Consider the following 57,671-nt stretch of genomic DNA (forward strand, 5'->3'; position numbering starts at 1 on the left):
CTAGTCAATCCAGATCATGCCAGGTCAGAGCGGCACCTTTTGTCGTTTGTGACGCTAGGTGACGTTCACCGGCGTGCCGGTGAATTCATCAGGCTAGTGCTGCAGTCCCCCACGGAGACCGCCAGCACGAACTATCGCGTCTTCGCCTCGGCGGAGAACACCGCCGGCCTGCAGCCTCCGGTCCTGGAGGTCACCTCTAATGAGGTAATCGCCCCTGGTGAAGGCGACGACCCCGCTGATCCTGGTCCTGCCCCCTCGGACCTGTGGCCCGGTAGAGTCGACCCCGATACCGGCGTCTGGATCACCAGCGGCACCGATGCTGTCGACGATGGACTGATCGTTACGCGCAGTCACACTGCTGGTCAGCGAATGGCCGTCATCCAGCCAAATGAAAACGTCCTCGGCCCTAACTGGCGCCTGGAAGCGTTGGGCGGCCTGATCGGTGACCGTCTCCATGACTACAGCGCTAGTGGGTATATCCAGATCAAGCTCGCTACTGGGAAGGAATCACAGCGATTCGTTGCGGACGTAAATAATCCAGGAACCTTCATCGCGGAGGACGGGAGCACAGTAGCCAAGAACGCCGACGGCACTTTGCTCCAGACAAATGAGGATTCCACCAGGTTCTCTACATGGTCGAAGGTTGGCCAGGAGTACCTGATCACAAGCACTGGAACATCGAGAACGAACCTGTATGGAATCGCCTACGACGGGCAGGGGCGGGTGAGCCGTCTGGCGGCCGCACCGATGGGAACAGAAGCCGACTGTTCCACTTTCGCTTCTTCGTGTGCATCGATTATTTTCCGCTACGCCACCACAACCACGGCTACTTCAGCCGCTCTGGGCGACATCGTCGGCCAGCTCAAAGCGCTTGAATTCGTAAGGGCGGACGGCGCCTCAGCGGGGACTGTAGTTACCTACTCTTACGATTCTTCGAAGGCGCTGCGTCAGGTTCAGGACCTTCGTCAGATAGAAGAAGACCCAATCAAGACGAGTTCCTACGACTACGACGCCCAGGGCAACATCACCAAGCTGTCCACAGCCGAAAACGGCACGTGGAGCCTTACGTATGCGGGGCTCGGCAAGCTTGCCTCTGCGACCAAGGCCCCTGCACCGATGGCGGCAGGCCTTCAGTCCCACTGCATCTACGCATCTCAGTACATGTGGGGCACAGATGGCTGCTGGGTTTCCGGCGGGGTCCCCATGGACTACGGCGCTACTCTTCTTAAGCAGAAGTGGATGCGCACTCCGGGGGGTAAATCTGTAGTCGGCGTTGAGAACGACCACTGCACGTTTTCTGTCGACCGCCCAGGCAGTTCCACTATTAAGGGTGGATTCGACTTTACGAGAGCGTGCGACATGCACGACTATGGCTACGGAGTGATATATTGGAGCAAGACCGACAAGGTCTGGACCAAGGCCAAAAAGGGCTCTGTAGATGCCGTCTTCTACACGACCCTACGCGACTATACCTGCAACGCATATCCGGTCACCGGAAAGGCGCCTGTTCGTGGCAATACGGTGTACCCTCGAAAGGTCTGCCAGGATAAGGCTGCCTTCTACTACCAGGGCGTCAAGAATGCGGGCGGCTTCCTCATGTAGCAGCAGGCCGCTCTACTAATGGAATTAAATCATGGGGTGGCCGGTCTTTGCCGGTCACCCGATGATTGTGCAGGCGTTATACTCGAAAGGCTTGCGGAATGCTAGGTCTCCTATTTCCCTATAAATTTCTAAAGCTATATCTGATGGTACTAGCCATCACCACTATAGCGGTAACAGTGATGCTCTTAAGCGGAAAAGACACCGTCGCGATCTGGCCGCTAGTCATTATCACTGCCCCTCTAGGGCTCGTTCTATTGGCGACGCTCTCTGCGATGTCATTTGAATGGTGGCCGGCAGGATTTGAATGGATACTCCCCATCGCGTTGTGTGGACTTTTAATGCTGCTGGGAACTGTTCAGGCATGGCTGCTGGGACAGCTTGTTCACAGACTTAATCGATCGACCGAAGGCTGAGTGGAGCAATGCTGCTGCGCACAGACTGCCTCAGTAGGGGTGTTGGTAAATAGTTGATCTTGAGGGTCTGCGGGTTGGTGGTGGCCAGAGTCTGTGCCGGTGTCTCGTTAGGGGATCGTTCACCGGGCACTCCTCGATGCGTCCAGCGGCCCTGCTCCAGCTCAGGTGGGCGAGTCCCGTAAGACCCGCCCGACAATGTGCCCGGTGAGCAGGGGTTGACCCACGGCCCCGGCATGTTGAAGATTTGAGTGGCTTGGGTCCGATTTCTGCTGTTCATAGAGTGAAGAGCACGAGGAGTCGACGGGAACGTGGGTGTAGTGCCTGTGAGCGTGCGCGATGTTGGCGTGTCCTCGCTGGCAGAACGCGCTGATGACGAGGTTGCGCAGGCCGCGATCGTGACGGCAGTTCCAGCTTGGGCGGCCGAAGTTGTCCACTCGGCCGCCCCAACAGTTCGGTCTTTGGCCGGTCGCACCGCGAGGCTCGGTATTCCTGGCCGATCGGCGCGCATCCCGCCGCCGGGCGCTCTGCCTCGGTTCGCAATCAAGTCACGTCACCAGCGCCTGGGCAGGCTTCAGCCGCAGGTCACCGCGGGAGTGGGTTGCGGGCCGCAGGGGCGGCCCTTGTTGGCGCCGCCGTCGACCACGGTGCCGGGTCGCGCGAAGATGAAGTAGCCCTGATTACGGGATCCGGAGTTCCCGGCCACGTTGATGGTGGAAGCGGCCGACAGGCCGATGTGGATGCCGCCGCGCACCGGGGTCCCGGAGGGATCGGTGAGCCCGTCCGGGGCGCCGCCGTTGCGGCGGAAGGTGTTCCCGGTCACGCTCGCCGTGGCGATCGTGTCGCGGATGTACAGGCCCGCGGTGCGGTTGTCCACGAACCGGTTGCCGGTGACTTTGTCGCTGAAGATGTAGGCGTTGATGCCGACGGAGTTGTCCTTGAACGTGTTGTTCTCGACCGTGTTCCCGACCGAGGTTCCGCTCAGCCACATCGCCGTGTCGGTGTTCTTGAAGACGTTGTCCCTGAGCGTGTTGTTCCGGCTCTCGAAACCCAGCGTTGCCGGGAAGTCGTCGAAGACGTTGCCCGTCACGGTGCTGTTGTCCGACTGCGCGAATTGCAGACGCCCGGACGTGAGACGGCTGGACGTCAGCGTCACCGCCGACTGGTTGAAGACGGTGATGCCGTGCAAAGCGCAGCGGTCGACCGTCCACCGGCTGAGGACCGTCTGAAAGCCGTCCAGGACGCATCGCGCGCGCGAACCGCTGATCGTGCCGCTGGTCCCGATGTTCGCGTCGATCTTGCCGCCGACGGTCGTGACATTGGTGATCGTGACGTTGGTCGCCAGGTAGAGCGCGATGCTCTGGAAGAAGCCCTCGATCCGGCCGTTGCGCACGGTGATTCCGGTCCTCGGGACCTGGTGGTCGCCGGCCTGGATGCCCGCGCCGGATCCGTCCCCGCGGATGGTGTGGCCGTTCAGGTTGATCGTGACGTTGTCCGCGCCGATGATGAGCCCGTCGCCGGAGCAGGTCAGGTCTTCGGTGAGGGTGGCGCTGGTGAGGAGTACGAGCCCGCATCCCAGGCCGGTGGCGGCAGGATCCGGGGTGGGGTCGGCCGAGGCGGGGGCCTGACCGAGCCCGAGGGTGAGGGCGGCAAGCAGGATGGCGACGAAACCCCTTCCTGCGCGCCGCCCGGGTAACGACGACGATCCGAAACCCCGTACCGTCTGACTAATCCGATTCGCGCCCATTTTGCTCCCCTTGGTGGACTGAAACAGGTGCTCGAGCGACTTCGTCGACCTAGATAACCGTCTCAGTATGGCCAAAGTGATACAGCTTGGCGAGGGTCGTATTTCGTCAGAGCGGCACTTTAATGGCCGCGTCGGCCGATGTATTTAGGGCGTGCGTTCACCGTCTTAAGTGCATGTGCTCACCGCTGCCGACCGATGGCGGCGACGAAGAGCCCCCACTCGGCGGGAGTGGTGAGGACGGACGGCCCGCCGGGGTCCTTGCTGTCCCGTACCGCGACCACCCCCGGCAGATTGACCGCCACTTCGACACACTGACCGCCGCTGCCGCCAGAGTACGACGACTTAGTCCATGTGGCAGTGCTCAGGTCCATTGCTGACTCGTACTCCTTACCATCGACGGCCGAGGTGTGGTTCAGCAGTTGAACGTGTGGCTCTTGATAGCGCTGATGAAATGCTTCCACTCGCCCGAGGTGGAGACGAGAGCGGGAGTCTCCGGCGTTTTGCTGTCACGGACCGCTACCACGCGGGGCAGATTTGAGGCGACCTCAACGCACTGACCGCCGTTGTCCCCGGAGTACGACGACTTCCGCCAGATGGCGCAGTTCAGTTCCATTCCTGTCCCGCCTCCCTGATCATTTTCAATGATACGTGCTCAGGATAAGCCCACAGACGTATCGCCTCATAGCGGTTCCAAACAGAGGCGACCAGCTCTGGGTCGTCCGTGATCTGGCCTTCGGCTGAAGAGTCCGCATGGATGGTATCGGGTTCGCCGTGTGGAAGTTCGGCGATCATGAAAGCACCCAGCCGACCTGCTACACACTGTGAATCGACGACTTGTACGCAAATTGCTGGATGCTGTGCCATCTCGACCAGGTGCATGAGTTGTTCGCGCATCATCGCGACATCGCCAAGTGGCTGGCGCAGCACGCCCTGGTCGATGAGGCAGAGCAGCATGGGGGGCTCATCCCGATCCAGGATGGCTTGACGTTGCATCCTCGCTCGAACGCGCTCGTCTACGTCCTTGGAGGTGACGCGTGGCCCCTGGCTGAAGATGTGTCGGGCGTACGACTCCGTCTGGAGGAGGCCGGGGATCAGGAGGGGATCCCAGGACCGCAGGACCAGTGCGTAGGGCTCGATCTGGTCTGCCCAGTCCATGAACCATCTTGGGCCGCCGGGGCGGGCGGTTATGCGGCGATATAGCGTGACGAAATAGTTTCTTTCGTCGTGGCCGAAGATGAGGTCCAGCTTTTCCGCGTCCGACTTGGACGGCGTGCGCTTGGCCATCTCCAGGCGGCTCACCTGTGTCTGTGTGCATCCCAGACGTGCCGCGACGGCCGCCTGTGACCACTGCTTGGCCTCGCGAAGGCGGCGCATTTCAGCGCCGAAACGGGCCTGTGGGGAGCTTGGGGGAGGGGTTGGAGGGGTGGTGGTCTCCGGGGGCTTGGCGTTCTCATCCATGTAATTCTCCGACGGTGCGGGGGTATTTCGGCCGGTCAGCTCGTCATACCACGCCTCCGTCTCCGATATCAGGCGATCAGCATTCGTTGGCCCCCGCTGGCCTGCGAATTCTGCTCCTGACGGGCCCGTCCTCTCCAGAATTGATCAATACGCGGCCCTCTGCGGTGAGAGCGGCGAAACAAACAGATTTACACCATTCAAATGGAAATGCCATCCTGAGCATCGTGGCCCGGCACAACGAGGTCGCGGGCCGCTCGGGGGCGACTGGAGGGCGGGGCGATGACGGCGCGGCCAGAGGTCGGTTCGGTGAGGACGGCGCGTCTGCTGGGGAGGGCCGAGCTTCCCGGAAGGGCGGCGTCGGTGGGGCTGGCGCGGGTGTTCGTACGGGAGGTGTTGCGCGCCGGGGGCTGCCCGGAGACGGACGACGCGGTGCTCATGGTCAGCGAGCTGGTAACGAACGCGCTCCAGCATTCGCGCTCGGGGCATCGTCCGGACGGGCGCCTGGTCGTCGTGCTCACCGACCACGGTGACGCGGTCCAGGTGGACGTGATGGACGAGGGGTCGATCGAGCGGCCGCACGTCCGGCGGGAGGTGGACGACGGCGCGGAGGGCGGGCGGGGGCTGTGGCTGGTATGCGAGCTGGCCGCGTCCTGGGGCTGGCGCAAGGACGAGGACGGCCACGTGGTCTGGTTCCAGATCCCTGCGGAGGCCCGGGACACGTCCGCGCACCCGGCTCCCTGGCTCTCCACCGCGCACTAGCCGCGGGTTCCTCCGCGAGCGCGTCCGGCTCGGGGAGGTTGACGACGATCGGATCGACCCGACCTCGCTACGGCCCAGACCGTCTCCGTCTCCGTGGAGGGGTTGATCTCCTGGTGGATCACGTGGGCCGGGATGCCGGCGTGGCGCCCGGGGGAGACGCCGCGCCGGCGAGGGCCTGGCCGTCGCAGGACGCTACGACGGCCAGGCCGGGGGAACGGCGGTCAGGCGGTCACCGGGTCAGCCGCCGTTGATGACGAACTGGGTGCCCTGTTCTCTGACGATGTTGCCGGTCGCCGAGTTGGTGATGGTGACGTTGGACAGGGTCGCCGTGCCGCGGGCGCCGTTCATCGCCAGGATTCCGGCGCCGTTGTTGGACTTGTCGATCTTCACGTTGGTGATCGAGGCCGTCACGCTTCCGCCGCCCGACTTGAACTGGATGCCGTCGTACGTCGAGTCGTAAATATCGGTGTCTCGTAGTACGACGCCGGGGATGTCCCTGCTCTGCGCGAAGAACGTGATGGCGCCGAACTTCTGGTTCTCGCCCCAGAAGACGCCACCGGCCCGGTAGAGCGCGTTGTTGGCGATCAGCGTCGTCCCCGAGAACGGCAGGGGGTCGTGGTCGGTCGCCAGCATGATGCCCGGGTAGTTCATCGTGTCGTAGATCAGGTTGTTCTCGATCGTGTTGCCGTAGCCGCCGTAGATCGCGATGCCGTTCGCGCGCCACGGGAGCTGGATCGTGTTGTTCACGAAGTGGTTGTCGTGCCCGATGTCCACGGACGCGTCCTTGACGTACCGGTTGGCCCAGACCGCCAGGGAGTCGTCGCCGGTCGTACGGAAGGACGAGTTGAACACCCGCGAGTTCCGCGTGCCGTTGGAGAAGTTGATGCCGTCGGCGTAGGTGTCGCGGATGCGCATGCCGGTGAACTCCAGACCGTCACCCGGGCCCCAGAGCGCCGGGATGTTGTCGTAGTCACGGCCGACCCAGACGGCCACGTTGGCGTGCTCGATCCACACGTTGCTGATCTTGGTGCTGCGGCCGAACCGCCCGTTCAGCCCCACACCGCCCTCGGCGCCACCCGGTCCGCCGCGGATCCGGCCCGAACCGAAGATGGCGATGTCGGAGATCTGCACGTTGTCGTCGATGTCGAAGCCGAAGTTACCCTCGTGCGGGTGGTTGATGCCGCCCGCCAGGTGCGGCTCGGTCAGCGTGTAGAACTGCGAGTGCCACATGCCCGCGCCGCGGATCGTGACATTGCTGATGCCCACCTGGTTGTACTGACCCCGGTTCAGCGGGTCGTCGGTGAGGATCTTCTGCTCCTGACGCCACTGGCCCGGCGGGATCCAGACACAGCTGATGACGCCGTTCTGGTCGTCGGTCACCGCGCGCTGGATGGCGGCGGTGTCGTCGTTCCCGTCGTTCGGGACCGCGCCGTAGGCCGTGATCGAGGTGCACCCGGCCGGCTGGCTCAGCGGCGGCGCGACCTGCTCCAGGTCGATGAAGTCGATGATGTAGAAGGACGCCGTGTCGCCCGCGTCGCGCTGCAGCTTGAACCGGGTGCCGGGCGGGTAGCTCGCCGGCAGCAGCGCGTGCGCCTCGTCGAACAGCCGCCGAGCGTCGCCGCCGGGGGTGTTCGTCAGGCCCTCGGGGTCGTCGGTGTTCCCGTACAGCCAGCTGTGGCGCGACGAGAGGTTCAGCTTCTGGACGAAGGCGTCGTTGACGTAGAGGCTGATGGTCGCCTCGATGCCGTTGCCGTTCGCCGAGTCGGGGATCGAGTTGCGCACCACGATCGAGTTGGACTGGTTGGTCGAGGTGAACTCGACGAACTGCCCGGTGCTGTTCAGCCGCACCGACTTGCGGCCCGAGGACTCGGTCGCGAAGTTGGTGTGCCCGAAGGTGCGCAGCGGGTCGGCCTCCAGCAGCGTGCCCTGGTAGCGGGCGGCCTCGGCCTCGTACTCGACCCACGGGACCGCCGCGCCGCGCCCGACCACGATGGCCTGCGTGAACGTGTTGTTGGTCTCGTTGGTCTCGGCGACGACGTTGGTCGCGTCGGCGGTCGCGGTGATGGTGGCGGCGGTGGCGGTCCAGCTCCCGCTGATGGCCACGTTCACCGTCGCGCCCGCCGCGATCGACGGGGTGTTGGTGTTGAGCGTCGTGCCGCCCACGGCCACGCGGGTGACCGTGGTGGCGCCGGTCGCGGTGGTGCCGCGGTTCTTCACGGACACGCTGAACGTGACCGCCGCTCCGACGGCCGGGTTCGGCGGGTTGGAGGTGACGCCGAGCACCTGCAGGTCGGGGCCGGGAGCCTGCGCGACCACGAGCTGCGACGCCGCGGTGAAGAGGTTGTTGGTCTCGTCCTGCTCGAAGACGCTGTTGTCCGCGTCCACCCGGGCACTGACCGTGTACGAGCCCTCGCCGCGGGTGCCGATGTTCGCGGTCACCGTGGCGGTGGCGCCGACGGCCAGGGCGGGGACGTTGGCGGTGCCGGCCAGCGCGCCGCCGAGGTTGAAGTTGACGCTGTCCGCCGGGGAGGCCAGCGTGCCCTGGTTCTTGACCGTGGCCGACAGCGTGATCGCCTGGGTCTCATCCGGCGAGGTCGGGGACCAGGTGAGGCCGGTGACGGTGAGGTCGGGGTTCGGTGCGGGGGTGCCGATGACCTGGAACTCGGCGGCCTGTCCGGCGGGGGCGCCGGAGTTGCCGGTGTATTTGAGCTGGACGTCGGCGACGCGGCCGGTGACCGGGATGGTCACGGTGTTGCCGCTGGCCGGGTTGAAGCTGTACTGGGTGGCGTTGGTGAGGCCGGTGAACGCGGTGGCGCTCTGCTCACGGCCGAGGACCTGGATGGTCTGGGTGCGCGGGCCCCAGATGCTGTCGGGGTTGAGCTTGACGACGACCTGGTTGATGTCGGCGTTGGCGCCGAGTTGCACGGTGAGGGTGTTGGGGTAGCCGGCGGCGCCTTCCCAGTAGGTGGCGAGGTTGTCGTCGTTGGCGTTGGCGGGCACGAAGGTGAACACCGAGCCGTTGGCGGTGATGGGCTTGCCGAGGGCGAGGTTGGTGCCGCCGCCGCCTGAGCCGGTGCGGGTGACGGTGTTGCTGGGGTCGGACTCGTTGCCCGCCGCGTCTTTGGCCGTGACGTGGTACGACACGGTGGCGGTGTCGGGCTGGTCGTCGGTGTAGGTCAGGACGTTGCCCGCGACGGTGCCGCGCAGTGTGCTGTCGGCGTAGATGTTGTATCCGGTGACGCCGACGTTGTCGGTGGAGGCGTTCCAGGTCAGCCGGATCTGGCCGGAACCCGGCTGCGTGTAGGCCAGGCCGCCCGGAGCCGTGGGCTTCTGGGTGTCGCCGCCGGTGCCGTCGGGGCCGTAGACCTCGAATTCGGAGATCTGTCCGGCGGGCCAGCCGGTGTTGGCGGTGATGTTCAGCCGGACGTAGCGGGCGGTGGTGGCGGTGAAGTTGATGGTGACGGTGTTGCCGGTGGCGGGGTTGAAGGTGTATCCGGCGGAGGCGACGGTCGTGGTGGTGGGCGGGTTGGCGGTCCCGGTCAGCACCGAGAGGGTCTGGGTGCGGGTCTGCCAGGCGGCGATGCCGGGGAGTTTGAGGACGATCTGGTCGATGCTGAGGGCGGAGCCGAGGTCGACCTGGATCCATTGGGGGAAGGCGTTGTTGACGCTTTCCCAGTAGGTGGCGGCGTTGCCGTCGGTGGCGTTGCCGGCTCCGTAGACGTCGGCGTGGCCGCTTTCGGTGGTGGGTTTGCCGGCGGCGAGGTTGGGTCCTGCGGCCGATGCCGGCAGGCCGGGCGCGAACGCGACCATCAGGGCGGCCGAGAGCACGGCCGCGACCAGCCGTAACACCGGATGCTTTCTACTCATTACTGTCTCTATCTCTCATCAGGGACAAAAGACGCGACGGGAATCCGGGGAAACCGTCGCCGGGGGGTGCTGATCTCAACGCGGAGGACGGAAAGCGCTCGGTCCGTGCCGCGGAAAGGCGGCGACCGTCCGCGCGATGCGGTAGCCGACATCACCGGGGGCCTCCATGGGGGGATGGGGGCGGGGCGGATGCACGGACGCGGTGCGCTCCAACCAGAAGTTGCGGAGATTAGAGAGAGAAATAACAGTGGTTTGCAAGATTTTTGCAGACCGTTGGCCAAAGGTTACATACGTGCTACGGCCGCGTCAACGGTTGGAAAGCAAGGCTTCTGAACCGGTCCGATGCCGAAAGTGACAAGAGCAGGTCAGGACGCCCGCCGGGTCGCCTCGCCGTGAACTCCCAGGCGTGGTCGGCGGCACGATCTCCGTATCCGTAGGCGGATCCCTCCGCGCGGTCACGACCTCCGATGCCGCGCGCCGCGGCGATCCGTGCCCCCGCCGTCCCTGTCGGTCACCGCGCGCGGGCGCGGCGGCGCGGCCCGGCACGGCATTTTGAAAGAAGGCGCGGAGAGGCGTCGATGCAAGATTTTCCTAATGCCGATTCCCCGGGTCTTTCGGCGTGCAGTCAGGGAGCCCGCTCGGGGCCGTCACGTGATCGGGGAAATCGATGCTGAATCGACGACGATTACTCGCCTCGGTGCCATAACCGGCGGCGCGAACGCGAGGTGTCGATGCGGTTCGGCTTCACCGAGACCGACGTCTTCGGCCTGGTCAACGAGAAGCCGTTCGACCCCAACCGGGTGGACTTCACGATCAAGCGCGGCACGACGGAGATCTGGAACCTGTCCAACGGGGACAGTCCCCTCGGCATCGAGCACACCTTCCACATGCACCTGGTGCAGTTCCGGGTGCTGGAGCGCAACGGCGCCGCGCCGCTGCCCGAGGACGCGGGCGTCAAGGACACCGGGCAACTGCCCGCGAACGACACCGTGAAGGTCCAGGCCACCTTCAAGGACTACCTCGGCCGGTACGTGTACGACTGCCACTTCCTGGAGCACTCGTCGCTCGGGATGATGGCGCAGATGGAGATCGTCCCCTGGCCCACATGGCCAACGCGGTCGGCTCGGTGCGTCCAACGGCCACCGAGCCGGCCGTTCATGCTCGCCGTCGGCGCCTCGTTCAGAGGCTTTCGACCTCGGTCAGGTCGATGTCGATCTCGAACGGGTCAGAGAGTTGCAGCTTGTCCTGGTAGACGCTCGGCTCTCCGTAGGCACCCGTGGCCCGATCCAGCTTGTAGGTGTAGACGATCGCCGAATCCGCGTCAGCTTCGACTCGCCAGAAGTGAGGGATCCCGGCCTCGGCGTACAGGGTGGGCTTGCGCTCGCGGTCACGTACTTCCGACTCCGGGCTGACGACCTCGACGGCGAGCAGGACATCGGACGCCTGGTAGGCGGTGACGTTGAGCCCTAGATCGGCGCTGGCGCGGATTATGGTGAGGTCCGGTTCTGGACGTTGCCTTGGTCCGAGGATGACACTCATCTCGCGGCGGACGCGGAACTCGGACGGTACGTACCTGCGCAGTCCCACTTCGAGAATCGTGGTGATCAGCGCATGGAAGGAAGCTTGCGGGCTCACAAGGACCAAGCTTCCATCGATCAACTCTGTGTGTGCAGGCAGATCCGGCAAGTGATCGAGGTCTTCCGCCTTGAATCCCTCTGGCGGCGGAATCAGCCAGTCGGGAAGCTGGGGGTCTGTCATGATTTCGCTCCGGACCTGGACTGCCATGGCTTCACGCTAGCAATCGCACGCGCTTCTCCAGGTAACTTTCCCCGTGCTGAGGCAACGGAACGCGATCGGCTGATCACGAGTCGGCCCCTCCGTCGCGCTTCGGGTTCCGGGCGTCGCCGTGAAGATCACGACGAGGCCCGGAACGCGCGGAGCTACGAGGCGCGGCGGCCCGCGGTCTGTGGGGGGGACTCGCCGGGGCCCGCGGTGCGTTGCGGGGGGACCACCGGGGTCGGGCGGACCAGGCCGAGGGCGACGACCTCGTTGGCCAGCCGGGTGCGGCGGTTGATGCCCTCTGGGATGCGGAACTTCTGGTACAGGCGCAGCAGGTGCTGCTTGACGGCGGCCTCGGTCACCACGAGGTCGTCGGCGATCTCGCGCGCGGTCGCCGGCGCCACGAAGGCCTCGTCCGACAGCGCGGGGCGGCACAGGGACGTGAGCACGTCGACCTCGCGCCGGGTGAGCTCGGGCGCGGCGGCCCTGCGCAGCTCGACCTCGGGCGCGAAGTCCTCCCTGGGCACGCCGCCCACCCTGCACCGGGCGGCGCCGAAGGACACGACGTCGCCGTCGTCAAGGACCCTCCGGGCGATCGGCCTGCCGTTCACCCGTGTGCCGTTGCGGGACAGGCCCAGATCAACGACGTACAGGTAAGGTCCACGGCGGACGAACTCGGCGTGCAACCGTGACACGCTCGGATCGGCCAGCCTGACGTCGACGCCTCGGCCTCGGCCGATCGTCGTGACTTCGGGGCGCAACGGGACGACCTCGCCGGTGTCCTCGACGCGTATGAACGGCCCCTCCACCGGCAGTTCCTCCCCAGGTAGCCCGCCGTTACTTCCGCTACAGCTCCGGCTTACCCAAACGAGGGGTTGGGGAATCGCCTTTGCCGTAACGAGAATCGCTGCAGAAATTGGTCTGGACCTCCTCGGCCGGTTTTACCTGCTCACAGGTAGACTTCGGACGAAGATAAGCGGAGGAAACAACACATGGCGGACAACCCCACCAAAGGTCTCGCCGATGTCGTCGCCGCGTCTACAGCGCTGAGCGACATCGACGGCAGAGCCGGTCGCCTCTTCTATCGCGGCTACGACATCCATGATCTAGCCGGGCGTACGAGCTTCGAAGAGACCGCGCACCTGCTCCAGCACGGCACGCTCCCCACGCGTAAGCAGCTTGCCGACTACTGGGCGGAACTCGTCCGGGGTCGGGCGCTGGGAGATCTCGTCCAGGCGAACATCGCCGAGATCGCCGAGAAGCAGGCCCCCATGGAGGCCCTGCGCACCCTGGTGTCCCTGGCCGGCGCCGACGACGCCGACAAGGACTCCACCGCGGCCGACGCCAACCGGCGCAAGGCGGCGCGCCTGACGGCCCAGCAGCCCCTGCTCGTCGCGCGCTACCACGGCGCGCGCACCGGCGTCACCCCCCGTGAGGCCGACCCGTCCCTCAGCATCGCGGCGAACTTCCTGTTGCAGATCACCGGTCGCGAGCCGGACCCGCGCCAGGTCGAGATCTTCGACGAGTGCCTCGTGCTGCACGCCGACCACACCATGAACGCGTCCACCTTCGCCGCCCGCGTCTGCGCGGCGACGCTGTCGGACATGCACTCGGCGATCGTGGCGGCGATCGGCACGCTGAAGGGCCCGCTGCACGGCGGCGCCAACGAGCAGGTGATGCGCACTCTTGAGAGCATCCCCGCAGACGGCGTGGCGGCGGCCGTGCGCGAGAAGCTGTCGCGCGGCGAGAAGATCATGGGCTTCGGCCACCGGGTCTACAAGACCGAGGACCCGCGCGCGACTCACCTGCGCAAGATGTCGCGCGAGTTGGGTGAGGCGAGCGGGGACGACACCTACTATCGGATGTCGAAGGAGATGGAAGAGGTCGTCTTCGCGGAGAAGGGGCTGTACCCGAACGTCGATTTCTACGCGGCGACGGTCTACCACTACCTCGGCATCCCGACGGACCTGTTCACTCCGGTGTTCTCGGTCAGCAGGATGTCCGGTTGGACGGCGCATGTGATCGAGCAGCACGCCGACAACCGGCTGATCCGCCCGGACAGCGAGTACATCGGAGAGCGTGACCAGAAGTGGACACCGATTGACGAACGGTAAGGCATGGGGGCCGTACCTGCTGACCGTGGTGGGTGCGGCCTTCGGCCTCGGCGCGATCGCGATGGGCCTGCCCGCGTGGGCGGGCTCATTGATCGTCGCCTGCTCGGTGCTCGCGGGCGCCGTCCTGCGGTTGATCGTCCCCGGCGAGGGCGACAACCTGCTCGCCGTGCGCAGCAGGCGCACCGATGTGGTGATCTCCGGAGTCCTCGGCGTCGCCCTTGGCGTGGTCGCCGTCAGCGTCGCCGTGCAGTGGATCATGGGTAGGCAGTAAGCCGGATTTGCCCGGTCCGGTAGCCTCAACCGGCATTGTTTCCACGAAAGACCGGTTGGCCAGCCTAGTCGTAAGAAGTTGTGAGAAGGGGAACCCCAAGCATGCCCAAGATCAAGGTAGCGGGTCCCGTCGTCGAACTCGACGGCGACGAGATGACCCGGATCATCTGGAAGTTCATCAAGGACCAGTTGATCCTGCCCTACCTCGACGTCGACCTCAAGTACTACGACCTGGGGATCGAGCACCGCGACGCGACCGACGACCAGGTGACGGTCGACGCCGCGAACGCCATCAAGCAGTACGGCGTGGGGGTGAAGTGCGCCACCATCACCCCGGACGAGGCGCGGGTCGAGGAGTTCGGCCTGAAGAAGATGTGGCGGTCGCCGAACGGCACCATCCGTAACATCCTCGGTGGCGTCATCTTCCGCGAGCCGATCATCATGTCGAACGTCCCGAGGCTCGTGCCCGGCTGGACCAAGCCGATCGTCGTCGGCCGTCACGCCTTCGGCGACCAGTACCGTGCCACCGACCTCAAGGTGCCGGGCGAGGGCACGCTGACCCTGACGTACACCCCCAAGGACGGCTCGGAGCCCATCGAGCTGGACGTCTACGACTTCCCCGGCCCCGGCGTCGCCCTCGCGATGTACAACCTGGACGAGTCGATCCGCGACTTCGCCCGCGCCTCCATGCGGTACGGCCTGGCCCGCAACTACCCGGTCTACCTGTCGACGAAGAACACGATCCTCAAGGCCTACGACGGCCGGTTCAAGGACATCTTCGCCGAGGTCTTCGAGACCGAGTTCAAGGCCGAGTTCGAGGCCGCCGGCATCACCTACGAGCACCGGCTGATCGACGACATGGTCGCCGCGTCGCTCAAGTGGGAGGGCGGCTACGTCTGGGCCTGCAAGAACTACGACGGTGACGTGCAGTCCGACACCGTCGCCCAGGGCTTCGGGTCGCTCGGCCTGATGACCTCGGTCCTCATGTCCCCCGACGGCCGCACGGTCGAGGCCGAGGCCGCGCACGGCACGGTCACGCGCCACTACCGCGAGCACCAGAAGGGCAACCCCACCTCCACCAACCCGATCGCCTCGATCTTCGCCTGGACCCGCGGCCTCGCCCACCGGGGCAAGCTGGACGACCAGCCCGAGGTGACCGCGTTCGCCGAGGCGCTGGAGCAGGTCTGCGTCGAGACCGTCGAGGGCGGTCAGATGACCAAGGATCTCGCCCTGCTCGTGGGCGGCGACGCCAAGTGGCTGACCACCCAGGACTTCCTGGCCGCGCTGGATGAGAACCTCAAGAAGAAGATGGCCGGCTGATCTTCCGGGCCGCCATGTGACGCACGAGGGGCCGTCCGCCGTCGTACCGGCGGGCGGCCCTTGGCGTTCCCGGTGTTCCCGCCCGGCCCGGGTGTCTCGACCGGGGGTGTCTCGGCGGGGACGACTCGGGAGGTTACGGCGTGGTCTCGGCCCCCTGTAAAGCCACCAAGGGGTCGTAAAGTTCTCATGGTCGACACTTGGCGAAACCAACGGGACGGGGAATGCCGGAAATCGGGCCGCTTGAACGGGGAGACCCCCGGCAGTTAGGCCCTTTCGAACTCACCGGGCGCATCGGGGAGGGCGGTCAGGGGGTCGTCTACCTCGGCCAGGACGCGGCGGGTGAGCGTGCGGCGGTCAAGCTGCTGCACGTCAAGTTCAGCGGCGACCGCACGGCCAGGTCGCGCTTCGCCCGCGAGCTCAAGGCCGCCGAGCGGGTGGCCTCGTTCTGCACGGCCCGGGTCCTCGGCGCCGACCTCGACGGCGACACCCCGTACATCGCCAGCGAGTACATCGACGGCCGGCCGCTGCGCCAGACCGTCGAGACCACGGGCCCGATCTCGGGCAGCGCGCTGGAGCGGCTCGCGGTGGGCACGGCGACGGCGCTGACGGCCATCCACCACGCGGGCATCGTGCACCGCGACTTCAAGCCCGACAACGTGCTGATGGCCGCCGACGGCCCGCGCGTGGTCGACTTCGGCATCGCCCGCATCCTGGACTCGACGGGGACGATCACCAGCAGGGCCGTCGGCACGCCCGCGTACATGGCGCCCGAGCAGATCTCCGGCGGCGAGGTCGGCCCGGCCGCCGACGTGTTCGCCTGGGCGGCGACGATCGCGTTCGCGGCCACCGGGGACGTGCCGTTCGGCGGCAACTCGATCGCTGTCGTGCTCAACCGGGTGCTCAACGACGACGTGGACGTCAGCGGCCTGCCGGACCCGCTGCGCGGCGTCGTGCGCGCGTGCCTGAGCAAGGCCCCGGCCGAGCGCCCGACGGCCGACCGCATCCTGCTGCGCCTGCTCGGCCACTCCGAGGAGGCCGGCGCGTCCACCGCCGTCCTGAGCCAGGGCGCCGAGCTGGCCGCCCGCGAGACGGGCGCGCGCACGCTGTTGTCGGGCGTGTGGAACCGGCGGGCGAGCGGGACCCGCGGGGCCGAGACGAGCGGAGGGAACGGCGGGAACGGAGGCGCGGTCGTTGCGCCGCCGGAGCCGGTCGTCGTCGCGGCCGGCCCACCGCCCCGGGACAAGAGGCGCGGCGGCCGGTGGCTGGCGGCGGCGGTCGCGGTGGCCGTCCTGGCCGGCGGCGGCGCCGTGGCCGTACGGCGGTGGGGGCCCGAGCTGGGACTGACCGGTTCCGGATCTCCGAAGCCTCCGGCGGCGACGCCGACCGCGAAGGCGAGCACGTCGCCCCGGACGTTCTTATCGGTCGCGGACAAGGCGGCCGAGACGCACAAGCTGACCATCGCCATGCGCAACCTGCTGCCGGGCATCGCGCTCGGCAGCGGCGGTGCCTGGACCGGGTTCGAGGTCGAGCTCGGCACCTACATCGCCCGGCAGCTCGGCGTCCCCGCGAGCGGCGTCACCTTCCGCGAGTCCGGCCCGGCCGAGCGGGTGCCGATGCTGGAGAAGGGCGCGGCGGACCTGGTGATCGCCACGTACTCGATCAACGACGACGACCGGGTGACCTTCGCCGGGCCGTACTACACGGCGCACGTGGACGTGCTCGTCCGCGACGGGGACCCGTACACCAAGATCGAGGATCTGAAGGGCCGCAACCTCTGCGCTCCCGCGACCAGCGTCACGATCGGCATGGTGCAGGACGTCGTCAAGGTGCGGCTGGTGCCCGCCGGGCACTACAGCGAGTGCATGAATCTGCTGCGGGAGGGCAAGGTGGACGCGGTCCCCGGCGACGACCTGCTGCTGGCGGGCTTCGCCGACCGCGAGAACATCCGCTACCGCGTGCTGGGCGCGAAGCTGTCGAACGAGCGGTACGCCGTGGCGATCAAGAAGGGCGACACCCGGACGTGCAAGGCCGTGCGGGCGGCCATCGTCCGGTTCTACACCGACGGGACGGCCAAGGCGCTGCTCAAGAAGTACTTCTCGAAGGTGCACTTCAGGCCCGAGACGGCGATGCCCGCGCCGGTGAGCTGCGACTGATCACTCGCCGGACGGGGCGCCCGTCCCGCCGTCGCCGGCCGTCCTCGTGGTGGCCTCGATGGTCTCGGCGGCGGCCCTGGCCCAGGCCACGGTCGTGCGGGTGTTCTTGATGCCGAGGTCGAGGGCGAAGTCGCCGACGTTTCCCGGCTCGGCGCCGAGATCCCTCGCGGAGGCGAACAGCTCCTCCAGCTCGCGGAGCCTGGCGGTCGCGTCCGCCTCGACCCTCCGCAGGACGGTGAGGGCGTCGGACGGCTCCAGCAGCGGGAGCAGGAAGGCCTGGAGCGCCCTCTCGCTGCGCACGGGCCCCGAGGGGGTGTGCTCCGTGAGCCAGCGGCGCAGCTCGTCCGACCCCTCCCGCGTGATCGTGTAGGTCTTGCGCCCGCGCGTGCCCTGGGCCTCGACCGTGATCAGGCCGTCGGCCGCCATCTTCGCCAGCTCCGGATAGATCTGGCTGTGCCCCGCCTGCCAGACGTAGTTGATCGACCGCTCGAACGCCTTGGTCAGGTCGTATCCGCTGGCCGGTCCCGCGTACGTCAGCAGGCCGAGGAGGGCGACGCGAAGAGACATGACGTCATCGTACTCAAGGATTGACATGTCTGGCTAGACATGTCATCTTCTACATGTTTGCTCAGACATCAAACGGCCTTGAGAGGGCGACATGACGATGACCGGACCGGCGGCCGCGGCCCCGGCGGACGTGCGCGGCGAATCGGTCGCCGGCGCGGCACAGGGGACCGCGGCACAAGGGGCGAAGGGCAACGGGCTGCTGCTGTTCGCCGTCCTCGGCGGCATGTTCCTGGCGATGCTCGACCAGACGATCGTGGGCACGGCCCTGCCGCGCATCACCGCCGAACTCGGCGGGGCCGGCGGGCTCTACACCTGGGTCGTGACCTCCTACCTGCTCACCTCGACGGTGACGGTCCCCCTGTACGGGAGGCTCTCGGACGTCTACGGGCGCAAGCCGCTGCTGCTCATCGGCGTGACGGTCTTCCTCTTGGGGTCCGTGCTGAGCGGCCTCGCCCAGGACATGGGCCAGCTCATCGCCTTCCGCGGCGTCCAGGGGCTCGGCGCGGGCGCGCTGCTGCCGCTGTCCCTGGCCCTGGTCGCCGACCTGTTCCCGCCGGAGAAGAGCGGCAGGGTGCAGGGCGCGCTCGGCGGCGTGATGGCGGCGAGCTACATCGCCGGGCCCTTCCTCGGCGGAGTCTTCACCGACCAGACGAGCTGGCGCTGGGCGTTCTACGTGAACATCCCCATCGGCCTGGTGCTGCTGGCGATCATCGTCCGGCGCCTGCCCCGCGTGCCCGGCAGCGGCGGGTCGCGCCCCGACTACCTGGGCATCGCGGTGTTCAGCGCCGCGATCAGCTCCCTGCTCATCGGCCTGACCGAGCGCGGCCTGGACGACCACACCTGGACCAGCGCCCCCGTGATCGGCCCGCTGCTCGCGGCGGCGGTGCTGCTGGTGGCGTTCGTCCTGGTCGAGCGGCGGGCCGTGCAGCCGATCATCCCGCTGGAGCTGTTCCGCAGCCGCACCTACACGATCGGCAACATCGCCTCGTTCTGCACCGCGTCCTGCCTGTACGCCGGGGCGGTCTTCCTGCCGCGCTATTTTCAGGAGGCGCAGGGCCAGAGCGCGACGGCCTCGGGCCTGCACATCTACCCGCTGATGCTCGCCATGCTCGCCGGCAGCGTCCTCACCGGCGCGCTGATCAGCAAGACCCGCCGGTACAAGCCGTGGCTGCTCGCCGCGCCGTTCTTCGGCGTGGCGGGGGCCGTGCTGTGCGCGGGCCTGGAGGTGGACACGCCGTCGTGGGCGCTGGTGGGCTGGATGGCGCTGATCGGCCTCGGTGTCGGCCCGATGCTGTCGGGCCTGACGGTCGCCGTCCAGTACTCCGTGCCGCCCGCCCACATCGGGACGGCCAGCGCGAACCTCACGTTCTTCCGCCAGATCGGCGGCTCGGTGGCCCTGGCCATCGCCGGGACCGTCTACACCTCGGTCGTCCGCGAGCAGGCGACCGCCCACCACGCGCTGACGGACGCGCACGCCGCCGCGGCGGCGACGGTCATCCCGTGGCTGGCGGCGATCGGGGCCGCCGTCGCGCTCGTGGCGCTGATCTTCCTGCCGAACAACACGGTCACGCCCAGGCGGGGCGCGCCCATGCCCGCCGCCGTCGATTGACGCGCTCTCCGGCATGAATCCCGGAGATTCAGCCTGTGCCGCACGTGCGGCACTTCTGCGGCTTCCTGCTTCACCGACCTGCGCCACCGAAGTGGTCTTACCGGGTCTCCACAGGCTTTCGAACCCAAGGGCTCCGTTCCCGCCCATCCGGCGGTACCTGACGCGAGCAGGCTAACAGACGCCGATCCGCCATAGCGGCGGATCGGCTTTCCCTGCCCCGCTACGCGGGAGAATCCGCTTCACCCCCGGCCTGAAGACCGGAGCACTACGGACGAATCCGGTAGCCCGGTCAGGGAGGGCGCGCCGGGTGGTCCGGGAGGGGACGATCTCCCTCGCCCGGACGGAGGCGGTGCGCGAACTTTGCCCTCCTGTGGGGTTGACCTGGACGGGGAAGCGCGTGTCGGGCGGGCGGGGCGCGAGCCCCACGGCGTTGAATTGATCACGAAACGCTTGGGGGTCGCACAGTAATGGGTCTGTTCTCGACGGGCGTCGCCGCCGGTCTCGTCCTCTTCCTCATCACCGGGGTCACCGCCGCCCCGGTGGTGGCGAACGCCTCGTCCCTGCCGGTTTCCCGCCTCTGGGGAGGGGCCGATCTGTCGGTGCGCATGACCGTCTCGCCGCGCGTCGCCCAGCCGGGGCGGTGGCTGGCGTACCAGGTGAGGGTGCGCAACGCCGGGCCGGGCGACGCCGTCCTGCCCGTGCTCACGATCAAGATCCCGGATGAGGTCGAGATCGCCGCGGTCAACGTGGCGAGCTGCCGGCCGGGCGCAGGGCGGGGCAAGAACCATGCGGGCAATCATGTCGGCAATGAGGTGGTGTGCCCGTCGCCCGTGGACATCCGGGCGGGGGGCACCGGCGCGGTCACCGTCCTCGGGGTGGTCCGGCCGGGCGCCCGGGGGCCGCTGCGCGCGTCCGCCGTCCTGACCTCCGAGGTGGTCGACGAGAACGAGGCCGACAACCGTGCCGAGGTCGTCACGCAGGTCGCCGAGGGGGCGGGCCCGCCCGTGCGGCTCTCGCCCGGCCACCGCGCGCGGCCCGGGCGGCGCGCCCCGGCCAAGGCGGCGGCGGGCGGGAAGACCACCAGGGCGGCGGGCGGCAAGGACTCGTGGCGGGCGCGCGCGGCACGGCCGGCCGCCCGTCCGGGGCCAGGCCGGCGGCGCTGAGGACGCCGGGGAGGAGACCGGGGGCACCGGTGACCCCGGTGCCCTGGACGGCGGCGGGTAGCCCGGGTGTCAGCGGGTGAGGGCGGCCCAAGCGTCGGCGACGATGGTGCGCAGGCCGGTGTGCTCGGCCTCCCAGCCCAGCTCGCGCCGGATGCGCTCGGAGGACGCCACCAGCACTGCCGGATCGCCGGGACGGCGCTCGGCGAACTCGGCGGGGATCGCGTGCCCGGTCACCTCACGGCAGACCTCCAGCACCTCCCGTACCGAGAAGCCCGTGCCGCTGCCCAGGTTGTAGATGGCGTGCGCGCCGGGACGGCAGGCGTCCAGGGCCAGCAGGTGGGCCCGCGCGAGGTCGGTGATGTGGATGTAGTCCCGCACGCAGGTGCCGTCCGGGGTGGGGTAGTCGGTGCCGAAGACGCTCACCGACGGGCGGCGGCCGAGCGCGACGGCGAGCACGTTCGGGATGAGGTGGGTCTCGACGGCGTGCCGCTCGGCGTACACGCGCCCGTCGGCGGCGGTGTGGGCGCCGGCCACGTTGAAGTAGCGCAGGCTGACGGCGCCGAGGTCGTGCAGGCCCGCGTACGCGGTGAGGGCCGTGTCGACCGCCAGTTTGGAGGCGCCGTAGGGGTTGGTGGGACGGGTGGGGTCGGTCTCGACGATGGGTGTGCTCTCGGGCTCGCCGTAGGTCGCCGCGGTGGAGGAGAAGACGATGCGCCGCACCCCGTTCTCGCGCATGGCGTCCAGGAGGGCCAGCGCGTCGCCGAGGTTGCCCTCCCAGTACAGGCCGGGCTTCTGGACCGACTCGCCGACCAGCGAGCGCGCGGCGAAGTGCAGCACGCCGTCGAAGGCGGGGGAGAGCGCCTTGCCCGCCTCGGTGATCGAGCCCTCGACGAAGGACGCGCCCGGGGGGACCGCGTCGGCGTGACCGGTGGAGAGGTCGTCCAGGACGGTAACCTCATGACCGGCCTCGACGAGCTGGGTGGCCACGGCGCTTCCGATGTAGCCCGCGCCCCCGGTGACGAGCAACTTCACGTGACTGTTCCTTCCCGTTCGATTGTGTTTGATGTTGTTTGAAAGTGTAGGGCCTTTGCCCCGCTTATGCACCTCCGGACACGAGCGGCAGGCGCTTCAACAGGTACGCTGACAGATCATCGTGTGAGTCTCGTGTGAACGGACATCGATCGACGTGCACAACGTCGCGGCTAATATCGTCCTCGTCCTGGTCTTGGTACTGATCGGCGGGTTCTTCGCGGCGGCCGAGATGGCCATGGTCTCGCTGCGCGAGAGCCAGGTCCGCAGGCTGGCGGACGAGGGGCGGCGCGGCTCGCGCGTCGCCAAGCTGGCCCGTGATCCCAACCGTTTCCTGTCCGCCGTGCAGATCGGCATGACCGTGGCCACCGTGCTGTCCGCCGCCGTCGGCGCGGACACCCTCGCGGGCCAGCTCCAACCGCTCCTGGCCGGATCCTGGCTGCCCGCGCCCACCGCGCGCCCGCTGTCACTGGTCGTGGTGACCCTCGCCATCTCCTACGTCACCCTCGTGCTCGGCGAGCTCGCCCCCAAACGCCTGGCCCGCCAGCGCGCCGAAGGGCTGTCCCTGCTGGTGGCGCCCCTCCTCGACCGCATGGCCGCGCTGTCCCGGCCGGTGATCTGGGTGCTGTCCAAGTCGACCGACGGCGTCGTGCGCCTGCTCGGCGGCAACCCCCACGCCGACCGCGCCGCGATGACGACCGAGGAACTGCGCGACATGGTCGTCGGCCACCAGGAGCTCACCAAGGACGAGCGCGACCTCATCGACGAGGTCTTCACCGCCGGCAAGCGCCACCTGCGCGAGGTGATGCTGCCGCGCACCGAGGTGGAGTTCATGGCCGCCGACACGCCGCTCGCCGAGGCGGCGATCCTGGCCGCGGCCATGCCGCACTCCCGCTTCCCCGTCTACCGCGACTCCTACGATGACATCGTCGGGTTCGTCCACGTCCGCGACCTGCTGGACCCGGTGCTCACCGGGCGCATCGAACCGATCAGCGAGCTGGTGCCCATCCGGCCGGTCAAGCTGCTGCCCGCCAGCAAGCGGGTGCTGGCCACGCTCACCGAGATGCGCGACGACGGGCAGCACCTGGCCATCGTCGTGGACGAGTACGGCGGCACGGCCGGCATCGTCACCATGGAGGACCTGGTCGAGCAGCTCACCGGCGACATCCGCGACGAGTACGACACCGACGGGCAGTCCGTGCGCCTGGTGGCGGGCGAGATCGAGATCGAGGGCCTGACCAACTTGGACGACTTCGCGGGCGAGACCGGCATCCGGCTGCAGGAAGGGCCGTACGAGACGCTCGGCGGCTACATCATGGCCGCGCTCGGCCACCTGCCCGGGTTGGGGGAGCGGGTGGAGGGGCCCGGATACACGTTGGTCGTCACCGAGATGGACGGCCGCCGGGTGGCCCGGGTGCGGGTGATCAGGCGGATGGTCACGGCCGAGCCGCCGGAGACCGCCGACGACTGAGGGGCGCCGGGACGGGCGGGTCCGCCGACGGCTGAGGGGCGCCGCGTCACACGGCGCCCCCGGATCCTGACACAATTGTGTGCTATGGCCAGACCTCGTGTTCTCTCCGGCATCCAGCCCACCGCCGACTCGTTCCACCTCGGCAACTTCCTCGGCGCCGTGCGCCAGTGGGTCGGCATGCAGGAGACCCACGACAACTTCATCTTCATCGCCGACCTGCACGCGATCACGGTGCACCCGGCGCCCGCCGAACTGCGGCGCCGCACCCGCGTCTCGGCCGCCCAGCTCTTCGCCGCCGGTATCGACCCCGAGCGCAGCACGCTGTTCGTGCAGAGCCACATCCGCGAGCACAGCGAGCTGGCGTGGATCCTCATCTGCCAGACCGGCATGGGCGAGGCCGCCCGCATGACGCAGTTCAAGGACAAGGCGGCCAAGTTCGGCGAGAGCTCCGCCGGGGTGGGCCTGTTCACCTACCCGATCCTCCAGGCGGCGGACATCCTGATCTACCAGGCCGACCAGGTGCCGGTGGGTGCGGACCAGAAGCAGCACGTCGAGCTCACCCGCGACCTCGCGCAGCGCTTCAACAGCCGGTACGGCGAGACGTTCACCGTCCCGGAGCCCTACATCGTGAAGGAGGTCGAGCGCATCGCCGACCTCCAGGACCCGCTGGCCAAGATGTCCAAGTCGTCCTCCAGCCCGCAGGGCATCCTGGACGTCCTGGAGGAGCCGGGCCCGCTGCGCAAGAAGATCATGCGCGCGGTGACCGACACCGGCTCGGAGGTCGTCGCCGACGAAGTGAACAAGCCGGGCGTCACCAACCTGCTGCGCATCCAGTCCGTGCTGACCGGCACGTCGATCGCCGACCTTGAGAAGCGCTACGAGGGCCAGGGCTACGGCACGTTCAAGAAGGACGTCGCCGAGGTCGTCATCGACGCCTTCGCGCCGATCCGCGAGCGCACCGAGAAGCTCCTGGCGGACGAGGCCGAGCTCGACCGGCTGCTCGCCGTCGGCGCCCGCCGCGCCTCGGCGATCGCGCGCCAGACCATGGAGGCCGTCCGCGAGCGCGTGGGGTTCCTCCCCCAGCTCTGAGCCGCCTTTCCCGACCTTCGTGACGTTCTTGGACAGCAACGTCATGAAGGTCAGGGGCGGGGTTTCTTCCCCGTCCGATGACCGTGCCTGTCCGCATACCGTACGCCTGCTGGGTAGGTGGCCAGGATGGGGAGCGTGTGGGCCGGGCTCATGCGGCGCGTCGAGGCCGTCAAAGAGTGGGGCAGGATCCGGACCGAGCTGTCCCGCGTCCGCTGGCCCTGGCTCGACCATCTGATCCGCACGTTCCACCGCTACCAGAGCCTGCGGGGCGACCGGCTGGCGGGCGCGGTCACGTACTTCGCGTTCCTGTCGTTCTTCCCGCTCATGGCGCTGGCCTTCGCCGTGTTCGGGTACTTCTTCGCGGTCAACCCGGACGCGCTGAACACCCTGGAGGCCGCGATCAACCGGCAGCTTCCCGGGCTGGCCGGACAGCTCCAGATCAAACAGCTCGCCGAGGCCCGCGCCGGGGCGGGCGTCATCGGCCTGCTGGGCCTGGCCTACGCGGGCATCGGGGCCGTGGACGCGCTGCGCGACGCCCTGCACGAGATCTGCGTGAGCTGCGAGCCGCCGATGAACTGGTTCGCGGCCCGGCTGCGCGATCTGGCGGGCCTCGTGATGATCGGCCTCACGCTCGTGCTGTCGGTGCTGGTCGGCGGCTTCACCGCGCAGGCCACGGGGACGGTCCTCGGCTGGTTCGGGGCGCAGGACTCGCTGCTCGGGACCGTGCTGGTGCGGGCCGCCGGTGTGCTGATCAGCGTCGGCGCGGACATGCTGGTCTTCCTGATCATCCTGTGCTGGCTGGCCAGGATCCGCCAGCCGTGGCGGTACCTGCTCGAGGGCGCGCTGCTCGGCGCGATCGGGTTCGGCGTGCTGAAGCAGGTCGCGACGCTCCTGCTCTCGCACACCCTGTCCAACCCGATCTACGGCGCGTTCGCCGTGGTCGTCGGCCTGCTCATCTGGATCAACCTGTCGGCGCGCTGGGCGCTGTACGTCGCGGCATGGACGTCCACCGCCGGCGGTGCGCCGCCGCCCGAGCCCACCCCGGCCCCGACCGGCGGGTACGAGTGACCGAACGTCAGGGGGTCAGGCTCTCGTCGCCGGTACGGGCGGGCGGCCCGCCCGGCCGGGAGCGCCGGCGCACGCCGTACACGACCCAGGCGGCGCCGCCGAGCAGCCCGACCGCGACCACCAGGGCCCCGATGCCCACGACCGGCGAGTCGTGCGCGGCCTCGACGGGCTTGGCGGGCGCCGGGGTCACCTTTGCGGGGCCGCCGACGGGCTTGGTGGGCTTGACCTTCGGGACGGGGGAGACCAGCGTGCCGACGGGCTGCACCTTGCCGCGGGCGGCGAAGCCCCAGTCGAGCAGCTCCTGCACCTCGTTCCAGAACGACCCCTCGTGGCGCATGACCGAGACGATGATCGTGTGGCCGTCGCGGCGGGCGGCGCCGACGAAGCTGCCGAGCGCCTTGGTCGTGTAGCCGTTCTTGACCCCGATCATGCCGGGGTACTTGCCGAGCAGCTTGTTGTGGTTGGCGATCTCGTAGTGCTTGCCCTCGGGCGCGGGGAACTTGGCGATCTTGGTGCCGACGTACTCGCGGAAGTCGGCGCCGGCGAGCCCCGCGCGGGCGATCAGGGCCAGGTCGTAGGCCGAGCTGCTCTGGCCGGGCTGGTCCAGGCCGTTCGGCGTCTTGGCGACGGTGTCGAGGGCCTGGAGCCGCTTGGCCTCGGCGTTCATGTCGGTGAGGGTGCGCGCGAGGCCGCCGTTGGCCTCGGCGAGCGCCACGGCGGCGTCGTTGCCGGAGACCATCATCAGCGCGCGGAGCAGGTCGTGCACCTTGTAGATCTTGTTCGGGGTGAGGCCGACGGCGCTTCCCTCGATGTTGCACGCGTCCTGGCTCGGCTTGATGATCTTGTTCTTGTCCAGGCGGGGGATGAGGGTGACGGCCGTGAGGATCTTCAGGGTGCTGGCGGGCGCGTGCCGTCCATGGGGGTCCTTGGCGGCGAGGATCTCGCCGGTCTCGGCGTCGGCGACCAGGAAGGAGGACGCCTCGCTCTTGGGTAGTGGCTTGGCGCCCGCGCCGCCCGCCCCGCCCGCGCCGACAGCGCCGACGATGATGCCGCGCTGTCCCAGCATGACGCCGCCGATGGGCGTGCCGTCGTCGGAGGCGGCGCGCGCGTGGGCCGGGGTGACGAACGCGAGTCCCCCGATGAGCGTGGTCGCTACTGCTACGTGCTTCATCCCCATAGGGAACTCACTGTAGCTTTGTCGCTTTTCGCATGGGGCAAGACACGACAAAGATCGCGAAGGTGCTGGTCAGGAAGCGTGGCGGTACCATGAAGGAGGTGAAGATGACCCGACGCGTCGCCGCGTTCCTCCTGGCCCTGGCCGCATTCATGGTCTTCGAGTGGATCAACCTCGGCTTCAACCTGGCCGACGGCCACCCCACGGCCTTCTACGTGGTGCACGGCATTCTGATCGCGGTGAATCTGATCCTGGCCCTGGTGGTCGCGGCCCTCGGCTGGCGTGCCTGGCGTGCCGCCGGACGTGAACGCGGCATATAAGCCCTCCTGCGCGGGCAGAGATGGTTAACGACCATTTTGCGGTTGACCATGCTTGCATGGGTGCCGTCTCCGCTTTGGTAGCCGACGCCCGGAAAACCGCAAGTGACGGAGTACTGGGGTAACCCTACGGGTTGGCCGATTCCGCTGCGTAGCGGAAACTCGGCCTGAGACCATTGCCTTGGAGGCGTGCCGTGACAATCGAGTTCAATCCATCGCGCGGCCCGACGCTGGGCGTCGAATGGGAACTCCAACTTGTCGACAGACGCACGAGACGTCTCCGCCAGGACGCCCGCCAGGTACTCGAGGCGATCCCCGAGCTGAGCGAGAGCCCCCGGCCCAAGGTGATGCACGAGCTGATGCAGTCCCAGCTCGAGATCATCACCGACGTCTGCCACACCGCGTCGGAGGCCGTCGAGGACCTCCGGCGGACGATCGAGCGCGTGCGCCAGGTCGTCGAGCCGCGGGGGATGTCCCTCGCCTGCACCGGCACGCACGCCATCAGCGACTGGCGCGACGCGGTCTACGCACCGGTCCAGAGGTACGCAGAGCTGGTCGAAGAGATGCAGTGGCTGGCATGGAGGATCCAAACATTTGGCGTACACGTCCACGTCGGGGTGCGGGAAAGGGATAAAGTCATCCCCATCGTCAACGCACTTGCGGCCTACCTGCCGCATTTCCTCGCGCTGACGGCCTCCAGCCCGTACTGGGGCGGCCAAGACACCGGGCTCGCCTCCAGCAGGGCCATCGTCTTCGGCGCGCTGCCCACCGCCGGGCCGCCACAGACGCTGGCCGACTGGGCGGAGTTCGAAGAGTACATGGACACCCTGAAGCGCGCGGGGACCATCAAAAGCATCAAAGAGGTGTGGTGGGATATCCGGCCACACCCTGACTTCGGCACGATTGAGATTCGAATGTTCGACGGTATACCGACGCTCCGAGAGGTCGGGATGGTGACGGCGTTGTCGCAGTGTCTGATCCAGCAGTTCGATCAGCAGCTCGACCGGGGCTACCGCCTGCCGCACCCCGCTCCGTGGGTCGTGCGCGACAACAAGTGGCGCGCCACCCGCTACGGCCTGGACGCCACGGTCATCACCGACGACAACGGCACCACCGCGCCCGTCCGCGACATGCTGTACGAGCTGACGCGCGAGCTGGCGCCGATGTCCGAGCGGCTCGGCTGTGCCGACGAACTCGCCGTCGTGTCAGACGTGCTGGAGCAGGGCAACTCCTGCGAGCGCCAGCGCGCGATTCTTTCCGGAGGCGGCACTCTTGACGACATCGTGGACGCCACGCTCGTCGAGCTCGCGGAGGACCGCTTCGTCACCACAAATCTGAGGATGTCGAACGGGGCGATCGGCCATGCTGGCACGTGATCTACGGGGGGAGCTCGACGCTTTCCTGAGGGTCCATGAGGGCCCTCTCATAGATTTCCGGCGCGACCTTCACGCTCACCCCGAGCTCGGGTTCGTCGAGCACCGCACCACCGAGCGCATCGCGGAGCGGCTCACCGAGGCCGGCCTGACGCCGGTGACGCTGCCGCGGGGTACCGGCCTGATCTGCGACATCGGCAGCGGCGACGGTCCCACCGTCGCGCTGCGCGCCGACATCGACGCGCTTCCCCTCCCGGACGAGAAGGACGTCCCCTACCGCTCGACGGTCCCCGGCGTCTGCCACGCCTGCGGCCACGACGTCCACACCGCCATCGTCCTCGGCACCGGCCTGTTCCTCGCCGGGCAGGCGGCGGCCGGGCTGCTCCCCGGGCGGGTCCGCCTGATCTTCCAGCCCGCCGAGGAGGTCATGCCCGGCGGCGCGCTGCGCGTGCTGGAGGCCGGGGGCATCAACGGCGTCGACCGCATCTTCGGCCTGCACTGCGACCCCCGGCTGGAGGTCGGGCGGCTCGGCCTGCGCGTCGGCCCGATCACCGGCGCCTGCGACAAGGTCACCGTCCGGGTCGCCGGCCCCGGCGGCCACACCGCCCGCCCCCACCTCACCGCCGACCTGGTCTTCGCCCTCGCCAAGATCGTCACCGAGCTGCCCGCCGCGCTGAGCCGGCGTGTGGACCCCCGCGTGTCGCTGTCGCTGGTCTGGGGACGGGTGCAGGCCGGCTCGGTCGCCAACGCCATCCCCGACGACGGCGTGGCCGAGGGCACGATCCGCTGCCTGGACGAGCAGGCGTGGCACGAGGCCCCCGACCTGTTCAAGTCCCTGCTGGACTCGGTGGCCATCGCCTACGGCGTCGAGGCCGAGATGAACTACATTCGCGGCGTCCCCCCCACCATCAACGAGGCGACCAGCGTCCACATGCTGCGTGACGCCGCGGGCCAGGTGCTCGGCCCCGACGCCGCCGTCCCCACCCCCCAGTCGCTCGGCGGCGAGGACTTCGGGTGGTACCTGGAGTCGGTCCCCGGCGCGTACGCCCGGCTCGGCGTGCGCACGCCCGGCGACACCCGCCGCATCGACATCCACCAGGGCACCTTCGACGTCGACGAGAAGTGCATCGGCGTCGGTGTGGGCGTGCTGGCCGCAACCGCGCTCACCGCGCTGTGGGACGGTGCCCGCGCGCCCGCCGCCGAGGCAGCCGAGCCCGTCACCGCCTGAGCCCGGCCAGGTCCACCGGGGGCCCGTATACGGCGCCCCCGGTGCCTGATCGCGTGGTTTCGCAGGTCACAGGGCGGACTGAGCTGCATAACGGACCTATTTCGGACCCGGGCTGCGGTTTGGTCAACACCGGGCGAACAACTATCTTCCGTGCAGGGTTGCCGTGCGTTCCTTCGCGCGTGCACACGAGTTGGACGGCGAAGACACGGAAGGAGTCACCTTGCTCCGCGATCACGCAAGCAAGTTGGCCGCCACGGCGGCGGCGGGGGCCATGCTCATGGCCGTCGCGGCCTGCGGTGGCAGCAGCGACACCGGCACGGACACCGCGACGCCCGGGACGTCGAGCGCGGCGAGCTCGGCCCCCGCGGCCGGGGGCCCCAAGGTCGGCCTGGCGTACGACATCGGCGGCCGGGGCGACCAGTCGTTCAACGACGCCGCCGCGGCGGGCCTGGAGAAGGGCAAGGCCGAGCTCAAGATCTCTGAGACCAAGGAGCTCGAGGCCAGCCCCGGCGAGACGGGCGCGCAGAAGGAGCAGCGCCTGCGCCTGCTCGCCCAGACCGGGCACAACCCGATCATCGCGGTCGGTTTCGCCTACTCTGACGCGATCAAGAAGGTCGCCGGCGAGTTCCCCGACACCAAGTTCGCGATCATCGACGACGCCGCGGCCGGGCCGAACATCTCCAACCTGGTCTTCGCCGAGAACGAGGGCTCCTTCCTGGTCGGCGCGGCCGCGGCCCTGAAGTCCAAGAAGGGCCACATCGGCTTCGTCGGCGGCGTCCAGGTGCCGCTGATCAAGAAGTTCGAGGTCGGCTACACCAAGGGCGCCCAGGCCGTGAAGCCGGACATCAAGGTCGACGTCAAGTACCTCACCCAGCCGCCGGACTTCGGTGGCTTCAACGACCCGGCCAAGGGCAAGACCGCGGCGCAGGGCATGTACGACGCCGGCGCCGACATCGTCTACCAGGCGGCCGGTGGCTCGGGCGGCGGCGTCTTCGAGGCCGCCAAGGCGGCCGGCGCCAAGGCCATCGGCGTCGACTCCGACCAGGCGCTCACGGCCGACCCGAGCGTGCGCGACGTCATCATGACCTCCATGCTCAAGAAGGTCGACGTCGCGGTGTTCGACTTCCTCAAGAGCTTCGTGGACGGCACGGTCAAGGCCGGCGCGACCACCTACGACCTCAAGGCGGGCGGCGTCGACTACTCGACCACCGGCGGCCAGGTCGACGACATCAAGGCCAAGCTCGACGAGTACAAGCAGAAGATCGTCAACGGCGAGATCACGGTTCCCTCCCAGTGACGCGCTGAACGAGCCAGGGGGCCCGGTGGCCGTACTACCGGGCCCCCTCGGCTACCGTCGGTACCGCCCGCCCGGGGGTCGTGTCCGTCCACAAGGCGAGCCGGTGCTCCAGGAGGCTCCCCGTACGCGAGCGTGCCCGGCCGCGGCCTTGAGACGCTCACGTGGTCGGACCCGATCCCGCCTGTTCCGCCCCGCACCCCCGTGCTCCGCCCCAGTTACCGCCCAGTACCGCCCTGGTACCGCCGACCAGGCCGACCGGCACGCCCACGAGGCCCATCCGTCCGCCAACGAGGCCATCCGCATGGAGGAGGCCGCCATCAGCACCTCGACTTCTTCGGCCAGCACCGCCGATCCCGGCATCGAGCTCGCCGTCGAGCTGGAGGGGATCACCAAGAGGTTCCCCGGCGTGGTCGCCAACCGCGACATCCGCCTCAGCGTCCGGCGCGGGCACGTTCACGCCATCGTCGGCGAGAACGGCGCCGGCAAGTCCACGCTCATGAAGATCCTTTACGGCATGCAGCGGCCGGACGAGGGGGAGATCCGCGTCAACGGGGCGCCGGTCCACTTCCGCACGCCGACCGACGCCATCGCCGCCGGGATCGGCATGGTGCACCAGCACTTCATGCTGGCGGACAACCTCACCGTCCTCGAGAACATCATCCTCGGCAGCGAGCCGCGCAGGTTCGGCGGCGCCATCGACTTCGCCGCGGCCCGCCGCAAGATCAAAGAGATCTCCGACGCCTACGGCCTCGGCGTCACCCCCGACGCGCTCGTCGAGGACCTCGGCGTCGGCGCGCGGCAGCGGGTGGAGATCCTCAAGGTGCTCTACCGGGGCGCCCGCATCCTCATCCTGGACGAGCCCACCGCCGTGCTGGTGCCCCAGGAGGTCGACGAGCTGTTCGACAACCTCCGCGGCCTGGTCCGCGAGGGCCTCACCATCATCTTCATCTCCCACAAGCTGGACGAGGTGCTCTCGGTCGCCGACGCCATCACGGTGATCAGGCGCGGCACCACCGTCGCCGGCGTCACCCCCAAGGACGTCACGGCGCGGCGGCTGGCCGAGCTCATGGTGGGCAGCGAACTGCCGAGCCCCGAGACCCGCGAGTCCACCGTCACCCCCGACGTCGCGCTGGCCGTACGCGGCCTGACCGTGCGCGGGGACGGCGGGCGGCCGATCGTGGACGACGTCTCCTTCGAGATCCACAAGGGCGAGGTGCTCGGCATCGCCGGCGTCGAGGGCAACGGCCAGGCCGAGCTCGTCGAGGCCATCATGGGCATGCGCCCGGCCGAGGGCGTGATCACGCTGGGCGATCAGGACATCTCCGCCTGGTCCACGCTGCGCAGGCGCGAGGGCGGCATCGGCTACATCCCCGAGGACCGCCACCGGCACGGCCTGCTGCTGGATGCCCCGCTGTGGGAGAACCGCATCCTCGGCCACCAGACCCGCAAGCCCAACGTCAAGGGGCCCTGGATCGACCGGGCCGGCGCCCGGGCCGACACCCAGCGGATCGTCGACTCCTACGACGTCCGCACCCCGGGCATCGACGTCATCGCCGCCGCCCTGTCCGGCGGCAACCAGCAGAAGCTGATCGTCGGGCGGGAGATGAGCGGCGACCCCGTCGTCCTCATCGCCAGCCACCCCACGCGCGGCGTGGACGTCGGCGCCCAGGCCGCCATCTGGGACCACCTGCGGGCCGCGCGCGCCGCCGGGCTCGCCGTCCTGCTCATCTCGGCCGACCTGGACGAGCTGATCGGCCTGTCGGACTCCCTGAAGGTGATCCTGCGCGGGCGCATGGTGGCCGACGTCGACCCCGCCGACGTCACCCCCGAACGGCTCGGCTCGGCCATGACCGGCGCCGGGGCGGGCGGCGACCGCGACACACCCGCCCCCGAGCAGCTCGGCCCGGCCGCGACCGGCGCCGGGGAGGAAGCATGAGTTCGTCCTTCACCGACCGTTTGCTCGGCAAGGTCAGGCTCGGCGGCCTGCTGGCGCTCGCCGCCCCGCTCCTCGCCATCGTGTTCGCCGGCGTCATCACCTCGATCATCCTGGCGCTCACCGGCAACCCGCCGCTGGAGACGCTGCGGCTGCTGGTGGACTACGGCACGCAGTCCCGCACGATCGTCAACATCATCAACCTGGCCACGACCTACTACATCTCCGCGCTCGCCGTCGCCGTGGGCTTCAGGATGAACCTGTTCAACATCGGCGTCGACGGCCAGTACCGGCTGGCGGCACTGATCGCGGCGGCCGTCGGCGGCGCGCTGGTGCTCCCGGCCCCGCTGCACGTCGGCGTCACCATCCTGGTCGCCGTGGCCGTCGGCGGCCTGTGGGCGTCCATCGCCGGGCTGCTCAAGGTCACCCGCGGCGTCAGCGAGGTCATCTCCACGATCATGCTGAACGCCATCGCGACCGGCGTCGGCGCCTGGCTGCTCACCACCGACCGGCTCGCCGTGGCCGTGTCCGGCAGCAACAACATCGGCACCAAGCCGATCCCGCCGTCCGGCCAGTTCCCTGGGTTCGCCCTCATCCCCGGCACCCAGGCCAAGGTCTTCGGGTTCGCCGTGGTCGCGGTCCTGCTCGGCGTCGCCTACTACGTGCTGTTCAACTGGACCCGCTTCGGCTTCGACATGCGCGCCACCGGCCGCTCGGAGTCGGCCGCGGTCGCGAGCGGCGTCAGCGTCAAGAAGATGGTGCTCGTCACGATGATCATCTCGGGCGCGGCGGCCGGGCTCGTGGGCATGCCGCAGCTGCTCGGCGCGTCCTACAGCTACAGCCTGGACTTCCCGACCGGGCTCGGCTTCACCGGCATCGCCATCGCCCTGCTCGGACGCAACAACCCGGTCGGCATCGCGATCGGCGCGCTGCTGTGGAGCTTCCTCGACAACTCCTCGGAAATCCTCGACCTGGAGGGCATTCCGAAGGAGATCGTGACCATCATGCAGGGCACGATCGTGCTCTCGGTCATCATCGCCTACGAGCTGGTCCACCGATACCGCACGACCGCCGAGCAGCACCGGGTGAGCCGCCAGCTCTCCGCGGAGTCCTCCTCCGCGCCCGGCTCCGGCTCCGCGTCCCGCTCCGAGTCCGACTCCGAGTCCGACTCCGCGTCCGAGGAAGGAGCGAAGGCGTGACCACCGTCTCCGATGCCCCCGCGACGGCCCCGGCACCCCCCGGCGCCCGCCGCCCCCGCCGGAACTGGCAGATCCTGCTGCTCGGCCTGCTCGCCCTGCTGGTCATGATGTCCATCGCCCGCGTCGTGACCGGCGCGGGCGACATCACCTCCGGCGGCACGATCGGCGCCGCCGTAGGCCTCGCCGTGCCCATCGGCCTCGCCGCGCTCGGCGGCCTGTGGTCCGAGCGGTCCGGCGTGGTCAACATCGGCCTCGAAGGCATGATGATCCTCGGCACCTGGTGCGGCGCCTGGGGAGCCCTCACCTTCGGCACGTGGGGCGGCGTGCTCGCCGGCGCCATCGGCGGAGCGCTCGGCGGCCTGCTGCACGCCGTGGTGACCGTCACCTTCGGCGTCGACCACATCATCTCCGGCGTCGCCATCAACATCCTCGGCCTCGGCGCCACCCAGTACCTCTCCAAGCTGGTCTTCACCGGCATGAAGGGCGGCGGCGAGACCCAGTCGCCGCGCATCCCGGCGGTGGCCGACGTCAGCGTGCCCGGCATCGGCGGCCCCTTGCTGGACCTGGAGAACCGCCACCTGTTCCTGGTGTCGGACCTGGCCGGCGTGCTGCGCGGCATCACCCAGGACGTCTCGCTGTTCACCATCGTCGCCGTGCTGCTGGTGCCGATCAGCTTCTACGTGCTGTGGCGCACCGCGTTCGGGCTGCGGCTGCGCTCCTGCGGCGAGCGGCCGGTCGCGGCCGAGTCACTGGGCGTCAACGTCTACTTCTACAAGTACGTCGCGGTCGTGATCTCCGGCGCGCTGGCCGGGCTCGGCGGCGCGTTCCTGTCGATGGTCGCCGCGGGCATCTACCGAGAGGGCCAGACCGGCGGCCGTGGCTTCATCGGCCTGGCGGCCATGATCTTCGGCAACTGGCGTCCCGGAGGGCTCGCCGGCGGCGCGCTGCTGTTCGGCTACACCGACGCGTTGCAGCTGCGCCAGGGCGGCACGTCCGTCCACGCCCTGCTGCTGGTGGTGGCGATCATGCTCGCGGGCTTCGCCGTCTACCAGCTCGTCCGGCAGAACCGCACCTGGGCCGCGCTGATCACCGCCGTCTTCGCGGTCGCGGTGTTCGTCGTGTTCGCGATGACCGACACGGTGCCCGAGCAGTTCACCTCGTTCACCCCCCACCTGACCACGCTGCTCGTGCTGTCGCTGGCCTCCCAGCGGCTGCGCATGCCGGCGGCGGACGGCGTGCCGTACCGCAAGGGCCAGGCCAAGTGACCTGCCGCGTGCGCGTGAAACCCGGAGGGATAACGTGAGCGACGTGACACCGGACGAAATCGACTGGGACGCGCTGCGCGAGCGGGCCACCGACGCCATGGCGGGTGCCTACGCGCCGTACTCCAAGTTCCCGGTCGGCGCCGCCGCGCTCGTGGACGACGGGCGCGTGGTGACCGGCTGCAACGTCGAGAACGCCTCCTACGGCCTCGGCCTGTGCGCCGAGTGCGGACTGGTCTCCGCGCTGCACGCCTCAGGCGGTGGGCGGCTCGTGGCGTTCACCTGCGTGGACGGCCACGGCGAGCTGCTCATGCCCTGCGGGCGCTGCCGCCAGCTCCTGTTCGAGCACGGCGGGCCCGAACTGCTCGTGGAGACCCCTGAGGGACCGTGGAGGCTGGCCGATCTGCTGCCGTTCGCCTTCGGCCCCGACGACCTCTCGCGCGGCGCCTGACCCGCCCCGTTCGGGGTTCCTGGGCGTGCCGCCTGGGTGCCCCGCCCTTGATGTCTTGCGGCGGGTATCTCGTCCGATATCCGCCTTTCCACCACCGTTCACCGTTCCGGGGAGTCAGTAGTCCATGGACGCGATCGACGTCATCGTCACCAAGCGGGACGGCCGCGCGCTCTCGGCCGAGCAGATCGCGTGGGTGGTCGACGCCTACACGCGCGGCGAGGTGGCAGACGAGCAGATGTCCGCGCTCGCCATGGCCATCCTGCTCAACGGCATGGAGCGGGAGGAGATCGGCCGGTGGACCGAGGCCATGATCCGCTCCGGCTCCCGCATGGACTGGTCGGGGCTCGACCGGCCGACCACCGACAAGCACTCGACCGGCGGCGTCGGCGACAAGATCACGCTGCCGCTGGCCCCGCTGGTCGCCGCCTGCGGCGCGTACGTCCCCCAGCTCTCCGGGCGCGGCCTCGGACACACCGGCGGCACCCTGGACAAGCTGGAGTCCATCCCCGGCTGGCGGGCGTCCCTGTCCAACGACGAGATGCTCGGCGTCCTGCGCGAGGCCGGCGCGGTCGTGTGCGCGGCCGGAGACGGGCTCGCCCCCGCCGACAAGAAGCTGTACGCGCTGCGCGACGTCACCGGCACCGTCGAGTCGATCCCGCTGATCGCCTCGTCCATCATGTCCAAGAAGATCGCCGAGGGTACGGGCGCGCTCGTGCTCGACGTCAAGGTCGGCTCGGGCGCGTTCATGAAGAACGTCCAGACGGCTCGCGAGCTGGCGCGCACGATGGTCGACCTCGGCACCGACCACGGCGTGGCGACGATCGCCCTGCTCACCGCCATGGACCGCCCACTCGGCCTCGCCGTGGGCAACGCCCTGGAGGTCGAGGAGTCCGTCGAGGTGCTCGCGGGCGGCGGCCCGTCCGACGTGGTCGAGCTGACCGTGCGGCTCGCGCGCGAGATGCTCGCCGCCGCCGGAATGTCCGGCAAGGACCCGGAGACCGCCCTGAAGGACGGCTCCGCCATGGACGCCTGGCGCCGCATGATCACCGCCCAGGGCGGCGACCCGGACGCCGCGCTGCCGAAGGCCCCCGAGACCCACGAGGTCACGGCCCCCGCCTCCGGGGTCCTGGCCAGGCTCGACGCCTACGGGGTCGGGCTGGCGGCGTGGCGGCTCGGCGCCGGCCGCGCCCGTAAGGAGGACGCGGTGTCCTTCGGCGCCGGCATCACCCTGCACGCCAAGCCCGGGGACACGGTCCACGAGGGCCGGCCCCTGATGACGCTGCACGCCGACGACGCCGGCCGCTTCGACCGCGCCCTCGAGGCCCTCGACGGCGCCTACGAGGTCGCCGACGCCCCCGACCCGACCCTCCTGCCTCTGGTAATCGACCGCATCACCGCCTAATGGGAGCTACCGTGTCGGCTGATCGGGCAGACTCGGTGCCCGGTAGCCGCTGGTGAGCGAGCACTCCCACCGCCTGGATGTACTCCCCTCCCTCGCTGACGGCCGGAGATCACATACGTGAGGCGAAGCCATGGCCAAGGCCATGATCTGGGCGGATGACATTATCGGCAGGCGCAATGTCTCGAATGGCTACCGCAGGATCGGAAGATAGTGCCCCTGCTGAACTGCCGGGCTCTACGTCATGGCTCCTCGCAGGTGGGGCAACCCACCACGGGTGGGGCTGCTGGACGCCACCGGATGTTTCCGGCACGGTTCAGGTTGAAGGGGGGTGCCCAGTCCGGCTGGGGCCGCAGGGAGAAAATGGCGTGTTCGCCGGGCAGTTTCTGGTCGGCCCAACCGTGGCGCTCCAGGATAGTGGCCACCGCCGCTTTGGCCGCGAGTTGGCCGACGAGATGCAGATCGCCACCGACGGCGGTCATTGGTCGGTGGAGTGTTCCGGTGCCATACCCGGCGTCGATGGCTGGCTCAGGGTCAATGCCTCCCACGCTGCGGAGCGCTTGGCGCTGGCAGACCAAGCAGCCGTGGTCCTTCCACGGCCGCAGCCGCAGCAACTCGCCGAGGCCGCCGTCCTCAAGGACGCAGGCGAGAATGGCGTCGATACGTGCTCGCCTTGCGAGATGGCTGATCACACGGCGCGGTGCCACCCCATCAGCTGTACACACCACCAGGTCTGCCCGAGCAAGCAGCGGCCGGATCAGGTGGGCGTTGACCACCGCGTCGACCGGATATGAGATGACCTCGGTCTCCGGTCGGAGAAGTTCGAGGTCGGCGCGGAGTGCGGAGCCTTTTAGCCGGCCGACATGGGAGGGGCCGCTGACGTGGCGGACGAGGTTGCTCCACCGCAACCGGTCAGGATCGACCAGGATCAGCCTGCCCACCCCGTATGAGGCGAGTGCGTGCGCTGCCGCACCGCCGATACTGCCTAATCCGACAAGCACGATCGTGGTCGGTGTCAGATCCTTCAACGGCCAGTGGGGAATCAGTTGGGCATTGCCATAAACCGGAGGCTCACATTCAGTATCGAGGGGTGTCACACCTTCGTTCGAGACGTACCAGGCCACGAGATCCGGGACGTCCACATTGGGGAAACGTTCAGCGACACCCGGCGCGTAGGTGATTGTGATATATCCAGACTCTCCGGGATTTTTGAATCCTGACGTGATAGTGGACTTGAAACCGTTGAGCGTCAGCGACGTATTGGACCGGCGGCAGGCATACCACACCCCGTGTAGTTCGGGATCTACCCGATACCACAATCCACCATGACGAATATCCCCGGCGTGCAGGAAGTGGATCCGTCCCGGTTTGATCCCTACTGGCAATAGAGCGGTCGTCGGCCCGGACGAGATCTGGTACACGTACCCAGCGTTCTCGGCGTCGGAAACCTTAAATGTGACCATTCCCCAGGGGCCGCTGCTGCGGATACGGGCGGCGGCTTCCTGCGGGACCAAGATGATCAACGGATTCACGAGAGAAGCTGACCAGTACCGGATGTCGAGTTGTCAGAGGTGACGGGCTCCTGGACTGCGGCCCTAGCGAGAAGATGATCTAGTTGAGGGTCGTCAACTATGCCGTTCACGGTCATCCTTTCGATAGCACCGCGCTGCATCAGCTCGAATTCGACGCGCCACCCAGCTGCCTTGAGCAGCAGTTCCACTACGGAGTCCCGCCCGGTCCACGTAGCGTCGTCCTGGAACAGGCACAAACGCCCATCGCCCATGACATGCCAGCGCTGGTCCGTCCGCATCAGCAGGTCCGGCTCTGGGTCGAGCGGATGGATGGCTGGGGGAACCATGGGATACGCATGGCCGTAGAGCACGGCGACCTTCAGCCCTCTGAGTCCGATCATCTCGGCAAGACCCTGAGGTTCCGGACGGGTGAACGGCCAGCGAGGCAGCAAGCCCCGCCACTCGCCCGCACCGTCCGGTCGCCATTCAAGGTCGGGAAACCGCTCGCGTATTTCGGACTGGTCACGCGCTAGGCGGCGAGGCTCGCATTGCCACCACGTAACCGGCGCGCTGGCGCTGTTCTTCACGACGGGTCACCCTTGGGGTGCGTCACGCACAGGCCGAGTCGTGATCAGCGCGGGTCCAGTGATCGCCGACGAGGGGTTCTTCGCGGGGGCGGGGAAGTCCGAACCGAAGATCTCCTGCCAGGCACGCTGGGCATCGTCGCTGTTTCCGTTCGCTGCCTCGGCACACGCTCGGGCCGCGATTTCCGACGCGTTCTCCAGCGCCATACGCAATACGGCGATGTCTAGGTCCTGCTGGATCGGACCGCAGTGCCCGGCGGGGTCGACCACCCCCAGGTTTACCTCGACGGCAGCCGCGGTGAAGAAGGCACGCAGCGCCTCGGGCCGACTGCCCGAGCGTGGCATGCAGTTCAACGCAAGCACCTCCATAACCAGCGACTTGATCTCCGTTGGCGCAGAGTGACGCCACCGCTTCAGGACACGCACCATCGGCCGGAAGTACTCCCAGTCCCCTTGGTGGGCCGCGACAGCGCGGATCAGATACTCGGGGTCTACCGTGATCCACTCCTCGGTTGCCGCCTGCGGGACTAGGAGTGTGCCATCGGCCTGCCGGAACGCTGGCATCACGTCCACCGTGAAGGCGTCCGGGACCTCCGGAGGATCGATCCAGCACTTCACAGCATGGTTACGCCAACGCGTATACCGAACAAGCTGGTCGACCGTGCCATGGGTGGCGCCGAGCAGGTACTTCACACGCCCCCGGGTGTACTCCAGGGCTTCGGCGGCCGACTCGCCTGGTTGCCCCCAGTCAGGATGGTCGCCCGCGTTGTAGACAACCACAAGGTCGACGTCATGCACTGGGTCCAGCTGCGTGCTGCGTGCAAGCGATCCCGAGCCGAAGACCTCCGCGACGTCGGCCTCCGCGTTGATAGCCTTCTTGAAAACGTCCCGACGCTCACGCGCCACGTCAACGCGGTCCTTGTCTGCGTTCACGATCTGCTGGAAGTCATCAAACGCTTTCTCGATACCCATCGCACCCTCTTTCACAGGAATCTTCCGCTTCTCGCCCCTTATGGCAAGCAGGATTGATGCCGGACTGCCGTCGGGACTTAAAGGGACCCATCGGGGGGCAAACCGAGCCACTTTGGGTCTCCTATTCAGCCGTGCCATCGAGAGCAGCCAGCATATTCAGGGCCTATGGCATTTTCGTGCGGCAGAGCGGCAGCCACCACGGTGCTCCGGGCCGGACACACATTCTCGGCGGCACGTTTACCTCACCGCCTCTCACGCAAAATGCCGATCCAGACCTGACTCAGGCATGAATGGTGAAGGACTCTTCATAGACCTGCTCGGTTGCCACATCTTCGTAAACCACAGTGGGTCGCAGCCGGTTCCAGCGGTTTCCGAGCAGCAGGGCCAATCCCATGGGGCCAGCCTGGAAGAGGTGAATACGGGGATGACTCCGAACGACGCGGCGAAGGATGTCGCGGATACCGACCGCCAAAGCGTTGGCCGCAGCAGCCGTGGGGATGGAGTTGTCTTTTGCACCAGTTGGCGGCCGGAGCACCAGAAGCTGAGAGACCGGTACGTCCTGCTCTCGCAGAAATTGCAGAACGTCATCGGTAGGATCGGTAGCCACCGCGATGGCGACAGCCAGGTCCGGTCCTTGGCTTATCAGGTGCGTCTCCTGCGTTGGTGTGACCGCGATACCGTACGGCTCGGCGGATGACCATACCTGGCCGCGTTGCAGACAAGCAATGTCCGCACCAGTCACCATGCGGAAGGCACTGCCGGTCAGGAAAGCAGGAGCGAGCCGGAGGGTACCGGTCACCGCCACCGCTGTTGTCCCCGGGGGGAGATGATTGGGTGCGGCTTCGATCTCCTCCTGAAGCTGTGCCCAGGTCGCAGGGGCCAGGGGACGCCGCTTGGTGTAGGGAGAATCACCGTCGAAACGGTCGGACCAGTCAATGGCGTGGTCAGCGTCGGCAGCTTCGAGATCGGGTTTGAGAGTGGCGATGGACAGCACGGCGCGAGTAGGTCCCGCCCTGAGCTGCAGGGAGTCGATGGCTTCGGTGATCGTGTCCAAGGTCAACATCCGCTGGCCGTCGCGTACCTGGCGGGCCACCCAGTCGGCCCCGGCATGAATCGCCGGATCGTCCGCGCGCAGCCCGGCGGAAAGCATCAGCAGCTGTAAGTGTTCGCGAAGGTGGGTCTGGTCGCGGGCGAGATCGAAGCGAAGCACCTCGAGCAAGTTTTGAAGTTCAGCCTCGCTCAGGTCGGCATTGGCGGCCCACCGTTTGCGAGCTGCTCCCTTTTCGGATCTGGGGCCTTGTTGGCCTGCTTTGGGCATCAGTAACTGCGTGCGGGAATCGCGGAGTGAGACCAGCGGATCGCTGGGGTCAGGCGCTCGGTTGCTGATTAGCGCCATGTCTATGGGAGTACCATCGGCGGTGAGCTGCTGCCAGGTTCGGGCGATCTTGTTCAGAATCGATGGGCCGCCGGAGTCGCTTCGTCTGAGCAGATACTCCTCGTTTACTGGTGTGCTGCTGTCGACAGTGTATTTGACCTGGGCATAGGTGTGGGGTGGGACGGCGCGGTGCAAAACGACGTCGTCCAGGTTACCGACGCCGTCGCATTCGACGCCTACCGCGATGACCGGATTGCGTGCGCGAGTAGCGGCGTCGCGGAGGGCGGTTACGCATCCTTGCCAGGCTAGCCACCACTGGTACATGTCGCCGGCAATTCGGACCCCGGTCGCGCTAGGGGTGGGCAGAACAGTCATCGGGAGCCTTCCGTGAAGGCAGGGATGGGGGAGAGCTCCGTTGGCAAGGGTGAGTAGTTGTTCGTCGCGAACGGCTCATCTGGGAAAGCCTGCACGATAGCCGCTGGGATTAGGCGCTGGGTGAGGTCCGAGAAGGTGTAGCCGGGGCGGTCTCCGTTCGGGCTAGTCAGCTGGACGAGCTTGTCGAGGGTATCCGGGCGAGAGGTGATGCCCTGTAAGGCGTGAGCGAGCACGGCTCGGCGTTGCTGATCACCGGGTCGGGTGAAAGTGAAGGTTGCCGCCGTGCGGCGCATGAGGGCAGGGTCGAGCGCGCCAACACGGTTAGTGCACAGAACTATCAGGACAGGGAGATTGGCCCCAGCGAAGCTATCTACCCCGGCGAGAAAGGCATCCACTCCAACTCGGTCCTCGTGGTGCATCTGCTGAGCCTCGCGGGACTGAACGAGGGCGCCGGCTTCGTCGACGACCAGGATGAGGACACAGTTGACGCGTCGGGCGTCGCGCGACCGACGCCCCTGCTCATGCAGATGAGCAAAGGCATTTCCGATCAGTGCTGTCATCTCTCCGACTAGGCCGCTGCCGCGCGTGGCGAGCTTGAGCCTGTACAGGTAGACCGGCAGATTGAGGTGATCGGCCAGGTCGCAGCCGAACGACTCGGCCAGGGCAGACTTGCCCGAGCCAACATCTCCGGCGAAGACGAACAGGGGTGCCCGATCCGCGAACAGATCGAACGCTGCGAGAGCGGCGCCGGGGTGATGGTCTCGTGCCCATGCTCGGAGTCGGTGCGGATCGGCCAGCAGGATGGCCTCCTTACGCAGTCGGGCTTTCATGGCGTCCAGGCCGACGAGGCGGTCGTAACGTGCTCTCCGCGTGGGCTCGGGGAGCTCAATCACCGGGTAGAAGAGATCGTCCTGACTACTCACGTGTGATGTCCTTGATGCTGGAGGAGCATGGTCACAATGCCTGGTAGACGTCGCGGATGACGCCAATGCCTTTGCGGGCGTAGCTGGAACCGGTCTGTGACAAGCCCGCCGCGGCAGTCGGCGCGGCGGCGGTCACCCGGGTCACGGGAAGAACACCGGTGATTCGCTCTCGTTCAGCTGGCGGGAGCTGGAGAAATGCCCGGCTGTAGGTCAAGTAGCTGAGGAAGTCGAGGTCAGCAATGTCCGCGCTGCGCGGCAGGCTGCCAGGTCGACTGTCCAAGAGATGGCCGCCGGTAACCGCGCGATAGCGCGTGCGTAGTTTCCAGGTGTTGGCGCTGGCATCGTAGAATCCGTAGTCGACAGTCTCGAGGTACCCGCCCTTCAGGAGTTGGGCGGCCTCCTCGGCGAAATCGTCGATGTCGCTGATCGGCGGCCGGCCGTACAGGCTGTTGAGCTGGCGGAGATCAGCCCCAATCTTCGCCCCGACGTAACGAGCGTCGGTGATGGTGATAGAGCCCGAACGGGTGGCGGAGATGGTCATGGTCAGGCTCCCGCGAATGACGGACCGAACAACGTGCGCCACGCCTCGTTGACGGCACCTGCGCCAGGTGCCGTCGCCGCCCAGGAGATCTCGTCCAGCGAAGCCGCCGCCCGATCCACCAGGCGGATCCGGTGATGGTCGGCATAACTGCGGGCGACGTTGTTGGTCGGATTGACTGGGTCCCAGACCTGGATGGGGTCGGTCGAGGCCGCCACGTCAGCCGAATCATAGAAATCGTCGAAGACGATCGGCGAAGTGAGGCCGGTACGGACGATGTAGGCGAGGACCTGCTCGAAGGCGCGTGGGTAGTCTTCGACCTGGAGCATTTCCCCGTTCCAGCCGTTGTCCCACAGATGTGCGACGATGAGTTCAATGAGAAAGCTCTTGCAGCGCAGGTCGGGGTCTTGGCGCTTACTCTCTCGGATCCATGCTTTGAGCAGGCGGATGAGTTCGCGGTAGCCGGGGCCAGCCTTTTCCTTGCGCAGGCGAATGAACTGCAGATGCTGGGTGACGGAGGTCAGCACGCGGTCACCCTGGCGGGTGATCAGGTAGCCCTTGTCGTCGGGCTCCCCCGTGTACAGCACCGGGGCGACGTCGATCTTGAGGCCGGAGTGGCGCAGTGTAATCCCCACAGCATGATCGGAGATCACGAAGTCGTCCGCGACCTTGGTTTTCCCGTACACCCCGATGCACCGCTCGCACAACCACTCCAGCAGGCCCGCTTCGGCGACGTCCAAGTCGTTGGTCCGGACGTACGCAGCCACGTCTGCGTCAGAGCCCTCGCCCCTGTGGCGCCTGATCGCGGTGTGCTTGGCCGTGCTTCCGGAAGCCCGGAGCTTAACCAGGTCATAGTCGGGGTGATCGTGGATATACGAGGTGAGGCCATCCCGCAGGTAGTTGACCTGTCGCCGACGCTCCTTGGCCTCCTCACCCAGCACATTCACCTGGCGCTCGGCGTGCTCGGCGAGCACCTTGTGGTCCACGTGAGTCTCTCCTGCCACTTCTCCCCCTGCTCTACGCGGACCTTCGCGTGGCCAAAGGATCACATACACCTATTTGGTGTACGAGATCGGCGATCTACGCCGGGAGACTAGCATGTACGTATCTGGTGTACGCAAATCAGTTCCGCGAGGTGAGAGTTGAAGATCCACTTCAGTGACAGCGAGCTAGCCCGGATCTGCAACGACGACCGCATCAGGAGCAGGCGCTATGGACCCGCGCTGGCGTCGGTGATCCGGCGACGCCTCGGAGAGATCACCGCCGCCCCCCACCTGGCCGAGTTACGACGGCTGCCCGCTGCGCGTCTGCGACACCATCGCACTGGCAGCGGCAACTACCTGCTGGTCGCTCTGGGAACGACGGCCGATCTACTCGTTCGACCCCGCGACGACCCCGCTCCAGCACTCGCTGACGGCCGGCTTGACGAACAGGCCGTTCGCGTTCTCGTCGTGGACGCCATCGTCGCGTAATCTGCCGCCCATCGCCGCCGATCTAGCACAACCGCTTCTTGCCAGAAAGAGGCACCCAATGACCACCAGTTCAGCCGCCTCGTTCGACTACACCCCGCAGAGTGTCTCCCCTCCAGGTGAGACCCTCAAAGAGACCCTTGAGGAACTTGGTATCTCCCAAGCCGATCTCGCTCGCCGTACCGGCCTATCAACCAAACACATCAACCAAATCGTGCTGGGCAACGCCGCGCTCAGTCCTGAAACTGCGCTGTTACTTGAGCGCGCTACCGGTGTCCCTGCCACTACGTGGAACGCACTGGAGGCGGCATGGCGTGCCCAGCAGGTGCGCCGCGAGGAATACGAGAACTTGATCGGCCAGGTCGCATGGCTAAATAAGTTCCCGCTGACTGACCTGGTTGCCCATGGCATCTTGCCTGACCGCAGCAAAAATGTTGCTAACCTCCAACGCTTGCTGAGTTTCTTCGGTGTCGCCAACCCTGCCGTGGCTGAGGACCTGTGGAGTGGTTACAGCACTGCATTCCGTCGATCGAACACCGTCCAGCCCAACGCGTACGCCACATATGCATGGCTGCGAATGTGTGTACTGGAAGCACGCCAGCGCCCCTGTGCGCCCTACCAGCGCGAGGCCCTATCTGACCTAATACCGACAATTCGCGCTCTGAGCATAAGAGATCCTGAACATTGGATCACGCGACTGCCAGAGATATGTGCCGAAGTAGGGGTGGTCGTGGTCTTCTCGCCAGCATTCAAGAACACTCACCTGTTCGGCGCGACCCGCTGGCTCACCGCCGACAAAGTAATGATTGCCTTCACTGACCGGCACAAGAAAGACGACCGCTTTTGGTTTACCGTGTTTCACGAGATTGGGCACGTGCTATTGCATGGCAAGCGTCTGACGTTCCTTGACGACGACCCGTCTAACGGCGTAGGCGCAGCAGAGGAAGAAGCTAACAACTTCGCGGCCCAGGCCCTGATTCCATCGGAGCACTACAGCGCCTACGAGACTTTGCGGCGACGTCCGAAACCATTCGCACGTATCATTCAATTCGCAGCGCAGGTTGGAATCGCGCCCGGCATTATCGTCGGACGCCTCCAACATGATAAGGCTCTATCCTGGGAGCAGGGGAACGGACTTAAGCGGGAATTTGACCTTAAGGCGCTCGCCAGGCCCCACAATGGCGCAGTTGCGGGATGAGCCTGGAAAACGTTGAGGTATATCGATCGGCATGCATGATAGAGGGGATTTCTGCGAGCATTCCGATTAGAGACCTTCAAGGGCGAGGGTTATATGGCCTGACCTCGGCGTGAGCTGGCAGCCGGTCGTCGCGGTGCTACCTATGATGCATGAGGGAGATGGCCGTGGCTTGACCACCGAGCAGCGATTACGCCGCGAGCGGGTACGGATGCAAGCAGCCGACCGCTTTGCCGACGGCGCGACCGATGCCCAGGTCGCGCGGGAGTTCCGGGTGTCGTGGATGTCGCCCACCGGTGGCGGCGGGCCCTGCAGACCGGCGGGCGTGAAGCACTGACCAGCAAGGGGGCCGGCGGGGCGGTGTGCAAGCTCGATGACGCACAGCTTGCGCGCCTGGATGAGGGGCCGATGGCGCATGGCTGGGCTGACCAGTGCTGGACCCTGGCACGGATCGCCGAGGTGATCTGGTCTCTGTTCCGGGTGAGCTGCACCGTGGCCGGGGTGTGTTACCTGCTGCATCGGCTGGGGTGGAGCTGGCAGCCCCCCGCACGTCGCGCCCGCCATACTCGATTCGGTCAACGGGCTGGCGATGCGCGGAGCCATTGAGAAAGCGATGGCCCAAATCCGGGCTCACCAGGCCGCCCCGCTGTTCAAGTTCTACATCATCAACGACCAGGACGCCTTCTTCGGCTTCTATCCGATCCAGCGGTACGAACTTCAGGTCGGCGACGAAACTCACCCCATCCCATTCCCCACATGAAGGCCTTTCGGCTTCCCCACATGAAGGCCTTTCGGCCGCCGCTCGCTGCCGTCGTGTTGGCGGATGGTCGCCACCCAATGCCTTGTCTATACGACGGATGAATCTGTCCTGGCCCCACGGCCGTTCCAAGATCGTGAAGCGGTGCGCGTGGGGCGCGGTGAGGTAGATCGCGATCTGATCACACGCGGCGTGTTCGTCCGGAAATGAGCCGAAGCTCCAGCTAGCAAGGGTCTTCTCACAGATCACTTGCGCGTGGAGCTTCGGCGTGACCCAGTGTGCCATCTTGTCGGCCCGCCGGTAGCGGCCGAGCCGGTCGTTCATATCCCTCTTGGCCAGGCGTGCGGTGACCTGCTCGAACTCTTCAGGAACGTGACCGATGGGCGTTCCGATCAAGGACGTGACCATCCGGTTGCCGCGGTGCTCGCTCTCGCCGCGGCGGCGACCGTGGCCGGGATGAAAGGCTACCGCGCCATCACCGGCTGGATCGCGGACGTGCCCGCCGAGGTCCTGGCCGACCTCTACATGCGGGCCGGAACGGCCCCGGCACCCGCGCCGGGCAAGACCACGATCTGGCGGGGGCTCACCGACACCGATGCCGACACCCTGGACACCGCGATCGGCACCTGGCTCACGACCACCCTGTTGACCTGCATGGACACGACTGGCGAGGCGGACGGTAAGGTCGACGGCGAGCCACCGCCGACCCATCTGCGGCTGGACGGCAAGACCGTCCGGGGGGCCAAGGACGGCGAGGGTAACCAGCGGCATCTACTCGCGGCCATGATCGGACCGCCGGACAAGGCCGTGGTCGCCGCGCAGGCCGAGGTGGACGGTGCCAAGCCCCGCGAGACCGTCACCGTCCGCGACCTGCTGAAACGGATGGACCTGACCGGTACGGTCGTGACCGCCGACGCTCTGCACACGGTCAAGGCCACCGCCGAGCAGATCCGCGCCCGAGGCGGCCACTTCGTGCTCCCGGTCAAGGAGAACTGCGGCACGCTCTTCGACGCCCTGGACACGCTGCCCTGCCGGACCATCCCGATCACCCACACCAGTATCGAATCGGTCACGGCGGGATCACCACCCACACCGTCCAAGTCCAGCCCGCCCCGCCCGACCTGCCGTTCCCGCACGTCAGCCAGGCCTGGCTGATCGAACGCCACGTCACCGCCACCGACGGAACCCCGCTGTCGGCCATCGCCCCAGCTCGGCATCGCCAGCCCAAGCTCCGACCAAGCCGGCCTCGCCGGCCCGGCCTGGCCCGCTACAACCGCGACCACTGGGGCATCGAGGTCCTGCATTGGATCCGCGACGCGCTCTACCGCGAAGACAACTCCCGCACCCGCACCCGCTCTGGCCCCCGGGTCATGGCATCCCTGCGCAACCTCGCCATCGGCGCGTTCCGCCTGGCCGGACGCACCGACATCACCGAAGCGACCCGCTGGGCATGCCGCTACATGAACAGGTCATTCGCCATCCTCGGAGCTAGCTTAATGATCTTGGAACGCCGTGGTCCTGGCCCTGACTATCTTCCGCCAACATTCACTCCTAACGATTTGCACCTCTGCAGTCGAAGGTGGAAATTGTGTATTACCCGTTTACCGGCCAGGCGGTGCCCGGTGTGAATGGCGGCACAAGCCGTCAGTCTTGCGGGCTACGCGGCCCTTCGGCCCAGGATTCGCGGATCTCCGGTGGAGGCTTCGTGGGTGTGGGCCTTGTCTGCGGGCGGCGGACGTGAGCGTTCGGCGGGTGGGTTGACCTGGAGTGACCACGACGGGGTGGTACGGGTGGGGGCACGCGTCCTCGACCCACTATCCGAATATCCACGTAGCCATCTTGGTCGGTTGTCTCGACCTGGCGGTATCAGGACAGAGGGGAGAGGCTATGAACTTCGATCGGATCGCTGTCGAGCCGGACAAGCTTGAAGGCAAGCCAACGGTTCGGGGGCTGCGTATCACCGTTGAAACGGTGGTCCGGCTCGTGGCCGCCGGATGGACCTTTGAGGAGATCCTTTCTGACTATCCCGACCTCGAGCGCGAGGACATCAAACAGGCTCTCGAGTACGCGGCGGCTTCCACCAACGTGCGCTAGAGCCTGAGCGTCCCCCTCCGCTGAGCTCATCTCGCGGCCTCCCCGGCTCCGCTGCATGCCGGAGAGTCGGCTGTTCAGGAGATCAGGGAGGGGTTGGTGGGGGTGAGGCTTTGGTTGAGGACGGTGCGGTGGGTGGGGAGGGCTTCGGCGTGGCGGAGGCGGCCGGCCTCGGTGATCTGGACGAACACCCCGCGACGGTCCTCGGCGCACATGTTGCGGCACACGAGCCCGGCCTTCTCAAGGCGGGAGATCAGGCGTGACAGCGCGCTCTGGCTGAGGTGGATGGCGTCGGCGAGTTCCTGGACGCGGTACTTGCCGTGCTCGGACTCGGCCATGTGGTCGAGGGCCTCGAAGTCGCTCACGCCGAGCCCGTGCTTGTCGCCGAGTTCGCGCTCCAGCGCGCACCACGTCGTCGCGTGGCGGGCGAGCAGGTCGCGCCACGAGTTGACGACATCCGTGTCCTCCATGTCCGGACTATAGCATGCACGTTCATTAGATGCATGCGAATTAAATGCTTGTGCATTGAATGCATGCGCATGTAGTGTCCATTTTCATGACCCCCACCTCACAAGACCAGCGTTGGGGCGCGCGCCTCTGGGGAGCGCTCACCGTGCTCTGCGCCGTCGTGTTCCTCGACGCCCTCGATGTCTCGATGGTCGGAGTTGCACTTCCGTCAATCCAGGCCGACCTCGGCCTCACCACCTCTTCCCTCCAGTGGGTCGTCAGCGGGTACGTCCTCGGATACGGCGGCCTGCTCCTCCTCGGCGGGCGCACCGCCGACCTGCTGGGCCGGCGCCGCGTCTTCCTGACCGCGCTCGCCCTGTTCGCCGTCGCCTCGCTGCTCGGCGGCATCGTCGACAACGGCGGCCTCCTCATCGCCGCCCGTTTCGTCAAGGGCATCAGCGCCGCGTTCACCGCGCCCGCCGCGCTGTCCATCATCACCACCACGTTCCACGAGGGCCCGGCCCGCAACCGCGCGCTCAGCATCTTCACCGCCTGCGCCGCCAGTGGCTTCTCGCTCGGCCTCGTCCTGTCCGGCTTCCTCACCGAGCTCGGCTGGCGCTGGACGTTCCTCATGCCGGTGCCGGTCGCGATCATCGCGCTGGTCGCGGGCTTCAAGCTGCTTCCCCGCCACTCCGGCGAGGAGCGGGCCACGGGCGGCTACGACCTCGTCGGCGCGGCCACCATCACCGGCTCGATGCTGCTGTTCGTCTACACCATCGTCCAGGCGCCCGGAGCCGGCTGGTTCTCGGCCCGCACCCTCGGCGGCATCGCCGGAGCGGTGGTCCTGCTCGCCCTGTTCATCGTCGCCGAACTGCGCGTCAAGCACCCGCTCGTCCGCTTCGGCATCCTGCACTCCGGCCCGCTCGTCCGGGCCAACCTCGGCCTGGTGATCCTCTTCGGGTCCTACGTCGGGTTCCAGTTCGTCGCCATGCAGTACTTCCAGAACCTCCTCGGATGGTCCGCCCTGCACACCGCGCTGGCGTTCCTGCCCGCCGGTCTGCTGGTCGCCGTCACCTCCACCAAGATGGGCGACCTCGCCGACCGGTTCGGCACCCCACGGCTGATCGCCCTCGGCTCGGCCGCCCTTGCCGGCGGGTACGCCATCTTCCTCGGCGCGGGGGACCACCCGAGCCTGGCGACGATGGTCGTCCCCGGCATGGTTCTGCTGGGCATCGCCTTCGCGCTGACCTTCCCGTCGCTCAACATCCAGGCCACCGCGGGGGTGCCGGACGACGAGCAGGGGCTCGCCTCCGGGCTGCTCAACACCTCCGGCCAGGTCGGCGGCGCGCTCGTGCTGGCCATCGTGACCGCCGTGGCGACCGCCGACGGGGGCGCGGTCACCATGCCGGCCGTCCGGTCGTCGTTCGCCGTCTGCGCCGCGATCGCCCTGGTCGGGCTGGGCATCGCCCTCACCGGTCTCCTTCGCGCCCGTACGGCGGGTGCGGGGGCGAAGGACGTCACCGAGGAAGACGTGAAGGTCCTGGAGACCATCTGACCTTCCGTGGAACCGTAGAACCGAAAGAACGGGAGAGCCGAACAGCCCCTGGCGCCGCTCGCGTGCCGGGGGCTCCATGTTCGTTACAGGGCAGATCGGACACATTTTCGGGACCTGTGGCTAGGGGCCGAACGAGTGGGGCATTCTCGGCGTCAAAAGAAGTAGCGGGAACCGGCCGCGCACCCGGGGACCATCGCACGGGACCGTCCAGGTCACGGCGCCGGCGCGACGCCCGGGGCCGGCCGGGAGGACGGGCACCGTCCCAAGGACCGACCACCCCAGGAGGCCACAGGCCATGAGAAGCACCGCCGTCGCCGCAGCCCTCGTCCCGCTCGCCCTGCTCACGGCCTGTGGCGGCCAGTCGGGCGCGTCACCGGAGACGACCGTCTCCGTCACCCCCTCGGCCCCGCCGCAGGAATCCCCGGTGACCCCGATGACCCCAGTGACGCCCGTGACCCCGGAGCCGACCGCGCCCGGCGCCCCGTCCCCGATCCCGTCCCCGATCCCGTCCCCGATCCCGTCCCGCCGGCACACCGCCGCGACGCCCGACCTGCCGCCGCCCTCCGGCACCGGCCAGGTCGAGGTCAAGCGGTCGCCGCAGAGGCCGCCGCTGGTCAAGGGTGTCCGCTTCGCCGCGCACCAGGGGTTCGACCGGGTGGTCGTCGACCTGCAGGGGCCCCCGACGGGGTACCAAGTCCGCTGGGTCACCCAGCTCCTCCAGGACGGCTCAGGCGACCCCGTAGAGGTCAAGGGCGGCGCGTACCTCCAGGTCGCGCTGACCCCGGCGAGCGCGCACACCGAGGACGGCAAGCCGACCTGGCAGAGGATCCAGAAGTCCGGGCTGCCGAACGTGCGCGGTGTCGTGCGCACCGGCGATTTCGAGGGCACCGTCACCCTCGGGCTGGTGCTCGGCCACCGCGCCGGCTTCCGGGTGGACGAGCAGACGGCGCCGTACCGGCTCGTCATCGACGTCGCCCACTAGCTCGGACGCCGTGACCGGCGGCGGGGCGATGAGCTCTAGACTGGCCGCGTGGTGCGCAAAATAGCGGGGGCGACCCGCATCCCGGTGCCCGGCGGCAAGGTCATCGACGAGTATGTCGGACGCGTCAACAGCGGCGACGAGCAGGTGTCGATCGCCCGCATGAACGCCCCCGCGGGCTGGGAGGAACCCGCCCAGACACCCGAGTTCACCGAATACACCCTCGTGCTGCGCGGCGTGGTCGTCGTCGAGCACGAAGAGGGCGTGACCGAGGTGGGCGCGGGCGAGGCGTTCGTCAGCCTTCCCGGCGAGAAGATCCGCTACATCGCGGGCCCCGACGGCGCCGAGTACATCGCGGTGTGCGCCCCGGCCTTCTCGCCCGACACGGTGAACCGCGAAGAGTGACCGTCCCGCCGGACGTCAGGGAAAGTCATACGACGGCTCGGCGGACGTCACTCATCTGACGGCCGCAGGGCCGGGACCACTGTTTAAGATGTTCCGATGACCCACCAGCCGACTCTCGACGAGATCCGCAAGGCGCCCAAGGTACTGCTGCACGACCACCTCGACGGGGGCGTCCGGCCGCAGACCGTCATCGACCTGGCGCGTGAGGCGGGTTACGATGCGCTGCCCACCACCGACGTGGACGAGCTGCGCACCTGGTTCCGCGAGGCGTCCAACTCCGGGTCGCTGGAGCGCTACCTGGAGACGTTCGACCACACCGTCGGCGTCATGCAGACCAGGGACGCGCTGGTGCGGGTCGCCGCCGAGTGCGCCGAAGACCTGGCGAACGACGGCGTCGTGTACGCCGAGGTGCGCTACGCGCCCGAGCTGCACACCTCCGGCGGCCTCAGCCTGGACGAGGTCGTCGAGGCCGTGCTCGAAGGCTTCAAGATCGGCTCGGAGGGGCGCGGCATCCGCGTCGGCGCGCTGCTCACGGCCATGCGCCACCAGGCCAGGTCCATGGAGATCGCCGAGCTGGCCGTGCGCTACCGCGATGTCGGCGTCGTCGGGTTCGACATCGCCGGCGCCGAGGCAGGGTTCCCGCCGACCCGCCACCTGGACGCGTTCGAGTACCTCCAGCGCGAGAACTCCCACTTCACGATCCACGCGGGGGAGGGCTTCGGGCTGCCCTCGATCTGGCAGGCGCTCCAGTGGTGCGGCGCCGACCGCCTCGGCCACGGCGTGCGCATCATCGACGACATCCAGGTCGCCACGGACGGCACGCCCAAGCTCGGGCGCCTCGCCGCCTACGTCCGCGACAAGCGCATCCCGCTGGAGATGTGCCCGACGTCCAACCTGCAGACGGGCGCGGCGACGTCCCTGGCCGAGCACCCGATCGGCCTGCTGCGCCGCCTGTACTTCCGCGTCACCGTCAACACCGACAACCGGCTGATGAGCGACACGAGCGTGTCCAAGGAGTTCGCCGACCTCGTCGAGACCTTCGGGTACGGGTGGGACGACCTTCAGTGGTTCACCGTCAACGCGATGAAGTCGGCCTTCATCCCGTTCGACGAACGGCTCGCGCTCATCAACGGCGTCATCAAGCCCGGCTTCGCCCAGCTCAAGTGGCAGTCCTGACCACCCCGCCGCAGACGTCCCGCGCCCCCCGCGGGAGCGTCGCGAACGCCGTGCCGGAGACGTTACGAGCACTGCGCCGCAGGCGTTAGCGTGGTGACCGCACGGTGAAGTGGAAAGGTGACGGTGAGCGAGCGGTGAAACCCCAGGTTTTCCGGTCCAAGACGGCCTGGTTTCTCGGCTGGGTGTGGATGGCGTTCGCCGCGTTCAACGGCGTCGACCTGATCCTCCACGGGCGCATCCCGACGGCGATGGTGGCCGGCGCGGTGCTCGCCGTTCTCACCGCCGCCGTCTTCGTCGGCTGCCTGCGCCCGGGCATCCTCCCCCAGGAGGACGGAATCCTCGTGCGCAACCCGCTGCGCAACGTCTTCGTGCCGTGGAAGGCCGTCGACAACATCCACGTTTCGCACGCCATCATCATCGAGTCCGGCGACGGCGTCGTGCGCTGCTGGACCCCACAGGCGTCCGCCCGCGAGCGCGCCAAGGCCGTGCGGCGCGGCGCGGTGGCCACGCCCGCCAAGTCGTCGGGGCGCTATCCGTCCAGCACGCCGCAGATCTCGCGGTCCGAGGAGGCCGCGCTCAAGGCCATGGCGGGCCGCACCCACGCCGACTGGGTGGCCCAGCAGCTCACCGAAGAGGCCGAGAAGAAGTCCCGCGGCCCCGAGCCCGCTCGCCCGCTCACCACGACCTGGTCTCCCACGGCCCTGACCGCCCTCGCCGCCGCGCTGAGCTTCGTCATCGCCGCCCTCATCGTCGCCTGACCGTACGCACGGCCCGACCTTGCGTACGGCCTGATGGCCGTCCGGGAAGGCCGCCGTGCGCGCCGTCAGAGCGCGAGCGCCGCCGAGACCGCCGCCTTGAGGGAGGACAGCTCTTCGGCGGCCCGCGCCCGCGCGGACGCGACGTCGCGTTCGACCGGAGTGACGATCTCCAGGTAGCACTTGAGCTTCGGCTCGGTGCCCGACGGGCGGATCACCACGCGGGCGTCGCCGGCGAGGCGGTAGCGCAGGCCGTCCGTGGGCGGCAGGCCGTCGATGCCCGCGCTCAGATCCTCGGCCGACAGCACCCTACGCCCGGCGAGCTCCTTCGGCGGAGCCGACCTCAGCCGGTCCATCGCGCCGGTGATGAGCGACAGGTCGTCCACGCGCACCGAAAGCTGTGTGGTCGCGTGAAGGCCGTACGTCTCGGCCTGCCGGTCGAGCAGGTCCAGCAGTGTGCGCCCGTCCCGCGCGGCCTCGGCCGCCATCGCGGCGATCGTCAGCGCGGCCCCGATGCCGTCCTTGTCCCGCACCGGCAGCCCACGGTCCGAGCCGACGGTGTACCCGAGCGCCTCCTCGTACCCATAGACCAGCCCCTCCCCGGCCTTCACGATCCACTTGAAGCCGGTGAGCGTCTCGGCGTGCCCCACTCCGTGCGCCTCGGCGATCCGGCCGAGCAGGGAGGACGACACGATCGAGGCGGCCACCAAGCGGCCCGGCCCCGACGTGCGCGCGACGACGTACTCGCCCAGCAGCCCGCCCACCTCGTCCCCGGTGAGCATGCGAAAGCCCCCCTCGGGGAGCGGCACGCCCACGGCACAGCGGTCGGCGTCGGGGTCGTTGGCGATGATCAGGTCGGCCCCGGTCTTCTCGGCCAGCTCCAGGGACAGGTCCATCGCGCCGGGTTCCTCCGGGTTGGGGAACGCGACCGTGGGGAAGTCCGGGTCCGGGGTGAACTGCGCCTCGACGACGGCGGGCGCCGGGAACCCGGCCGAGGTGAACGCCCGCAGCAGGATCGCGCCGCCCACACCGTGCATCGGCGTGTAGGCGACGCGCACGCCGCGGGCCTCGCCCAGCGGCAGCGCGGCGAGTGCGGCGATGTACGGCTCGACGATCGCCGCGTCGTCCAGCGTCCGCCACTCGCTCCCGAGCGGCAGCTCGTCCACCCGGCCGACGGCGTCGATGGCGGCCGAGATCTCCTCGTCCAGCGGGGGGACGATCTGCGAGCCGTCGCCCCAGTACACCTTGTACCCGTTGTCCCGGGGAGGGTTGTGTGAGGCGGTCACCATGACCCCGGCGTCCGCGTTCAGGTGCCGGACGGCGAAGGCGAGGACCGGGGTCGGCCAGTGGTCGGCCATCAGCGAGACGCGCAGGCCCGCGCCGGTGAGCACGGCCGCCGAGTCGCGGGCGAAGACGTCGGAGTTGTGCCGCGCGTCGTACCCGATGACGACGTGTTCGCCCGGCCCGAGCCGCCGGGCCAGACCGGCGGCGGCGCGCATGACGGTCACCCGGTTCATACGGTTGGGCCCGGCGCCGAGCTCGCCGCGCAGCCCGGCCGTGCCGAACTCCAGCTTGGCCCCGAAGCGGTCCCGCAGCGCCGCCCGGTCGTCGTCGGCGAGGATGCGGCGGAGCTCCTCGCGCGTCTCCGGGTCCGGGTCCTGCGCCATCCACTCCTGCGCGCGCCGCACGAGGTCACTCATCGCTTCTCGCTCCACGAAATTCCACGAAATTTCCCGGGGTCCACGGACGTCCGTGGACGTCTACGCAGGTTCCCAGACGTCCTCAGACATCCGTGACGGTTCCCAGACATCCTCAGAAGTCCACGGACGTCTAAAGCTTGTTGACGACCTTGGCCAGCAGCACACCCATGCGGCTCGCGGTCGCGCGGCCCACCGCGAGGACCTCCTCGTGGTTGAGCGGCACGCCGACCAGCCCCGCGCCGGGGTTCGTCACCAGCGAGATGCCCAGCACCTCGGCCCCGCCCTCCCGCGCCGCGATCGCCTCCAGCACGGTGGACATGCCGACGATGTCCGCGCCGAGCGTGCGCACCATGCGGATCTCGGCCGGCGTCTCGTACGTCGGCCCGCGGAACGCGACGTACACCCCCTCGGCCAGCGACGGGTCGGCCTCGCGTGCCAGGTCGCGCAGCCGCCGGGAGTAGACCTCCGTCAGGTCGACGAAGGTCGCGCCGGTGATCGGGCTGGCCCCGGTGAGGTTGATGTGGTCGCTGATCAGAACGGGGTCGCCGACGTTCTGAACCTCCGGCCGCAGGCCCCCGGCGGCGTTGGTGAGCACGACCGTGCGCGCTCCGGCGGCCAGCGCGGTGCGCACGCCGTGCACGACCGGCTCGACGCCCTTGCCCTCGTACAGGTGGGTGCGGCCCATCAGGACGAGGGCCTTGCGCCCGGACTCGGTGTCCACCGCCCGGATCGTCCCTGGATGACCGGCCACGGCGGGCGCGGCGAAACCGGGCACGTCGGTCACGCGGTGCTCGGAGATCGTCCTGCCGAGGGCGTCGGCGGCGGGACCCCAGCCGGACCCGAGGACGAGGGCCACGTCGAACGAGTCGACCCCGGTGAGGTCCTTCAGCGCGGCCGCGGCCTCGGCGGCGCGGGAGTAGGCGTCTTTGCTCACGTTCACCGAGGCTACCGTGCAGCTCCGCTCCCATGTGACCTGGCCGCGCGCACGAAGATGCCATGGAGGTCGCGGGTCGCGCGAGGCACCGATCCAGCGGGCGAACGCTCAAGCACGCCGATGATGTGCGGCAGCCGAATCCATTACGCCATGAGGACCGAGAGGGGTGACGGTTCGGCTGCGTAACAGGGCTGTATAAGGCCCTATTCAGGCTGATCACGTCTGGCAGACTGACCCGGTGACGTTACCCTACGAAGTGACGACAGGTCCGACGGTCGCTGCCAGGCGTTACCGCCTTCTCGCCATGCTGATCGACTGCGTCCCGCTCTTCTTCGTCAACCTGGCCCTGGGAAGCCTGCTGAACCCGCAGTGGTTCAACGCGACGACCGGCAACACTTCGCTGTCGTCGTCGGGGGGCCTGCTGGGCCTGCTGTTCGTCAACCCGTTCAAGGACCCGTACTGGTTCTCGAACCTCGTGTTCGCCGCCGTGGCGGCCCTCTACTTCTGGTGGACGCACGCCCGCTGGGGCCAGACCCTCGGCAAGAAGATCTGCCGCATCAAAGTCGTCACCGTGGACGGCGAGCCCCTGACCTCCCGCCAGTCCGCCCTCCGCGCCGTCTTCTACGCCGGCCAGGTGATGATCCCGTACCTCGGAATCCCCCTCGCCCTGGCCGACCAACTGACGATCGCCACCTCCGAAAAAAGATGCCTCCACGACATCGCCACAGGAACCGTCGTCATCGACGTCCCACGCATGTAGCCGACGTCCGCCTGAATCGCGCCGGATCACTTTCCGTTCGGCCTGGCCGAACAATTGGTGAC

At 68.0% G+C, this 57,671-nt stretch carries 52 protein-coding genes and 1 pseudogene; 33 read left to right on the forward strand and 20 right to left on the reverse strand.

The window, feature by feature from the left end; translation table 11 throughout:
• Window positions 1-1,602: phospholipase A2 (locus tag AB0M95_RS31545; protein ID WP_363772408.1), on the forward strand; the 1,602-nt coding region annotated here is incomplete at its 5' end.
• A 984-nt stretch (window positions 1,603-2,586) separates the two neighbouring features.
• Here the strand turns inward: AB0M95_RS31545 and AB0M95_RS31550 are convergent.
• The 4 genes from AB0M95_RS31550 to AB0M95_RS31565 all read right to left on the reverse strand — a co-directional run bounded on the left by AB0M95_RS31550 (window position 2,587) and on the right by AB0M95_RS31565 (window position 5,217).
• Window positions 2,587-3,759 (reverse strand): right-handed parallel beta-helix repeat-containing protein, encoded by a 1,173-nt coding sequence (locus AB0M95_RS31550; protein ID WP_363772410.1) that lies wholly within the window; start codon window positions 3,757-3,759, stop codon window positions 2,587-2,589.
• 179 nt (window positions 3,760-3,938) lie between these two features.
• Window positions 3,939-4,130: a DUF397 domain-containing protein gene (locus tag AB0M95_RS31555; RefSeq protein ID WP_363772413.1), complete on the reverse strand. Its 192-nt coding sequence runs from the start codon at window positions 4,128-4,130 to the stop codon at window positions 3,939-3,941.
• 41 nt (window positions 4,131-4,171) lie between these two features.
• Window positions 4,172-4,372 carry a DUF397 domain-containing protein gene (locus tag AB0M95_RS31560; RefSeq protein WP_358524945.1) on the reverse strand — a complete coding sequence of 67 codons (201 nt, stop codon included), beginning with the start codon at window positions 4,370-4,372 and terminating at the stop codon, window positions 4,172-4,174.
• Complete coding sequence (locus tag AB0M95_RS31565) at window positions 4,363-5,217, reverse strand: helix-turn-helix transcriptional regulator (RefSeq protein ID WP_363772416.1); 855 nt, start codon at window positions 5,215-5,217, stop codon at window positions 4,363-4,365. The genes AB0M95_RS31560 and AB0M95_RS31565 overlap by 10 nt, the downstream gene beginning before the upstream one ends.
• 306 nt (window positions 5,218-5,523) lie before the next feature.
• Between AB0M95_RS31565 and AB0M95_RS31570 the strand changes: the two genes are divergently transcribed.
• Window positions 5,524-5,976 (forward strand): ATP-binding protein, encoded by a 453-nt coding sequence (locus AB0M95_RS31570; RefSeq protein ID WP_363772419.1) that lies wholly within the window; start codon window positions 5,524-5,526, stop codon window positions 5,974-5,976.
• A 237-nt stretch (window positions 5,977-6,213) separates the two neighbouring features.
• Here the strand turns inward: AB0M95_RS31570 and AB0M95_RS31575 are convergent, their stop codons facing one another.
• Window positions 6,214-9,843: a CARDB domain-containing protein gene (locus tag AB0M95_RS31575; RefSeq protein ID WP_363772422.1), complete on the reverse strand. Its 3,630-nt coding sequence runs from the start codon at window positions 9,841-9,843 to the stop codon at window positions 6,214-6,216.
• Between the two features lie 731 nt (window positions 9,844-10,574).
• Here AB0M95_RS31575 and AB0M95_RS31580 point away from each other — a divergent pair.
• A pseudogene (locus AB0M95_RS31580) lies at window positions 10,575-10,874 on the forward strand (multicopper oxidase domain-containing protein); the annotation flags it as partial.
• Between the two features lie 148 nt (window positions 10,875-11,022).
• Here the strand turns inward: AB0M95_RS31580 and AB0M95_RS31585 are convergent.
• Together AB0M95_RS31585 and AB0M95_RS31590 are read right to left on the reverse strand one after the other, a co-directional pair.
• Complete coding sequence (locus tag AB0M95_RS31585; RefSeq protein WP_363772425.1) at window positions 11,023-11,628, reverse strand: Uma2 family endonuclease; 606 nt, start codon at window positions 11,626-11,628, stop codon at window positions 11,023-11,025.
• Between the two features lie 155 nt (window positions 11,629-11,783).
• A complete protein-coding gene (locus AB0M95_RS31590) occupies window positions 11,784-12,431 on the reverse strand; it encodes an FHA domain-containing protein (RefSeq protein ID WP_114031322.1) in 648 nt (215 codons plus the stop codon).
• 183 nt (window positions 12,432-12,614) lie between these two features.
• Here AB0M95_RS31590 and AB0M95_RS31595 point away from each other — a divergent pair, with 183 nt between their 5' ends.
• The 4 genes from AB0M95_RS31595 (at window position 12,615) to AB0M95_RS31610 (ending at window position 17,479) form a co-directional block, all read left to right on the forward strand.
• Window positions 12,615-13,736: a citrate/2-methylcitrate synthase gene (locus AB0M95_RS31595; protein ID WP_363772428.1), complete on the forward strand. Its 1,122-nt coding sequence runs from the start codon at window positions 12,615-12,617 to the stop codon at window positions 13,734-13,736.
• Window positions 13,723-14,007 (forward strand): DUF3017 domain-containing protein, encoded by a 285-nt coding sequence (locus AB0M95_RS31600; RefSeq protein ID WP_363772431.1) that lies wholly within the window; start codon window positions 13,723-13,725, stop codon window positions 14,005-14,007. Before AB0M95_RS31595 ends, AB0M95_RS31600 begins: the two co-directional genes overlap by 14 nt.
• Window positions 14,008-14,108: 101 nt before the next feature.
• Window positions 14,109-15,326 (forward strand): NADP-dependent isocitrate dehydrogenase, encoded by a 1,218-nt coding sequence (locus AB0M95_RS31605; protein ID WP_363772434.1) that lies wholly within the window; start codon window positions 14,109-14,111, stop codon window positions 15,324-15,326.
• A 221-nt stretch (window positions 15,327-15,547) separates the two neighbouring features.
• A complete protein-coding gene (locus tag AB0M95_RS31610; protein WP_363772437.1) occupies window positions 15,548-17,479 on the forward strand; it encodes a serine/threonine-protein kinase in 1,932 nt (643 codons plus the stop codon).
• On the opposite strand, the gene AB0M95_RS31615 is transcribed toward AB0M95_RS31610, so the two are convergent.
• Window positions 17,480-18,046, reverse strand: a complete 567-nt coding sequence (locus AB0M95_RS31615; protein WP_363772440.1) for a PadR family transcriptional regulator — start codon at window positions 18,044-18,046, stop codon at window positions 17,480-17,482.
• A gap of 91 nt (window positions 18,047-18,137) precedes the next feature.
• Here AB0M95_RS31615 and AB0M95_RS31620 point away from each other — a divergent pair, with 91 nt between their 5' ends.
• Window positions 18,138-19,655, forward strand: a complete 1,518-nt coding sequence (locus tag AB0M95_RS31620; RefSeq protein WP_363772443.1) for an MDR family MFS transporter — start codon at window positions 18,138-18,140, stop codon at window positions 19,653-19,655.
• Window positions 19,656-20,122: 467 nt separating this feature from the next.
• Window positions 20,123-20,818, forward strand: coding sequence for a hypothetical protein (locus AB0M95_RS31625; protein ID WP_363772446.1), 696 nt, complete (start codon window positions 20,123-20,125; stop codon window positions 20,816-20,818).
• A gap of 69 nt (window positions 20,819-20,887) precedes the next feature.
• Here AB0M95_RS31625 and galE read toward each other — a convergent pair whose 3' ends face one another.
• A complete protein-coding gene (gene galE, locus AB0M95_RS31630) occupies window positions 20,888-21,850 on the reverse strand; it encodes a UDP-glucose 4-epimerase GalE (protein ID WP_363772449.1) in 963 nt (320 codons plus the stop codon).
• Window positions 21,851-22,004: 154 nt separating this feature from the next.
• Here galE and AB0M95_RS31635 point away from each other — a divergent pair, with 154 nt between their 5' ends.
• The 3 genes from AB0M95_RS31635 (at window position 22,005) to AB0M95_RS31645 (ending at window position 25,475) form a co-directional block, all read left to right on the forward strand.
• Window positions 22,005-23,318, forward strand: a complete 1,314-nt coding sequence (locus AB0M95_RS31635; protein WP_363772452.1) for a hemolysin family protein — start codon at window positions 22,005-22,007, stop codon at window positions 23,316-23,318.
• A gap of 84 nt (window positions 23,319-23,402) precedes the next feature.
• Window positions 23,403-24,407 carry a tryptophan--tRNA ligase gene (trpS, locus tag AB0M95_RS31640; protein ID WP_363772454.1) on the forward strand — a complete coding sequence of 335 codons (1,005 nt, stop codon included), beginning with the start codon at window positions 23,403-23,405 and terminating at the stop codon, window positions 24,405-24,407.
• Between the two features lie 126 nt (window positions 24,408-24,533).
• Window positions 24,534-25,475, forward strand: a complete 942-nt coding sequence (locus AB0M95_RS31645; protein ID WP_363772456.1) for a YihY/virulence factor BrkB family protein — start codon at window positions 24,534-24,536, stop codon at window positions 25,473-25,475.
• Window positions 25,476-25,482: 7 nt separating this feature from the next.
• On the opposite strand, the gene AB0M95_RS31650 is transcribed toward AB0M95_RS31645, so the two are convergent.
• Window positions 25,483-26,646, reverse strand: coding sequence for a D-alanyl-D-alanine carboxypeptidase (locus AB0M95_RS31650; RefSeq protein WP_363772459.1), 1,164 nt, complete (start codon window positions 26,644-26,646; stop codon window positions 25,483-25,485).
• Window positions 26,647-26,756: 110 nt separating this feature from the next.
• Here AB0M95_RS31650 and AB0M95_RS31655 point away from each other — a divergent pair, with 110 nt between their 5' ends.
• From AB0M95_RS31655 to AB0M95_RS31695, 9 genes are all read left to right on the forward strand, one after another.
• The gene (locus AB0M95_RS31655) at window positions 26,757-26,969 is read left to right on the forward strand and encodes a hypothetical protein (protein WP_358524896.1); all 213 of its coding nucleotides are present in this window, start codon (window positions 26,757-26,759) and stop codon (window positions 26,967-26,969) included.
• A gap of 191 nt (window positions 26,970-27,160) precedes the next feature.
• Window positions 27,161-28,342, forward strand: a complete 1,182-nt coding sequence (locus AB0M95_RS31660; protein WP_363772462.1) for a glutamate--cysteine ligase — start codon at window positions 27,161-27,163, stop codon at window positions 28,340-28,342.
• Window positions 28,329-29,567 carry an amidohydrolase gene (locus AB0M95_RS31665; protein WP_363772465.1) on the forward strand — a complete coding sequence of 413 codons (1,239 nt, stop codon included), beginning with the start codon at window positions 28,329-28,331 and terminating at the stop codon, window positions 29,565-29,567. Before AB0M95_RS31660 ends, AB0M95_RS31665 begins: the two co-directional genes overlap by 14 nt.
• Before the next feature lie 220 nt (window positions 29,568-29,787).
• Window positions 29,788-30,864, forward strand: a complete 1,077-nt coding sequence (locus AB0M95_RS31670) for a BMP family ABC transporter substrate-binding protein (protein ID WP_363772468.1) — start codon at window positions 29,788-29,790, stop codon at window positions 30,862-30,864.
• 301 nt (window positions 30,865-31,165) lie between these two features.
• Entirely contained in the window at window positions 31,166-32,800 is a 1,635-nt protein-coding gene (locus AB0M95_RS31675; RefSeq protein ID WP_363772470.1) for an ABC transporter ATP-binding protein, read from the forward strand.
• The gene (locus AB0M95_RS31680; protein ID WP_363772473.1) at window positions 32,797-33,996 is read left to right on the forward strand and encodes an ABC transporter permease; all 1,200 of its coding nucleotides are present in this window, start codon (window positions 32,797-32,799) and stop codon (window positions 33,994-33,996) included. The genes AB0M95_RS31675 and AB0M95_RS31680 overlap by 4 nt, the downstream gene beginning before the upstream one ends.
• Entirely contained in the window at window positions 33,993-35,261 is a 1,269-nt protein-coding gene (locus AB0M95_RS31685; RefSeq protein WP_363772476.1) for an ABC transporter permease, read from the forward strand. The genes AB0M95_RS31680 and AB0M95_RS31685 overlap by 4 nt, the downstream gene beginning before the upstream one ends.
• 34 nt (window positions 35,262-35,295) lie before the next feature.
• Window positions 35,296-35,709, forward strand: a complete 414-nt coding sequence (locus AB0M95_RS31690) for a cytidine deaminase (RefSeq protein WP_358524877.1) — start codon at window positions 35,296-35,298, stop codon at window positions 35,707-35,709.
• 124 nt (window positions 35,710-35,833) lie between these two features.
• Window positions 35,834-37,111 (forward strand): thymidine phosphorylase, encoded by a 1,278-nt coding sequence (locus AB0M95_RS31695; RefSeq protein ID WP_363772479.1) that lies wholly within the window; start codon window positions 35,834-35,836, stop codon window positions 37,109-37,111.
• A gap of 239 nt (window positions 37,112-37,350) precedes the next feature.
• Here the strand turns inward: AB0M95_RS31695 and AB0M95_RS31700 are convergent, their stop codons facing one another.
• The 7 genes from AB0M95_RS31700 to AB0M95_RS31730 form a co-directional block, all read right to left on the reverse strand.
• Entirely contained in the window at window positions 37,351-38,640 is a 1,290-nt protein-coding gene (locus AB0M95_RS31700; RefSeq protein ID WP_363772482.1) for a ThiF family adenylyltransferase, read from the reverse strand.
• The gene (locus AB0M95_RS31705) at window positions 38,637-39,206 is read right to left on the reverse strand and encodes a hypothetical protein (RefSeq protein WP_363772485.1); all 570 of its coding nucleotides are present in this window, start codon (window positions 39,204-39,206) and stop codon (window positions 38,637-38,639) included. The genes AB0M95_RS31700 and AB0M95_RS31705 overlap by 4 nt, the downstream gene beginning before the upstream one ends.
• A gap of 6 nt (window positions 39,207-39,212) precedes the next feature.
• Window positions 39,213-40,175, reverse strand: coding sequence for a hypothetical protein (locus AB0M95_RS31710; RefSeq protein ID WP_363772488.1), 963 nt, complete (start codon window positions 40,173-40,175; stop codon window positions 39,213-39,215).
• A 280-nt stretch (window positions 40,176-40,455) separates the two neighbouring features.
• On the reverse strand, window positions 40,456-41,925 hold the full coding sequence (locus tag AB0M95_RS31715) for an SAVED domain-containing protein (RefSeq protein WP_363772491.1): 1,470 nt from the start codon (window positions 41,923-41,925) through the stop codon (window positions 40,456-40,458).
• Window positions 41,922-42,848: an AAA family ATPase gene (locus AB0M95_RS31720; protein WP_363772494.1), complete on the reverse strand. Its 927-nt coding sequence runs from the start codon at window positions 42,846-42,848 to the stop codon at window positions 41,922-41,924. Before AB0M95_RS31720 ends, AB0M95_RS31715 begins: the two co-directional genes overlap by 4 nt.
• A 31-nt stretch (window positions 42,849-42,879) precedes the next feature.
• The gene (locus tag AB0M95_RS31725) at window positions 42,880-43,389 is read right to left on the reverse strand and encodes a hypothetical protein (RefSeq protein WP_363772497.1); all 510 of its coding nucleotides are present in this window, start codon (window positions 43,387-43,389) and stop codon (window positions 42,880-42,882) included.
• Between the two features lie 2 nt (window positions 43,390-43,391).
• Entirely contained in the window at window positions 43,392-44,372 is a 981-nt protein-coding gene (locus AB0M95_RS31730; RefSeq protein WP_363772500.1) for a CBASS oligonucleotide cyclase, read from the reverse strand.
• A 544-nt stretch (window positions 44,373-44,916) separates the two neighbouring features.
• Here AB0M95_RS31730 and AB0M95_RS31735 point away from each other — a divergent pair.
• The 6 genes from AB0M95_RS31735 (at window position 44,917) to AB0M95_RS31760 (ending at window position 48,901) form a co-directional block, all read left to right on the forward strand.
• The gene (locus AB0M95_RS31735) at window positions 44,917-46,053 is read left to right on the forward strand and encodes a HigA family addiction module antitoxin (protein ID WP_363772503.1); all 1,137 of its coding nucleotides are present in this window, start codon (window positions 44,917-44,919) and stop codon (window positions 46,051-46,053) included.
• A 169-nt stretch (window positions 46,054-46,222) separates the two neighbouring features.
• A complete protein-coding gene (locus AB0M95_RS31740; RefSeq protein WP_363772544.1) occupies window positions 46,223-46,387 on the forward strand; it encodes a hypothetical protein in 165 nt (54 codons plus the stop codon).
• A gap of 71 nt (window positions 46,388-46,458) precedes the next feature.
• Window positions 46,459-46,656 carry a winged helix-turn-helix domain-containing protein gene (locus AB0M95_RS31745; protein ID WP_363772536.1) on the forward strand — a complete coding sequence of 66 codons (198 nt, stop codon included), beginning with the start codon at window positions 46,459-46,461 and terminating at the stop codon, window positions 46,654-46,656.
• A gap of 7 nt (window positions 46,657-46,663) precedes the next feature.
• Window positions 46,664-46,810 (forward strand): hypothetical protein, encoded by a 147-nt coding sequence (locus tag AB0M95_RS31750; RefSeq protein ID WP_363772506.1) that lies wholly within the window; start codon window positions 46,664-46,666, stop codon window positions 46,808-46,810.
• 273 nt (window positions 46,811-47,083) lie between these two features.
• Entirely contained in the window at window positions 47,084-47,962 is an 879-nt protein-coding gene (locus AB0M95_RS31755; RefSeq protein WP_363772539.1) for an ISAs1 family transposase, read from the forward strand.
• A 732-nt stretch (window positions 47,963-48,694) separates the two neighbouring features.
• Window positions 48,695-48,901 carry a DUF433 domain-containing protein gene (locus AB0M95_RS31760; RefSeq protein ID WP_363772509.1) on the forward strand — a complete coding sequence of 69 codons (207 nt, stop codon included), beginning with the start codon at window positions 48,695-48,697 and terminating at the stop codon, window positions 48,899-48,901.
• Between the two features lie 74 nt (window positions 48,902-48,975).
• On the opposite strand, the gene AB0M95_RS31765 is transcribed toward AB0M95_RS31760, so the two are convergent.
• Window positions 48,976-49,368, reverse strand: a complete 393-nt coding sequence (locus tag AB0M95_RS31765; protein WP_363772512.1) for a MarR family transcriptional regulator — start codon at window positions 49,366-49,368, stop codon at window positions 48,976-48,978.
• 86 nt (window positions 49,369-49,454) lie between these two features.
• On the opposite strand from AB0M95_RS31765, the gene AB0M95_RS31770 reads away from it, so the two are divergent.
• The 5 genes from AB0M95_RS31770 (at window position 49,455) to AB0M95_RS31790 (ending at window position 54,218) form a co-directional block, all read left to right on the forward strand.
• The gene (locus AB0M95_RS31770) at window positions 49,455-50,900 is read left to right on the forward strand and encodes an MFS transporter (protein ID WP_363772515.1); all 1,446 of its coding nucleotides are present in this window, start codon (window positions 49,455-49,457) and stop codon (window positions 50,898-50,900) included.
• Between the two features lie 295 nt (window positions 50,901-51,195).
• A complete protein-coding gene (locus tag AB0M95_RS31775; protein WP_363772518.1) occupies window positions 51,196-51,882 on the forward strand; it encodes a hypothetical protein in 687 nt (228 codons plus the stop codon).
• A 48-nt stretch (window positions 51,883-51,930) separates the two neighbouring features.
• The gene (locus tag AB0M95_RS31780; protein WP_363772521.1) at window positions 51,931-52,284 is read left to right on the forward strand and encodes a cupin; all 354 of its coding nucleotides are present in this window, start codon (window positions 51,931-51,933) and stop codon (window positions 52,282-52,284) included.
• A gap of 96 nt (window positions 52,285-52,380) precedes the next feature.
• A complete protein-coding gene (locus AB0M95_RS31785) occupies window positions 52,381-53,460 on the forward strand; it encodes an adenosine deaminase (RefSeq protein WP_363772524.1) in 1,080 nt (359 codons plus the stop codon).
• Window positions 53,461-53,594: 134 nt separating this feature from the next.
• Window positions 53,595-54,218 carry a hypothetical protein gene (locus tag AB0M95_RS31790; protein WP_363772527.1) on the forward strand — a complete coding sequence of 208 codons (624 nt, stop codon included), beginning with the start codon at window positions 53,595-53,597 and terminating at the stop codon, window positions 54,216-54,218.
• Between the two features lie 65 nt (window positions 54,219-54,283).
• Here AB0M95_RS31790 and AB0M95_RS31795 read toward each other — a convergent pair whose 3' ends face one another.
• Entirely contained in the window at window positions 54,284-55,915 is a 1,632-nt protein-coding gene (locus AB0M95_RS31795; RefSeq protein WP_363772530.1) for a phospho-sugar mutase, read from the reverse strand.
• A 130-nt stretch (window positions 55,916-56,045) separates the two neighbouring features.
• The gene (locus tag AB0M95_RS31800) at window positions 56,046-56,849 is read right to left on the reverse strand and encodes a purine-nucleoside phosphorylase (protein WP_363772542.1); all 804 of its coding nucleotides are present in this window, start codon (window positions 56,847-56,849) and stop codon (window positions 56,046-56,048) included.
• Window positions 56,850-57,087: 238 nt separating this feature from the next.
• Between AB0M95_RS31800 and AB0M95_RS31805 the strand changes: the two genes are divergently transcribed.
• The gene (locus AB0M95_RS31805; protein ID WP_363772533.1) at window positions 57,088-57,609 is read left to right on the forward strand and encodes an RDD family protein; all 522 of its coding nucleotides are present in this window, start codon (window positions 57,088-57,090) and stop codon (window positions 57,607-57,609) included.
• Window positions 57,610-57,671: the final 62 nt, after the last annotated feature.

The organism is Sphaerisporangium sp. NPDC051017 (genome assembly GCF_040683095.1).
Taxonomy (GTDB): Bacteria; Actinomycetota; Actinomycetes; order Streptosporangiales; family Streptosporangiaceae; genus Sphaerisporangium.

Coding starts and splice junctions, on each gene's coding strand:
- AB0M95_RS31770 (WP_363772515.1), top strand. CDS start 49,455: ATGACCCCCACCTCACAAGACCAGCGTTGGGGCGCGCGCCTCTGGGGA.
- AB0M95_RS31575 (WP_363772422.1), bottom strand. CDS start 9,843: ATGAGTAGAAAGCATCCGGTGTTACGGCTGGTCGCGGCCGTGCTCTCG.
- AB0M95_RS31775 (WP_363772518.1), top strand. CDS start 51,196: ATGAGAAGCACCGCCGTCGCCGCAGCCCTCGTCCCGCTCGCCCTGCTC.
- AB0M95_RS31610 (WP_363772437.1), top strand. CDS start 15,548: ATGCCGGAAATCGGGCCGCTTGAACGGGGAGACCCCCGGCAGTTAGGC.
- AB0M95_RS31655 (WP_358524896.1), top strand. CDS start 26,757: ATGACCCGACGCGTCGCCGCGTTCCTCCTGGCCCTGGCCGCATTCATG.
- AB0M95_RS31645 (WP_363772456.1), top strand. CDS start 24,534: ATGGGGAGCGTGTGGGCCGGGCTCATGCGGCGCGTCGAGGCCGTCAAA.
- AB0M95_RS31710 (WP_363772488.1), bottom strand. CDS start 40,175: ATGGGTATCGAGAAAGCGTTTGATGACTTCCAGCAGATCGTGAACGCA.
- AB0M95_RS31555 (WP_363772413.1), bottom strand. CDS start 4,130: ATGGACCTGAGCACTGCCACATGGACTAAGTCGTCGTACTCTGGCGGC.
- trpS (WP_363772454.1), top strand. CDS start 23,403: ATGGCCAGACCTCGTGTTCTCTCCGGCATCCAGCCCACCGCCGACTCG.
- AB0M95_RS31565 (WP_363772416.1), bottom strand. CDS start 5,217: ATGGATGAGAACGCCAAGCCCCCGGAGACCACCACCCCTCCAACCCCT.
- AB0M95_RS31765 (WP_363772512.1), bottom strand. CDS start 49,368: ATGGAGGACACGGATGTCGTCAACTCGTGGCGCGACCTGCTCGCCCGC.
- AB0M95_RS31760 (WP_363772509.1), top strand. CDS start 48,695: ATGAACTTCGATCGGATCGCTGTCGAGCCGGACAAGCTTGAAGGCAAG.
- AB0M95_RS31695 (WP_363772479.1), top strand. CDS start 35,834: ATGGACGCGATCGACGTCATCGTCACCAAGCGGGACGGCCGCGCGCTC.
- AB0M95_RS31715 (WP_363772491.1), bottom strand. CDS start 41,925: ATGACTGTTCTGCCCACCCCTAGCGCGACCGGGGTCCGAATTGCCGGC.
- AB0M95_RS31785 (WP_363772524.1), top strand. CDS start 52,381: ATGACCCACCAGCCGACTCTCGACGAGATCCGCAAGGCGCCCAAGGTA.
- AB0M95_RS31795 (WP_363772530.1), bottom strand. CDS start 55,915: ATGAGTGACCTCGTGCGGCGCGCGCAGGAGTGGATGGCGCAGGACCCG.
- AB0M95_RS31725 (WP_363772497.1), bottom strand. CDS start 43,389: ATGACCATCTCCGCCACCCGTTCGGGCTCTATCACCATCACCGACGCT.
- AB0M95_RS31560 (WP_358524945.1), bottom strand. CDS start 4,372: ATGGAACTGAACTGCGCCATCTGGCGGAAGTCGTCGTACTCCGGGGAC.
- AB0M95_RS31550 (WP_363772410.1), bottom strand. CDS start 3,759: ATGGGCGCGAATCGGATTAGTCAGACGGTACGGGGTTTCGGATCGTCG.
- AB0M95_RS31745 (WP_363772536.1), top strand. CDS start 46,459: ATGGCGCATGGCTGGGCTGACCAGTGCTGGACCCTGGCACGGATCGCC.
- AB0M95_RS31605 (WP_363772434.1), top strand. CDS start 14,109: ATGCCCAAGATCAAGGTAGCGGGTCCCGTCGTCGAACTCGACGGCGAC.
- AB0M95_RS31650 (WP_363772459.1), bottom strand. CDS start 26,646: ATGAAGCACGTAGCAGTAGCGACCACGCTCATCGGGGGACTCGCGTTC.
- AB0M95_RS31625 (WP_363772446.1), top strand. CDS start 20,123: ATGGGTCTGTTCTCGACGGGCGTCGCCGCCGGTCTCGTCCTCTTCCTC.
- AB0M95_RS31680 (WP_363772473.1), top strand. CDS start 32,797: ATGAGTTCGTCCTTCACCGACCGTTTGCTCGGCAAGGTCAGGCTCGGC.
- AB0M95_RS31735 (WP_363772503.1), top strand. CDS start 44,917: ATGACCACCAGTTCAGCCGCCTCGTTCGACTACACCCCGCAGAGTGTC.
- AB0M95_RS31750 (WP_363772506.1), top strand. CDS start 46,664: ATGGCCCAAATCCGGGCTCACCAGGCCGCCCCGCTGTTCAAGTTCTAC.
- AB0M95_RS31615 (WP_363772440.1), bottom strand. CDS start 18,046: ATGTCTCTTCGCGTCGCCCTCCTCGGCCTGCTGACGTACGCGGGACCG.
- AB0M95_RS31585 (WP_363772425.1), bottom strand. CDS start 11,628: ATGGCAGTCCAGGTCCGGAGCGAAATCATGACAGACCCCCAGCTTCCC.
- AB0M95_RS31620 (WP_363772443.1), top strand. CDS start 18,138: ATGACGATGACCGGACCGGCGGCCGCGGCCCCGGCGGACGTGCGCGGC.
- AB0M95_RS31665 (WP_363772465.1), top strand. CDS start 28,329: ATGCTGGCACGTGATCTACGGGGGGAGCTCGACGCTTTCCTGAGGGTC.
- AB0M95_RS31675 (WP_363772470.1), top strand. CDS start 31,166: ATGGAGGAGGCCGCCATCAGCACCTCGACTTCTTCGGCCAGCACCGCC.
- AB0M95_RS31595 (WP_363772428.1), top strand. CDS start 12,615: ATGGCGGACAACCCCACCAAAGGTCTCGCCGATGTCGTCGCCGCGTCT.